A 57671-nucleotide genomic window follows, 5' to 3' on the forward strand; every position below is an offset into this window, starting at 1 on the left:
TGACCGGAAAAGTTTCGACAGATTCCGAAAGGACTTCGCCCATGAAATCACCTATTTTGACACCAAACTTGACCAACAATCAGCTACCCTGGCCCAAGGATATCCCTGTGTTTGTTCATTTGTGAATGATTATTTGGACAAACCAACACTTCAAAAACTCTCCAAAGCCGGCATTAAATTGATAGCCTTAAGGTGTGCCGGGTATAACCAAGTTGATATTAAAGCAGCAAAACAACTGGGAATAAAAGTGGTGCGTGTTCCAGCCTATAGTCCCGAGGCAGTGGCCGAACATGCATTTGCATTGATCCTGACTTTAAGCCGAAAAACCCACAAGGCCTTCAACCGAGTCCGTGAAAACAACTTCTCTCTTGAGGGGCTTACCGGCTTTAACTTGTTTGGCAAAACAATCGGAGTAATCGGAACAGGAGCCATTGGAACCGCATTTTGCAGGATTGCTTTAGGCTTTGGCTGCAAGGTAATAGCCTTTGATTTATTTGAAAACGAAGAACTCAAAAAGAGGGGTGTTCAATATATGGGATTGAATGAGGTATTTATGAATTCGGATATTCTATCCCTACACTGCCCACTTACAACAGAAACCCATCATTTGATCAATGAAAGGTCCATCCAAATCTTAAAGGATGGAATCATGCTGATCAACACTTCCAGAGGAGGATTGATAAATTCCAAATCGGTAATTCGTGCATTGAAAAATGAAAAAATAGCGTATCTGGGAATTGATGTTTATGAGCAGGAAGAGGCTCTTTTTTTTCAAAATCTTTCTGAGCAAATTCTTAAAGACGAACAGATTTCCCGCTTGATGACTTTCCCGAATGTGCTAATTACAGGCCACCAGGCCTTTTTGACACAAGAGGCCCTGGAACAAATTGCCCTTACTACCCTTCAAAATATTTCATCCTTCGAAAATGGTGAAAGGATGGAAAATGAAGTTGTATTCGATTCATAAAAAATCCCCAAAAGCAAAGCCTTTGGGGATCTTCCTATCGAAACCCACAAAGGATTTCTGAAGTTATGCAGTGATTACTTTACAACTTGTACATTAACTGCATTCACACCCTTCTTACCCTGAACTACATCGTAGGAAACTCTATCGTTTTCACGGATTTCGTTAACCAGACCTGAGTGATGTACAAATACATCCGCACTCTGATCATCAGGTGTAATAAAGCCAAAACCTTTGGTTGTGTTAAAGAATTTTACTGTTCCTTCATTCATGATTTCTAAATTTTAGTTTGTTTTTTTATTTGATTTTTGATTTTGAGGATTCTCTTTTTTGGGGGGAGTAGGCTCAGGAGGTGTATCGGAAATATTTCCAAATTCATCCACATAAGCGAGCATATCCTGTAATTCCCCACTTTTAGGTTGCTCTTTTCGAGCTATTTTTTTCTCTAGTTTTTCCTTTTGTTTTCTCTTTTTTAATTCTGCCTTTTGTTTCTTGATAAATGTGTTTTGGTTTTTTGACATTGTATAATTTTAATTGACAAATGTTATCGCTCGTCCGGTTTTTCCGGCTCGTCCAGTCCTGCCTATTCTATGAATATAGCTATCCATAGTCATAGGAAGCTGATAGTTGATCACATGGGACACATCAGCTATGTCTATTCCTCTAGCTGCCACGTCTGTAGCCACCAGCACCCGAGTTTCTCCCTTTTTAAACTCCTCTATCATCCTGTTTCGAAAATTCTGGGACTTATTACCATGGATCAACCCTGATTTAATCCCTGAATGATTCAGTTTCTTACTAAGTCTATCCGCCAAGCGCTTGGTCTCAGTGAAAATGATCACCCTATCCATCTGCTGATCTTCAAACAATTGAGTCAAGAGTGAGAACTTTTCTTCACCTTCACGTACCCTGATTATTTCCTGATCCACATTTTGACTCGCAGTCCCACCGGAACTGACTTTCACTTCCACTGGATCCTGCAAAATACTGTCAATCAAATCCTTCTGCCCTGCCTCCAGTGTCGCTGAGAAAAGCATTGTCTGATTCCGGCGAACCATAGAATTAACAAGCTTTTTTACATCATGGACGAAGCCCATGTCCAGCATCCGGTCAAACTCATCCAAGACCAGGGTCTCGATTTTGTTCAAATGCAATAATTTTCTATTCGACAGATCCAATAATCTACCCGGAGTTCCAACCACTAAATGAAGTTTTTTCTCCAAAGCCTTAAAATCTGTATTGATATTGGTCCCGCCAATAAATGTAGCTGAATGCAAATTCATCCCTTTGCTGAGACTTTTGAATTCTTCTTCAATCTGAAGGGCCAGTTCTCGAGTAGGCGTAACTACCAAGGCTGAAAACACCTTAGGGTTTTTCATCGCCTGCTCAATGATAGGGATTAAAAAAGCAGCTGTTTTACCGGAGCCCGTATTGGAAATTCCCAAAAGATCTCGTCCCTCCAAAAGTGGGGAAATGGTTTGTTCCTGTATACTGGTCATACTTTCGTAGCCTTTATTTTCTAGGTTTTTCAAAAGGGCAGTATGCAGCTTCAAAGTATGAAAAGGAGTCTCTGTCCTAAATCCTGCTTCTCCACTTGACTCAGCTTTCTTTACCAATAAACTGGGGTCCAGTTTGGAAACTTTTTTGGCATTTTGAGAAGGTCTTTCTTTTGGCCTTGAATTCCTATTAGAAGAGACTCTTGGTTTATTTCTATTGTTTGAATACATAGTCTTAGGCTTTTACAGGTTCAAACTCCTGACAATTTCCCTGGAGATGAAACATTTTAAAATGGTCCAATTCAGCCCCAAAAAAGTAAGGTTTCGAGTAGAAAGAACACCCGAAAACTTCTAGAGCAATCGAATAAAGAAATGATTTTTTCAATAAAACAGTCTCACTGACCATTTTACGATTGCCGAATTTGGATTGGTTTGAATCTATAAAAAGACTATAAACTCTTTTACTGAATAGTTGAGAGGAATCGGAAAATTCTAATTCCGAAAATTTTACTGTTTTAATAATGGTTTTGTAAGGTTATAAATACTAATGTTTCCGTGGGGATTACTCTGCAGATTCTAATTCAAAAAATGGAAAAACTCCATTATTGAATTAAAAAAGTAGAAAAGAGAAGAATTAAAACCTTGCAAAGGGGAAACTCTTGATTCACTACTTTAGCATGTTGAGAATCAACGCTAACTTTTATTAAACTATGGAAGAAACCATCTATATATCAGTTTCTTCCGATACAAAGGTGAAAATAAGTCATGGTAAATCCTAATTCAGTCTCCAATTAATAATTCCATTGACATGGATCATTTCGATTTTATTGTACCGCTGAGCGGGAGTTAAAGCCTCATTCCTCAAGGCTTCTTTGTTCATCACCAGAAAGTGAAAGTCCAAATTTTTATACTTCTTCGGTTGGTATTTTACGCCAACATTTACCTGCTTGTACGAAGGGAAGGCGTATTTATTACCAGCCACATCTCCTACAAATGGTAGCCAATGAAATCCCCAATGGTTGTAAACGGTCAAGTTAATTTCTGGAAAAGTATACTCCGCATATGCCACTAAAGCCTCGAAGTTTTCATACCCTTCATTTCGTTCCCTTGGCACAAAGGTATACCAAGCATCTTTTCCCCATTCCCGGGGATTAAGCCAACGGCCTTTCCCTCCAGCTTTTGTGAAATTCAAATGAGCCAACCAACCGGACTTTTTGTACCCAAATCTGGCTGAAAACGACCAGTTCTGGTCATTTGGGTCTTTATATCTTAATTCAGGATTTGAGTTCCCCCCATTTCCAATACCATGCTGGTAGCCTGCTATAAGTCCTGTAATCCAGGCACTTTGGGGATCACTACCAGGCCAGTTTGCATCCCATCTCAACCAATATGTATTGAAAATATTGTGCGCAAGGGTGTGAGAAAAGTGAAGGTTTCCTTTGTTCAATTTCCTGTCTACTTCAAGGACCGTCAGCCTTTCGCTACGGGTATTTCCATAATATCCAGAAGGTCTTCCCTCGGGATCCCTTGCCACAGGAAATATACCAATTGTTTCACCGGGATTGAGCCATTCACTGGTTCCTCTGACATTGAGACGATCAATATACCATCCTGTGATTTTCCAGTTGGAATCAGCTTGGATTTTGGCTTTCAAACCTTCCACTGCTGTGGGCGCCAATCTTCCATCCTGACCATTGATCCAATCGGAATTGATCGGCATCCTCCCGACAGAAAGCTCCAATTTCCCAGATTTATAATCCAAGTGTAAGGTTTCCAATTTGCCAAAAAAGCGATCCTTGGGATTTAGCAAATCATACAGGCCCCGTTCGTATCGGTTATTACGACCTGACAATGGGTCTATTCCCCAAATATCAGAACTCCACACATTTGAAATGTACCGATAACCAAATTCAAAGGACCAATTTTGTTTGTATTGAAAGGAGGCCCCCAAGTTAATGGAGGCCCCTAAGGAATAATCATCCTTAAAATCTTCTGCATAAGAGGTACTCATCCAAAACGTCCTAAAATTGACTTTGGGTGTTACACTCAGAGCTTTTTCAGGTTGTTGGGCTAAAACGTGAATTGACAAGAAGGTCAATAGCCCAACGGCAGCTAGTTTCATTCAGATTTAGCTTTCGCTTCTTGAATTGGTTTGAAAGGACCATATTTATGTTGTTCCTCTGAGAAACCGTCGCTATAAGGTCCAAAAGGATGATCCATAGGCTTTTTGGAAATATCAGGCCAATCTCCTGCTAGGCTTTTCGAAGGTCTCTCCAAGCTGTTCACATAGGCCGCCACATCCCATGCTTCTTCATCGGTAATCAGTGGGTTCTCATAGGTGGCTCCCAAAGGCATATTGGCACGAACATATCCGGCAAAACGGGACAATCTATAAAGCCCTGCACCGCTATTGTAGCTATGATCTCCCCAAAGTGGTGGATAGATATATCCGGAACCATCTTGCTTAGGCATACCTTGACCATCTGCACCATGACAGCTTTGACACTGATTCTCATAGACGGTTTTCCCTTTTATAGGATCAGCAGCTCGATCTAGCAACGGAAGAGCATAAATTCCCGATCCTTTGGGCTTTTCTCCTTTTGGAACATCTTTTCCGAGCCACTCCATGTAAGCAACCATTGCAATCATTTCCTTACTTTCTAGCTCCAAAGCATTACCATTCAAACTTCTTTCAAAACAGTCATTGATCCGCTTGGGAATATCTTCTGATTTTCCAGACCGGGCACGAACCTTAGGGTAAGTGGAAGAAACTGCTGAATAATTATTTCCTAATGGAGCTGTTCCGGCCTGAAGGTGGCAGTTTTGACAATTCAGCCCATTTGATAATTTTTTAACTTTCCCATTAGGACCGAGGTAAGCCGCGGTATTGGCGATCAATTCTTTACCATATTTGATATCCTCCGCATTAGGTTCTTGATCAACGGTAGCCCAATCTGGTGCTACCCACATGCCAACAGGATCCATCAGTGGCTTAACCTTAGGCGATTCTTCAACGGAAGCTAATATGGTCGGCTCATCACCTCCCAATTTTGGAAGTTGAACTCCTGAATATCCCAAATAAACAACAAACCCTACAACGGCAACAAGTGCTGCTGAGAGGGCCAATAATCCCACCATCAAAGAGATTAACTGAAGAAAAGGTTTTCCAATCTGATTCATAGTCCTAAAGATTCTATACAAAAATGCGACATAGTTAAGCCCCTTTGCTGTGACTTACGTCACATCCATTGAATTTAATCAATTATGACGGCTTTTCCGATTGGAACTTTACTCAAGAAAAACGGAAAATATGTAGACTAACTTATTTATCCTGTCAAAAATCACTTGGAAATAATAGCCGTAATCATGGTTTTCCCTCCAACTTCCCCCTTAAAATAAAAATGGTTGGTTGCTTCAAAAAGTGAAAGATTAACTTCATCTCCCAGCATACATTCTCCAAGGTAATTGATGTTGAGGTAATTTATATCTAAACCAAGTTCTCCCAGCATATCCTCAATCCATCGGATATAACTGGTATTATTCACGTGATTGTAAAGGTCAAGATCTGAATACCTTACTTTAATGGAATCCTGAGCGATCAACACTCCCTCCAAATTGATTTTTTCCGGTTGCCATCTTGGTTTGAGAGTCGGGTCAAATAATTCCTCAGGTAAAACCTGCTCGGGTCTTAGAATCCTTTTGGTCTGGGTATGAACCAAAAGCCAAGAGGACATCGCCCTTGCCAACTCATTTCCATCTTCATCCTGAACCAAAAATTCCCGAAAGGCAAAAAGCTTATCCACTCCTCTTCCCCCTGTATATACCTCCACATGTTTTCCCCAAAGAGGCATTTTTTGGATTCTGAATTCAAACCTAGACAAAACCCACATTTGATTATTTTCTAAAAGTTTACGACCAAAATCTCCCGAATCGGCATGTTCCCAAGCGATCTCTTGTAGGATATCCGCCAATGATCGAATCCTTAATTTTCCACTGGGATCAACCTGAAAGGATCCAATTTGAAACTTTTTGTGATACTGAAAATTCTCAGGAAGGCTCATGTTGTTTAGTTGCTCTCAGGCTGAAAATCTTTTGGAAAAAATACCTGCTTTCGAATGGTAGACAGCAGGGCTATCCCTAGCCCATTTACTGCAATCAATGCAAAAGACACCTTCAAATCAAATAAATCCGCAATAAATCCGATTAATGGAGGTCCCAACAAGAAGCCAAAAAAAGAAATTGTGGAGACCAAGGCCAAAGCTACACTCGGAGAATAAAGTTTTGATCTTCCTGCGATGCTATAAGAGAGCGGCACAATGGATGCTATTCCCAAACCCACTAACAAAAATCCCAGGGTTGCGAAATCGAAAGTTGGAAACAACACCGATAAAATCAATCCCAAAAAAATCAGAATACCACTGACCCGTATTATTGCAACTTTCCCAAATCTATGGGCTAGTTTGTCGGTCACAAATCTTCCTCCGGCCATGGCCCCCATAAAGGCTACGTATCCCACCGCAACCAAAGATGGCTCAACCTGAACTACCTTTTTGAAATAAACCCCACTCCAGTCAAACATACAACCTTCGGACATCATTCCTAGAAATGCAATCAAACCTACCCTCAACAGCAACTCATCAGGCTTTCTAATCACCAAACCGCTTCCTTCTGAGGTACTTTGTTCCTTGACGACGTGCTTTTGGGCAAACAGGATAATCAATAAAGCCACACACATAATAATGGCAAAATGAGCCGCAGGAGACAAACCCAGGAAAATCAAGCCTGCACCAACCCCGGCACCGGCAAAACCTGCCATACTCCAAAGCCCATGAAAAGATGCAAGGATATTTTTCCCCATCTGGTCCTCCAAGTCCAAGGCTTGGGTATTGAGGGAAATGTTCATGATATTGCCTAGCATACCGTATAGAATCAGAACAGGGACAAGTGTATAGAGTCCCGAACTCAATCCGATCAAAGGCAAGGTAAGGGAATAGACAATCCCTCCCAATAGGATCACCCTTCTGCTTCCATAATGGTGAACCGACCAACCAGCTAAGGGTAACCCAATCATGGATCCCAGGGGAAGAAACAACAATAAAGTCCCCAACTGTCCCTCGGAAAGATGGAATTTGGCCTGAATATCTGGAATACGGGATGCCCAACTGGCAAAACAAAGTCCTACAAAGAAAAATAAACTCCCTAGAGCAATTCTTCTTTTGGAAAGTGGATTCATGAGATTAAATAGGTTTTTGGCGGTGCAAAGTTACGCAAAGAATACAGAATAAACCCCTAGCTTTGAAAAACCAGGTCCAAACTAAAACCCATTCAACTAGTTATTAATAAAAGTCAACTATGGAGTTTATCATCGTAGGCATCATCCTGATTTCCATCATTTGGATGATCCGGTTCATTATCAAAAAAGTCTTTAACTAAAAAAAGCCGCCAAATATTGAATTTGACGGCTTCCCCTACTATTTCACCTGTTTAGTTGGGTAATTTGTTGGCAAATTTTCCATATACCCAAGTTCCAGCCAAAGCGGAAAGAAGGGTCACCAACACTACAGTGAATCCACTACCAATCTGGGCAAACAAAGGTCCTGGACAAGCTCCAGTCAAGGCCCAACCCAAACCAAAGATAAATCCACCGATAATCTGGCCTTTTCTAAATTCCTTGTCAGGGATATTGATTTTCTCTCCGTGAACAGATTTGATCCCAAATCTTTTGATCACCTGCACGGATATCACACCCACTACGATGGCAGATCCGATCACACCATACATATAAAATGAATGTAATCTGAACATTTCCTGGATTCTGAACCAAGAGATAATCTCACCTTTGGTAAAGATGATCCCAAACATGATACCGATGATCAGGTATTTTACAAGTTGTAAACCTTTTTCTTCGTAAGGTTTCTTTATGGGAGAATCCACATTTGCTTTATTTTCTGCTACTTTCATTTCTTTTGTCTTTTAAAATCCTACCAACTTCATTAAAGGCTCCAACAACACGTGTGTCATAAAGAAACCACCGATCATAAAGAAAGTGGTCGCCAATAGAGATGGCCACTGCAGGGAACTGATCCCCATAATAGCATGACCTGAGGTACAACCTCCTGCATAGCGAGCACCGAATCCAACCAAAAAGCCTCCAACTACGAAGAACAAAAGACCTTTACCAGTAAGGAGATTTTCCCAACTGAAGATATCAGAAGGCAATAAGCTAGTGAAGTCCGTAATTCCCAAAGCTGTCAAATCCGCCTGCGTAGCTTCAGAAACCACAATGGTCTCTGGGTTAGCTAAGAAATTGGTCGCTATAAAGCCTCCGATCAAGACTCCAAGTACAAAGAGTAAGTTCCAAATTTCTTTCTTCCAGTTGTAAGTGAAGAAAGGAATTCCAGCTGGCACACAGGCAGCACACATGTGTCTCAAGGAAGAAGAAATCCCGAAGGTCTTATTCCCGAGTATTAATAAAGCCGGAACTGTCAGTCCGATCAATGGCCCGGCAACATACCATGGCCAGGGTTGAGTAATCCATTCCATAAATTGAATCATTTAATTTAGTTGTTCTTCTTTTTTTCTTAAAACCTGTAATCCAAAATAAGACTAAGGTTCGCCATGTTTACACGATTAATAACATACTCTAAAGGCAGGTGTGCATCCAGGTTTTCATGCTTATAAACTGCAAGAAACTGCAAATCCAAACCTTCAAAATATCCCTTAAACCTATAATCAACCAAGCCGCTGAAATGGAAGTAATTTGGAACTCCATATTTATTCAGCAAAAGATTATTCAAATCCGGTGTTTGACTATGTGATGCTCCGAATGAAAACATCAATTGATCATGTATAAATGTCTGATCATATCTAAGCATGAGGGTGTTCACACCTCCCAGTCCATCAAATCTTTCTCTTTGTAGGGAAACAAAGAACTGCTCTCTGCCCCATTCTCTTGGGAACAAAAAGCGACCATTATGCGAAATCCCCAGGTAATTTATGGAAAGTTCTGAATGTCCCCAGTTCAATCCTGCCTTTAGGCCTCCACCGAACGTGTTTTCCCCCGGCATGATATACGTCAGGGAAGGATCTGGATTTCCTCCATCTCCAACAGCTGTTTCATAGAACCCCTGCGCACCCCAAACCAGATCGAGACCCGGTTTTAACTCATTCCTTCCTGTGCTTTCCAGAAAAGTAATGTCAAACATTCCTTCCGCGAGGTAATTCCAGGCTTTAAACTTCAGGTCTTCTTGTTCATACTCGAGTCCAAGAGAGCCTATACCTTTAGAACGAACATGGTGATGGTAGCTTTCATCTACCCCATAAGGGTTTCTTCCTGTAGAATAAAAGCCCAAAGACTCCTCGACTGGAAGCCATTCCAAAGAACCTCTGGAAATCAGGTGAGTAAACCAGGCTCCGGTTACTTTCCAATCCCCAAACTTATAGTCTCCGGAAACCCCACTGAAGAGGTTGGGACGGAGTCTGTTATCAGCGGCATTTAGAAGCGGGCTCTCGAAGTGGTGTCTACCTGCCCAAACCGAAACCTTGTCGTTGAGATAGGAAATGTAAAATTCTTCCAATCTATCCATATCCTTGTGGTTTTCCGGATGATGGACATCAAACAAGGTGATTTCATATCGGTTTCCACGACCTGTAATAGGATCTTCAATAGTGATGTTGTTTTCAAAATGTCTGAAAACAAAGAACCCACTGAATCCCACTCCAAATCCTTTCCATCTGGGGCTGAAATAGCCAAGCCCTGCACCGGTTCCCCAAGTAGAATAATCGGTAAGTTCCCCTTCGTTCAGCGTACTCATGAAGTACGAACGAAGATGAAACTCGAAAGAACCAGCCTTCAAATCTCTTCCAAAGAGTTTTTCATCAGAATCACTTTGAGCACTTTCATTCCAATGCTGAGCAAAGGATTGCAGGGCAAAAAGTGACAGCGTAAAGACTAGGATCAACGATCTCATTTCAATTTCAAATTTGATAGGACTTGCCTTCATTTTCTTGTGACTAAGGTCACATGGTCCATTTTTAAATTAAAAATGGCAAGCTATAGAGCCTGCCATTTTAAGGGTGTTTGCAACTTTCTCGTTCCTAATTACAAGAGGGTAGTTGGACAAACGTAGTCACTTACCTTGAATTTTTCAGACTCTTTGATAGCCTTGAATCCTCCAGCTATATCGATAAGATTGTCATAACCTCTCGCTCTCAAGATAGAGTTGAAGATCATGGATCTGTATCCACCGGCACAGTGTACGTAATAAGTCTTATCCTTATTTACTTTAAGCATGCTGTCGTTGATGTAATCAAGTGGAGCATTTTCAGCATCAATAACGTGCTCTGACAAGAACTCGGAATTCTTTCTTACATCCAGGATATTGATATCTGGGTTCTCTTCTTTGATTTTTGCAAGCTCATCTACACTGATGGACTTGATTTGATCAATTTCATGACCACTTGCTTTCCAAGCATCAAAACCTCCTTTGAGGTATCCGATGGAATAATCATATCCTACTCGGGCCAATCTTGTGATAACCTCTTCTTCTCTTCCTTCGTCAGCAACTACCAGAATTTCTTGCTTCAAGTCAGGAATCATAGCACCAACCCATACCGCAAAACTTCCGTCAATTCCGATATTTACAGAGTTAGGGATAAATCCTTTTGCAAAATCCTGTGCATCTCTGGTATCCAAGATCAAAGCACCTGTTTCATTTGCAGCAACCTCAAACTCAGTAGGAGTCAATGGTCTCACACCTCTTTCCAACACCTCATCAATGCTGTCATATCCTTGGATATTCATCATTACGTTTTGAGGGAAATATGCAGGAGGAGGAGTCAAACCGGTAATTACTTCCTTGATAAACTCTTCCTTGGTCATATCCTGAAGTGCATAATTGGTTTTCTTCTGGTTACCAAGTGTATCGGTAGTCTCCTTGCTCATGTTTTTACCACAAGCAGAACCTGCGCCGTGTGCTGGATAAACGGTCAAATCATCTGGAAGAGGCATGATCTTGTTTCTCAAGGAATCAAACAGGTGGGCTGCCAATTTTTCCTGAGTCAAATCCTCAACAACTTTCTGAGCTAGGTCCGGACGACCTACATCTCCGATGAAGAGAGTATCACCAGTGAAGATTGCTTCTTCTTTTCCTTCTTCATTTGTCAAAAGATAACATACAGACTCCATGGTATGACCAGGAGTGTGGATCACTTTGATTTTGGCTTTGCCCAAAGTGAATTCCTGTCCGTCTTCTGCAATGATGGCATCAAAGCCCATTTTCATTCCTGTTGGGCCGTAAACAATCTTAGCACCAGTCTTAGCTGCCAAATCTTTGTGACCGGAAACGAAGTCAGCATGGAAGTGTGTTTCAAACACATATTTGATCTTAGCATTTCTTCGCTCGGCCTTTTCGATATAAGGCTGTACTTCTCTAAGCGGATCAATTACCGCTGCTTCTCCTTCAGACTCGATGTAATAGGCTCCTTGAGCTAAACATCCGGTGTAGATTTGTTCTATTTTCATATGGCTGTATTTTATAAGGTTTCTTTTTAAAATCTTTTCAAAATTATCTTGGCTCGGCTTCCCCTAAAATGACTTTTGTCACATTGGGATCAAGCATTTGCCAGAATACTGGATTCGAGGACTTTCACTAGATGATGAGCAGGAACCACTCCAGATTCTCTCCAAAGGATTTTACCCTTTTGGAACAAAATCAAGGTAGGAACCCCCCGCACTTGAAATTTGCTGGCCGCAAGTGGGTTTCTGTCAACGTCTACTTTCACAATCCTCACTTTCTCCCCCATCTGCCGGGCAGTATCTTCCAATATGGGCTGCATCATCTTACATGGGCCGCACCAGGTAGCAAAGAAGTCTACCAAAACTGGAGTTTCACTGTCGATTAGTTCCTGGAATGTTTTAGGCTGTTCGCTCATGGCTGTTTCGGTTAAATTACAATGCAAAAGTAAAACGGCCCCTCCCCCCTAATCAGTAATAAATATCACACGGGCCATTTTAGACCTTTTCGTTTGAATGTTTAAAATGTGCTAAAAAAACCTGACTTGGTAATTAATTTTATATTTTCGTCCCTCTAATTTACGTCATAAATGCTCAATTTTAAGAGAATAAACAATATCACAGGATGGGTGGTCTTTGCGATAGCCACTCTCGTATATGTATTGACAGTCGAGGAGACAGCCAGCTTTTGGGATCCAGGAGAATTTATTGCGGTTTCATACAAGCTTCAAGTACCCCACCCTCCGGGTGCTCCTTTTTTCCTTTTAATCTATAGGATGTTCAGCTTCCTCGCATTTGGAAATGGACTGGAAGTAGCTTATTGGATGAATGTGGGGAGTGCCCTGTTTTCAGGATTCACCATTCTTTTTCTTTTCTGGTCGATTACCCTTTTTGGTAGAAAACTGATGAAAATCCGGGAAGGATCGGAAAGTAAAGGAGACATCATCGGCCTTATGGGTGCCGGTATTGTAGGTTCCCTGATTTACACTTTTTCGGATAGCTTCTGGTTTTCTGCTGTAGAAGCGGAGGTATATGCCATGTCCTCCTTCTTCACTGCAATAGTGATTTGGGCCTTCTTAAAATGGGATGTGATCAAAGATCCTCGTGAGGAAAACAGATGGATGATATTCATTGCCTATTTGGTGGGTCTTTCCATTGGTGTCCACTTGCTCAATCTGGTGACTTTGCCGGCTTTGGCCTTGATCTACTATTTCAAAAAATACGAGAACCCAAACCTAAAAGGAGGGATTATTGCATTTATCCTTGGTGGAGTTGCGCTGGTTGTTATTAACAATATCATAATCCCGGGACTTCCAAGTCTTGCCGGTTCCACAGAAATATTTTTTGTAAACAGCCTAGGCATGCCTTTTGGCTCCGGGATAGTAGTCTTTGGTCTTGCTTTTTTTGCGACCCTGATTTACGTCTATCGCTATTCCAGAAGAAAAGAACTGGCTACTTTAAATACAGTTTTACTTTCATTGATCTTTATCCTGATCGGATATAGCAGCTATACCCTGATCGTGATCCGAGCCAATCAAGATCCAGTGATCAATGAAAACGCACCAAAGGACATTATTAGTTATGTGTCCTATCTGAAACGTGAGCAATATGGATATCGTCCACTGCTTCATGGGCAGTATTTCACCGCCAAATTGGTTGACCAGGAAGAAGGAGCTCCTATTTATCGTAAAGGAAAAGACCGTTACGAAATAGCCGACTACCAACTGATCAATACCTATGAGCCTGAGAAAACCACAATACTTCCTCGTATTTATTCCACTCAGGAGAATCACAAGCGTATCTATAGACAAAAACTAGGACTGAGGGAAGGCCAGGAACCAACCTTTGGGGACAATATTTACTTCATGCTCAGCCACCAGTTGGGGCACATGTACTGGAGATATTTCATGTGGAATTTCTCCGGAAGAGAAAGTGACTTTACCGATGCCCCATGGATGGGAATTACCGATGCCCTAGAAGATAAATACCCGGACTACATCAAAGAAAACAAAGGGCACAACAACTACCTGATGCTTCCCCTTCTCTTAGGGATCATCGGGCTGTTTTTCCAGGCAAAAGCCGATCCCAAGTCTTTTTATGTAAATCTGATGCTCTTCCTGATGATGGGTGTGGTGTTAGTGCTTTATCTCAATTCACCTCCTATAGAGCCCAGAGAACGAGACTATATCTACGTAGGTAGCTTTTATGCATTTGCCATCTGGGCAGGTCTGGGAGTTTTGGCCATCGCAAATGGATTAAACAAATTCACCAAAAATACCGTGAATTCAGGTCTGATCGCCACCTTAATTACCCTTCCGATTGCAGGAATTATGGCATCCGAAAACTGGAATGACCATGACAGAAAGGACAGGTATTTCTCAGTGGATTCGGCAAGAAATTTCCTGGCGTCTTGCGCCCCTAATGCAATTCTATTTACAGGCGGGGACAATGACACTTTCCCGCTATGGTATGTACAAGAAGTAGAAGGCTTCAGAACTGATGTACGCGTAATTGTACTCAGCTACTTTGATACGGATTGGTATGTCGAGCAAATGACCCGTCCGGTGCATGAATCCAATGCATTGCCTTTCTCTCTTGGACCAGAACGTTATCAGAAGGGTACCAATGATGTGCTTTATGTGATGGAAAGGGATGGACTGGATGCAATTTCTGCAAAGGAATACCTAAAACTGCTCAATTCCGGATCTGACCTCCTCAAGATGCAGACAGGAGGAAAAAGTGTGGTCAACATGGTTCCTTCCAGAAACCTGATCCTGGATGTGGACAGTAATTCGGTAGCAAAACAAGAGATCATTCCTGCAGAGTTCGCCCCGCTGTTTACTCCGCAAATGAACCTTCAAATAAAGGGACAATACGTCACCAAAGGTACTTTGATGCTTTTGGATCTGATCGTATCCAATAACTGGGACAGACCGATATATTTCAACAACACCTCCCTTGCAACCATTGGCCTCAACTTGGAGAATCACGTGGTTATGGAAGGTCTGACCTATCGCCTATTACCGGTAAGAAAGCCAAGCATGCTCAGAGAAGAGTTGGTCAACACGGACCTGGCTTATGAAAACTACCTCACCAAATTTGCCTTTAGAGGAATGAATGATCCTAATGCCTATTTGGATGAAGAGTACCGTAGATTTGCTTCCAACCACAGAAGTGCCATCAACAGCATCGCCATTGCTCTATTGGATAAAGATGACATGGAAAAGGCGGCCAACATCCTGAATTATGGACTGGAAGTAATGCCGAATGAGGCCATTCCTTATGACCTTTCCAGTGGGCAGTCTGTCCCATTGTTCTTTGAGGTAGGCGAAGAAGAGAAAGCTTTGGATATCATCGATAAAGTATCCAAGAAATCCCTGGATATGATTGAATTTTATACCCGGGAAAACAGGGACTATGACCGGGAGATGATGATTTCCATAGAAATGGTCAAATACTTTATCCCGCTTCTGGAAGAAAGAGGCTATGAGGAAAAGGCCGGGGATTTGCAAATAAGACTAGAACAATTATTGGGTGCTGAGGCTAACAGTCGTGGGGCCCTTCAGCGAAACGACTAAAAAAATTAACCCCGGGAGAATCTCCCGGGGTTAAAACCTCTATCAAAAAGCAAATTGGTACTGTAAGACCATCATTCCCTTTCGGGATGCAGAGGTATTTTTCACCAATTTCCCAGTAGATCCCTCTACCAGAATTGGCCGACTTTGATAATCTAAAGAAAGCTTGGATCTATGTCCTGCCTGAAGCCAGTTGACACCCAAATCAAAAACCGTGATCGGGTCTTGGATTCGTTCATAATCAGAGACGATCAATTGAGCATAAGGCTGTAGAGTACCGGATTTACCAAGCAAGTCATCTCTCATCAAATAACCGGCCTGAGCATAGTACACCTGACCTGTTCCGATTAAGGGAAATTTATTGCCTGCTCCGTTAAATGTTCCCTGAGAGTTCACCCCATTAGCGGAATTGATTGCTCCTCCATTCCTCAAATAATTAGGCCCAAAATCATAATCTATGAAAGCAGCATAGGCAGTAATAGCTGTTCCTTTATCCTTATTGATAGGAGCATCATAGAAAACGTCCAAACCCAATTGCTTACTCGCCTGCTGAAGTACAGGGCCTTGGGCAGTTTCTCGGTAATCCATCGCATTGTCCTGGTAGGAAAAACCTCCTCCTATATTGAATACATTCTTCTTGCCTAGGTAAGATCCTGTCATGTATGGAAACTGATTGCTTTCCTTATCCCTAAACTGCCACATCAAATAGGACTGGTAGTCCATAGAAGGAGCGGTAGTGCTGTAATAAGCTACTCCGGCAACCCCATCTGGCAAGGTAGGCACTGCACTTAATGCAGTCTGAATCGGGAAAGGATTGGAAGCGGAGAATCTATAGCCCAGTCCACCAAGTTGTCCTTTGGCATAGACACCCAATCTTCTAACAAATTGATCCGTAACATCATTGGTGGACTCCATGATATAAGGAAGGTCCATACCCAAAATACTTCCTACGGAAGAAGAAGAATACCGGGTAGTACCGTTCCATCCATGTAAGCCAGCCCCTATGGTCAATTTATCAGGTATAACAGCGTATTCCGCTGTCACATCATGCAAAAACAGGCCGGGCTTCCTGCCAGAAAGAGAACCAAAACTATTGATTCCAAATTGGGTATACACAAATATCTGATCGGTAATCTGACCAAACATCTGGTATCTCACCCGTCTTAAACCTACATCAAACCCATCATTTTTTGGTGTCCCATAGATTGTGGAGCCCGGGTTAAAGTCTGTATACCTCACCCATATCTGGGCCAGGCCAGTACCTTTTACCCAATGGGTTTTTTCTTCATTCAGAAAGACTTTTAAATCTTTGTCTCCCTGAGCCTCACTTTTGTGTATTAAACCCGCCGTCAGAACCAGGCCGACGAAGAGTTTTTTCAAGATATTATTCACGAATTTTAGTGTTAAATAAAAGAAATAGAATTCCGGGGAGCCCTCAAAAAGGACTCCCGGAATGGTCTAACAGGTTAAAACTAAAGAAGAAATTAGGCGTTTACCAATTTTCTGGCAGCCAAATGATGACTGGATACCGCTTTATGATTTTCCAGACCGATGATTTTCACTGTACCACCGTGCTCCTCATATTCATGCTGGAAATGATGGAGATTCTCCATTACGGAGTGATCCACCAGCTTGGTATTTTTAAGGTCGATAGTCACATTGAAACCGGCTGGGATTTCTTCCAGCTTTCTTTTGATTCCCAAAAAGTTGGAAAAAACTGCGGCTTTATCGATTTCCACCAAATACTCGTTTCCTTCAAATGAAACTACTGTTGGAGCTTTAAAGAATGAGCTGATCGGAGTTCCGTTGATCAAATGGATGATCATTTTCAACACAATACCCGCAGCAATTCCAACCAACAAATCTTCGAAAATGGTGAAGAAAATAGTCACCAAGAAAATTGCCAATTGCTCTTTTCCGATTTTGAATGTATTAACAAACTCTTTAGGGTGAGCCAACTTGATACCTACAGTGATCAACATGGCAGCCAAAGCCGCATTTGGGATCATCTCAATAACAGGGGTAGCCAAAAGCACAAACAACAAAATGAAGAATCCATGGAAGAAGTTTGCCCAACGGGTTTTAGCGCCACTGTTGACATTGGCAGAACTACGGGCTACCTCAGAGATCATTGGAAGTCCTCCCAACAAAGCAGCCAAAGTATTACCAGCCCCTACTGCAATCAAATCCTTATCATTATTGGATTTTCTCTTATAAGGATCCACCAAGTCAATGGCTTTGACTGTAAGCAAGGACTCTAGAGTACCAACCAAGGCAAACATGATCACATATTTGATAAATACCCCAGCCTGAGATATACCAGAGAAATCCGCATTGAATTTCACGTTTTCAACAAAGTTCCCGATATGAAGCAATGCATATGCAGGTTCTGTATGTTCAAAATCCATAATCAACTCAGCAGGAATAGCGATCAACAACACCACCAATGGAGCGGGGATTTTCTTGATAGTCTGGTTTTTGATATAAGGCCAACCCATCATAACCGCCAAACTGACTGCCCCGACTAAAGTGGCTTTGGGGTCTAGATTGGCAATAAACTTCGGAATGGAAGAGATCATACCAAACACGCTTAATCCTTTGTACAACTCTGGATTCACATCCAAAAGTACAGGAACCTGTTTCGCGATGATGATAATACCAATCGCTGCCAACATACCGTGAATTGCAGAAAGGGGGAAAATATCGGCAAGCTTTCCTAGTTTGAAAACCCCAAACAGGATCTGTACCAAACCTGCAACCACCATGGCACCGAGCGCAAGTCTCCAACCTGCTTCACCACCTCCAAATTCGGCAACGGATCCCGCTACCACGACAATCAGACCAGCAGCTGGACCTTTGATGGTCATTCTGGAACCTGCAATAAAGCTTACTACTAAACCGCCAATAATAGCGGTCAACAAACCCATGATAGGCGGGAAATCAGAGGCCTTGGCAATACCCAAACTTAGAGGCATTGCTAATAGGAATACAACAAATCCGGCAGTAGCATCTGCTGACAAATTTTCTTTAAATCCTGCCCATCCGTCTTTTGGGGCCTGGAGTTTTGATGAATTTTTCATTAGGATAAATATTTTTTAAAGGTGAGGGTTCCTCACTTTGGATATGACTTAATTAGTTGACTTGGTTGATTTGAAGGCAAGTCCCCTTCTGTTTCTTGAGCTGCCTAAAGAGAATTTTCCCCTTCCTCTTCTGGAATAATCATCTTCTTCGGTGATGTCTAGTTTAGTCCCCAGGAATAATCTGGCGAATATCCTGACTGTCACCACTCCTTCCATGACAAAGGCAAGAGCAGCGAAGAGCGCCAGGAAGAATTGATCATCTTTGATATGGGAGAAAAGAAGGTCCACACCCAAGAAGGTTGGTGAAAGTGGGAATCCCATTAATCCAAGAGCACTGAGCAAAAACAGGAATGCCGGCACAGGATACCGTTTCACATATCCCTGATACTCATATAGTCCAGACTGACCTGTTTTGGCCTTCAACCAGGAAATAATTCCCAGTCCGCTCAAGCCAAAAACGATAACACCGCTCATGTAGATCGCAATTTCCCCCAAAGCAAACTGCTCATTCTCAGCAATCGCCAAGACCATCCACAAATGGTTCATGATAAGCAGAGTCCAGCTGAGTCGAGCAGACCTCCTTTCGGAAAAAGCCTTCAGCACCATCAACAAGGCAATGAATGAAAAGACAAAGGGTAAATAGAAATGGATGCTTTCCGGAATATTATATCCTATGACTAGCAAAACCACTCCCACCAAATAACTTGGCACGAAGTAAAAAAGAACTGATTTATAGGTCAGAAAATCCAACTTGTGCCCCAGACTTTTAAAAGGCCTAAAGACCAACTTGTTCATCAGCTTATCCAGGTTCCACTCCTTGATGCTCCATATATAGAAAGAAAGGAACAAGCGCTGGCTTAATCCGAATCTCTTTTTCTTTTCCTGAGGCTCAAACTCATAAAATTGCTCTCGGATCAGGTAACTTACAATAGAAGGAGAAACCAGCAATTGATAGGTTCTGAGGAAAGCATTTCCTGCAAAATGGATCAATGCGAGTACCTCAAATCCCGCTGCCACTTCTATAAACATGATCCCGATCTGGGTAAGCGATGCATAACCGACCTGAGTTTTCACGGAGGTTTGTACTCTCGCAATCATAGTGGAAAGCACCGCCGTGATCAATCCTATCGCTCCGATAATGAATCGTACTGCTATTTGATTTTCCCAGAATGGGAAAGTTCTCAACAGTAGAAACACACCCAAATGAACAGAAAGGGAGCCATAGAAAATGGCCGATGAAGGAGTTGGTCCCTCCATCGCTCTAGGCAACCAGGAAGAGAATGGGAATTGGGCTGACTTTGCAGCTGCTGCCAAAAGTAGAGCTACAGAGATAAACAGGCCGATTCCAGAATGTCCCAAAAGATGCTCAGAGACTAATTCTGCATTGTTGAGTTTCAGGAAGGTGACGTTTTCATGCCATAGGTGGTGACTTGCCCACATGGCCAGAATCATCCCTACATCCCCTATTCTATAGACAGAGAAAACCTTGATTGCATTTCGGGTCGGAAGGTAATTTTGTCGGTAAAAAGCCACCAAAAGAAACGAGGAAAGTCCCAAAACCTCCCAGCCTACAAACAAAGTCTCGAAATTACCGGCCAAAACGGTCACGTTGTAGCCTAAGTAAAAGAAGAGCACTGTATTGAAAAACCGCTTGTATCCGCTTTCACGGTGCAGGTAATAACGGCTATAGAATGTGATCAAGAAGGTCAATAAAGCCCCCATCAACACATAAACCGCACTAACCCTGTCAAAGAAAAAGTCCACCAAAAACTCAAAGTCATGGGATTTGTATAGGACAATTTCCTTCAGGTTCAGGGTTTCAAAACCCTGAATTGCCCAGAAGACCAGAAATACCAGAATACTGAGCAAATTGAGTCCTGCGGTATAAAATGCCACACGGGAAAGCAAATACTCCTTCCTTTCAGGTACCAATAGGCTTAATGCAAAACCGACAAGAGGTATCCCTATCATCAGTTGAATCCAAGTTGACAATTCCATTACATTGAGTCGATTAGGTAAACAGGCAAATTATCATGGGAGCTCATGAGCTTGTCCTTCAAATGATCCACATGGGAGATTGGAGTCAATGGCTCATAGATTTCAAAACCTCCATCCTTGAAGCGGTGGAAGGCTCCGGTGGCTGGATCCAACACAACAAAGTATACCCAGTAGTTTTTGATCCATTCATAAGTAGCCGGATTGGCAAGCAGTACATTCATGACTAACTCAGGGTCCTGCTCCACGATTAGCATCAGTCGAATTGGGTCATGGATTTCTACCATTTGATAAGGCAAGCCCGTTCTCAGGTCTCCATCAGCCCCGTTGGCCACACCAATCAGCCCCATCACGTTGTGAGGAAGTTTGGTGCCAGCCCCAAGCTTCTCATTATCCATTCTGGAGAAATAATACTCCAGGTTGATCCCTCCACAAACAGGAGCTGCTGCACCAAGGATTTTCGCCAATGACTTTCCGTCCGGATCCTTTCTGTAATCATAGGAATTCAGAAATGCTCTACGATCCAAGAAAAGTCCTTTGATGGTTGACTTTCTGGAGACAATACAAAGGCTATTGGTAGCATGGTTGTATTCAGGACGTGGTTCAAACAGGGAGAATGCACGTTTTTTCACTGCTTCATGTAGCTTATTCATTGGTTTCCCCTTAACCACTGTCTCAAATCTTCTAGCCCGCTCCATAGCATTTACATCGAGTGATTTGACAAAAAGCTCCTCATTCCAACCGTGAAGTTGAAGATTGCTTTCTGACAGGATTTCTACATCGTAGAATTCCATCTCGTCCTTCGTTGTATCATGCAAGCCTCCCAAAAACTGGGTGGTAACAGGTATCTCAATTCCTCTTTCGGCAAGAATTGCCCGAACCTTGGGATGGTTTCCCATGAAAGCCGCAACCCGCGCGTTTACCGAACCTGGCCTGCCGGAACAGGCTCCACAGTCATATCCAGCATAATGGGTATTGTTGATGCTGGAAGCTCCATGGCCAATCAGATACACGATTGGAGAAAATCTTTCTGTCAAGCCAATGCTTTTCAGCATACCTTCAACCCGGTCTGCCATTTCCTCCACTTTGAATCCTACCTGCAGACCGTCTTCGGTCTCGCCTGCATATTCGATGGAAAGAGTTCCCTTAGGGTCCATATGTTTGAAGGAAGAAACCTCCAAGGCAGAGCTGGAAGGCCGGAAAACATTGCGCACCAACCGCAAAGCAGACCAGAAGCCCAAGGTTTGGGCACTTAGCCAACCTCTGACAAGAGAGTGCGAATTCTGATGGAAGTGGGCATCGGTAGCCAGCTTTTTATGATTCGCGGTTTCTTTGATCAGGTATTTTGGAGTGACTGGAGCCGGGCAGACTTTGGTATGGAATTTTCCATATTCAGGTTGGAAATAAAATTCCACATTAAAGAACCCTGGTGTACCATAGGTGGCACAGGACGGATCCAAAATCTCCAAATGCCTGCGGATCGAACACTCCCGGTCATCTATACAGAACAATGCCTGGAAACTCGGTGCTTCCGGAGCGACAGGAGTCGGTTCGACGGAGGAAATCCCTGCCAAAACCTCATCATAATAGCTCCATTCGTAAGCTTCCTGCCAGCACTGTTGAACCAAATCGATCTCTTCAAACGGACTTGTTTCGAATAAATCCTTGGTTCTGTAATGGAAACGTACCCCAATTGGAATCCAGTTTTCTCCAAACTTCTGATCCAAAGCATCTACTTCCAAAAGACATTCAAACAGGATCAAGTCTTCCAAGGTGATTTTTTTGGAATCCAAAAGAGAGCCGGGATTACTTTCGAGGAAAGAAACCATTCCTGACCAACCCGGATGGGCAAACTGCTGGTCAAACAAATACCAACCATATGCTTCTGGATTTCCAACAAGAATTTCCAAAACCATTTCCAAACTGAGTTCCGGGTCGTTTAGCAAGGCAATCGCCCTCTTGCTTTTCAAAATGGAAGAAAAGCTCTCCTTTTGGATTTGTCTTACCGCATCCAAAAAGCCATTGGCTTCTAAAGGAAATGACCAAATGGAAATCCCCTGATCCAGATAACCTGAAAGCAATCTGAACAAAAAGGGATGGGTAATCTTATCTAAATTGAAATGATAATCTGCCTTCCAATGAGCTCTTAAACGCCCTACTTTGGAAGTTCTTGAATCAGTGATTTGCTGATCCAGTAGTTTTACTATCCAGTGATTTGCTTCATTTTTCCCGAAGTGTTCGATCAACACACGATTTAGAATATCGCCTTTGATTTTTCCTTCGCGATAGAGTTTTCGGTATTCTTCCAAAGACAGATAGCCTTTGTAACCGAATTGAGCGCCTGCCTGCTTCAATGCCTGATGAAAGGGCATGTGCTGAAAAGCATGCAGCGTGTTATGGTGGACAAAGTCCTTTAGCGGTGCTTGGGATGGTAGGAAATGCTTCAGTTCATGAAGTATTTCCTCCAAACCAAATGCACCCGCATGCAATGTATGGTCCATTAATTTATTAATCTGAGTGAGTTACGAATCAAGTTTCCGATAATTATGCATCGGAAAGTGACCGGATATGACCCGGCGAATCATCGTCCCTAAGGACAAAAAATCAACTCAGATGGATTTTCCAGGAATGGAAAAGGTCGTAAAGATGAAGGGGTTTTTTACTGGGTTTCTTATCAATAAAGGAGTATTCCTCTTTGTTAGAAACCAAGATTTTGGACAATAATGGAGAAGCTCCCAGCCCTTCGGGCATGAATACCAATCCTGCGTCCTCTTTTTCTTCTTCCTCAATTTCAATCCAAAATTGCTCCCGGGCATCCTCAATAGGGTCTGCAGGAAAATCAAAGATTGCTTGATTATGCTCTTTTGGAGAAAGGGAACTGGAAAATACAGCCTCGACAAATCCTACACTCTGTTCCCCTGAAAAGGACAGCAGTTGGAAAAAAAATAGAATCAGGCTGAGGATACTATTCATAGGGTTACTAAATCATTACAAATGTAAGAGAATTGTAAATCCATTAAAATATTTAATAATTATTTTTAGAATTTTTAATAGATCTCCCCAATCATTAAAAATCAGACATTTACAAACTGATATTAGTTCATTTTTTTTGTCAAAATGTAAAATAAATCCAGTCCTTGGTCTGCATCATCAACCAACAAATAATCCTCATGGGAAATTTCAACCACTGAATTTCCTTGTTGCTGATGGAGTTTTTTCCTATTCAGACGATTAAGAATTTCATAGGGCATTCTAAGCATCCATGCAGGAAGTCTATGTTGGAGGTCTAAAATATCAAAACGCATGATTTTCTGAACTGACTTACGGTTTGCTTCATGATAGGCCCAAACCTCCGCATTCCCTCCAATACCTTTGGCTTCCACCTGATCAAAAATGGAGGTACAAAGGTTTTTCAATTCCTGAGGTTTGTATTCCCTAATATGCCAGGGATTTCGTGAAAGAGTATAATTGATATTTGGAGTTGAAATGATGGCCTTTCCCCCGGGTTTCAAAACCCGATAAATCTCTTCCAGAAAAAGTCGGTCATTTTGAATGTGCTCAATGACTTGAAAACTCACAACGGTATCAAAGGAATTATCCTCCAAACCTGAGAAAGGTGGAATCACCGCCTGTCTGAAATCCACTTCTGGAAATCTTGATTTCAGGGATTCGATCACTTCCTCAATTTTGTCTATACCCAAATAAGATTCAGCAAGTGGCAATAAAGTCTCCACTCCTCTCCCCTCTCCACAGCCCACTTCCAGTAATTTTCCACTGATCCAAGGCTTGGCAGCAATGTATGCTTTCAGCAATCTTTGGTGGATTGGATTGTCACTGATCAACTTATCAGAGGCGATTTCCGTTGTATAGGTAGCCATTTAAAATTTTACTATTTTGGCAAAAGTAAGCTTAATTTTTAAAAACAGAGACCAACACCCAATGAAGCGAAATTCCATTCAATTACTGATTTTTTTATTTCTCTTCTCCGGATTGAATTTTACCGGATTTGCCCAAAAAAATATCAGTGATCTCAATCAGGCTCTGCGGTATTCCAGATATTCCAGGTTGGCCCTGAAAATCATTCCCATTAGAATATCAGATACTCAGTTCAAAGTCCAGTTTATTGCCGAGAAAATCGAAGAGAATCCTGAATTCAGTTCTTACAGTTTTTCCTATTCCATGCTTGCTGGATATCAAGATGAGTTGACTCCTGAAAAAAACATCCTTCTGACAGACCTGGACCTCAAAGCAGATACTGACCGACATTGGTTTTTTGAAAAAGAGCTGGATATACCTAGCGATAATACAGAATCAATCCTTTTGTTTTCAGCCTTGGACACCAGACAGGGAGATGAGTATTACTATCATATAGACCTGAAAAGCTCCTTTATTTTTGGCCACCCGACCTTTGGTGCCTATTATGCCAATTCGGTTCCTTTTGATCAGAGCTATCTGACAGCTGGGGAAGCCTTGCTTTTCAAAACCACAGCAGGACCTGGAATCCATGGATTTTATTATCCTATTGATTTTGACGTACCCTATCCTCCCATGGAAACCAAACCAGCCCCTGTTCCCAGAGAATTGGAAGTGGTAGACCAAGGCGAATTTCTGGCCAATATCCCCAAGGAACTGGATAAGATCGGATATTACTTTTTCCAGCAAGACACCAGTGACAATTCAGGGCTATTGATCAAGACAACCCACGAAGCTTTCCCCAAAGTCAACTCCTGGGATGAAATGATTCAGATGGTTACTTATATCTCAACAAGAAGTGAGCATGAGGCGCTGCTGCTTGCACAGGACAAAAAGAAAGCACTGGATGAGTATTGGATCAACATGGCTAGAAACCCGGAAACTGCAAAGGAACTGATCAGGGAATATTTTAGACAAGTAGAATTCGCCAATCTTCTATTCACTGACTTCAAGGAAGGTTGGAAAACAGACAAAGGAATGGTATATATTGTCATGGGACCTCCCCAAGAAGTCAACTTTTACCTCGACCGGGAAGTTTGGTCTTATCAAGGTATGGATGAGAGTTCAAAAATTCGCTTTACTTTTGCACGGGTAAAAAATATTCTGAACCCACATTATTACACCCTGAACCGATCTAGAGCCTACCAGCCAATTTGGTTCAAAAACATATCCCAATGGAGAAGCGGAAAGATGGCTTTTTGATAGAAAAAGGCGCACATGACAAAGATTTTATTTTTGGAACCAGAGCAGTCATGGAAGCCATACATGCAGGCAAGGAAATTGACAAAGTCCTCGTTCAGAAAGAGCTGAACAACGATCTAATCAAGGAACTTCTGCAGCTATGCAAATCAGAGAACCTTCCAGTGGTGCGGGTACCCGATGCCAAACTAAACCGGATTACCCGCAAAAACCACCAAGGGGTCATAGCTCAGATGTCAGCCATTGCCTATGCATCTTTGGATCACGTGATTGATAATTGTTATGCAGTTGGAAAATCTCCATTGATTCTTGTTTTAGATCATATCACTGATGTCCGGAACTTTGGTGCCATGGCAAGAACTGCAGAGTGCGCAGGAGTCGATGCGATTGTCATTCCTGAAAGAGGCAGTGCCCAAATCAACTCCGATGCAATCAAAACCTCCGCTGGAGCTTTGAATTTCATACCGGTGGCCCGGGTAAAAAACCTATTCTACACCTGCAGGGACCTTCAGAAAATGGGACTTCGCCTCGTAGCAGTTACTGAAAAAACTGATCGGGAAATGTATGAGGCAGACTTTTCCGCTCCCGTAGCTTTGGTTCTTGGCTCCGAAGAAGATGGGATTTCTCAGGAAATCATGGGGATTGTGGATGAAAAAGTCAAAATTCCTATGGCTGGAAATATTGAAAGCTTGAATGTTTCTGTTTCAGCTGGTGTCGCCATTTACGAAGCGATCCGACAAAGAAAGGCATAAAAACAAAAGAGGATTTCAAATGAAATCCTCTCCTTTTTTACGGGCATCCGATACGAACTCCCGGAATTTTTTCTCACTGTCCAAGGGGCAAATCAACAGTACATTTTCGGTTTCATTGACCAAATAGTTGTCCAGTCCCTGGACAACAACCAGTTTCCCACTTTCCGATTTGATATAACTGTTTCTGGTATCATAAAGGATGGCATTAGCCTCCAATACATTTTGGTTTTCGTCTTTTTCCCGCATATCATGAAGACTGTTCCAAGAACCCAAATCAGACCATCCAAAGTCTCCCAGGATAACATATACTTGATCAGACTTTTCCATCACTCCATAATCTATGGAAATGTTTTTCACCTGCATATAGGCTTTGGTGATGTGCTCTGCCTCGTTTACCTTTCCGAAAAAGCCCTCAACTTCCTCAAAAACCTCTGCCAAATCAGGCATATATTTTTCGAAAGCCTGAATCAAGCTATCACATCTCCAGACAAACATCCCTGAGTTCCATACAAAGTCCCCGCTTTCCAGAAAAGCTTTTGCAAGTTTGATATTTGGCTTTTCTGTAAAAGTCTTGACCTTTAGAGCATCTTCCCCATTTCCCTCCAGATACTGAATATACCCATATCCAGTTTCAGGTCGGTTTGGTTTGATCCCCAATGTGATCAATCTCCCCGGTTGCTGAGCCGCTTCAAGGGCTTTGCCAATGGTAGATACAAATTTTTTCTCCTGCAGAATCAGGTGATCTGCCGGAGTTACAATTAAGGTAGCATTTGGATCAAAGGAATTAACCTTGTAGGCAGCATAGGCTATACAGGTTGCGGTATTTTTCCGACTTGGTTCCCTTAGAATCTGTGAGTCCTTCAACTCAGGCAACTGCTCTTTTACCAGAGCAACGTATTTCCGGTAAGTCACCACGATAAACTGCTCGGGATCCGCTATTTCCCGGAATCTGTCGTAGGTCATTTGCAAAAGCGTACGGCCAGTCCCCAGTATATCCAAAAATTGTTTAGGGCGCTTCCTTCTGCTGTATGGCCAAAATCGGGTTCCAATGCCACCGGCCATGATAACTATATAAGGCTTTTCCTGCATGCTTTTCGTTAAACTATTCCTTCTTTCATTAATTCATGAATATGAACAAATCCGGCGATTTTTTCCCCATCCATAGCCACAAGTTGAGTGATATTGTAATTCCTCATCAGATTCAAGGCACGGATGGCATATTCGTCCTTTGAAATAGTTTTAGGATTGGGGGTCATGATGTCAGATGCTTTCAAAGATTGAATATTCAATGATTTTTGTAACATACGTCTAAGATCTCCATCGGTTATGATTCCCAACAAACAATCCTTTTCGTCAACCACGGCTGTGGCTCCGAGACGTTTTCCGGAGATTTCCAAGATGACCTCAGCAAGTCCCGAATCAGCTTTTACCTTGGGAAGCTGATCAACTGAAAGCAAATCACTGACTCTGAGATACAACTGTTTCCCGAGTGAACCACCCGGGTGGTATTTCGCAAAATCTTCTGGTGTAAAACCACGAGCTTCCAAGAGACAAACAGCCAATGCATCACCCATTGCAAGATGTGCGGTAGTACTGGTGGTAGGCGCCAGATTGTTAGGACAGGCTTCTTCCCCGATGGTGGCATTGAGTACAAAATCTGCCTGTTCGGCAAGGTAACTTTTAGTATTACTGACCAGAGCTACCAAAACAGATCCTAATTTTTTAAGCAGAGGAACCAAAACTTTGATCTCCGGCGTGTTGCCACTTTTGGAAATACAAATCACCACATCCTCTTTCTGGATCATACCCAAATCCCCGTGGATTGCATCAGCAGCATGCATAAAAAGAGCAGGGGTTCCGGTACTGTTCAGAGTCGCTACAATTTTATTGGCAATGATGGCGCTTTTGCCAATTCCAGTAATCACCACTCTTCCTTTGCTCTCCAAAATCTGCCCTACGCATGCCTCAAAATCAGCATCCAGATAGGTAACTAAATTTAAAATAGCTTCCGCTTCATTTTGCAGAACTCTGGTGGCTGTATTTCTAATATTTTTAGCTAAATTCAATTTTACCTGTGTTAATCACTAATTTTGTACAAAGGTATAAAAGTAATCGATCATTCCTGTTCACAGGCTTCATCTACCCTTTAAGCCCTTATTCAAGTGGAAGAAAAAGTAAAAGCAGAACTTAAAAGAATATTCGGCTTCAGTCAGTTCCGGGGAAATCAAGAGCCCATTGTTGATAATTTGCTCAAGCAGCGAAATACCTTCGTCATTATGCCAACGGGGGCTGGTAAATCCTTGTGTTATCAACTACCCGCTGTGGTCAAAGAAGGCACTGCAATCGTGATTTCTCCTTTGATCGCGCTGATGAAAAACCAGGTGGATCAACTTAACGCAATCGGAATCAATGCCCACTTTCTTAATTCAACCCTCAACAAGTCTGAAGTAAATAAGGTCAAAAGTGAGGTGTTGAGTAAAAAGACCAAATTGCTTTACGTAGCACCAGAATCCCTGACTAAGGAAGAAAACATCGCGTTTCTAAAAGAGGCAGACTTGAGTTTTGTGGCTATTGATGAGGCCCACTGCATTTCTGAATGGGGACATGACTTTCGGCCAGAATACCGAAAAATCAAATCAATTGTGGCCCAGATTGCACCAAACCTGCCCATAATTGCTCTTACAGCTACCGCAACTCCAAAAGTTCAGCAGGATATCCAACGGAACCTTCACATGGAAGAGGCGGACTTGTTCAAATCTTCCTTTAACCGGACCAACCTTTTTTACGAGGTGAGACCCAAAGTGAAGAACGAGTCCAAAAAGCAACTAATCAAATTCATCAAATCCCACAAAGGGAAATCTGGAATCATCTATTGCCTGAGCAGGAAAAAGGTAGAGGAAATCGCCGAACTCCTCCGAGTCAATCAGATCAATGCAGCCCCCTATCATGCTGGGTTGGAATCCGCTGTTCGGATCAAAAACCAGGATGATTTTCTCAATGAAGAGTTGGACGTGATCGTTGCGACCATTGCTTTCGGAATGGGAATCGACAAACCGGATGTCCGCTATGTAATTCACTACGATGTTCCTAAATCCCTTGAAGGCTATTACCAGGAAACAGGGCGAGCAGGTCGTGATGGACTGGAAGGTCATTGCCTGATGTTTTACAGATACGAAGACATCATCAAACTGGACAAGTTCAACAAGGACAAAGCCGTCACTGAACGGGAAAACGCTAAAATTCTTCTTCAGGAAATGGCCGCCTATGCAGAGACTGGAGTTTGCAGAAGAAAATTTATACTCAATTATTTCGGAGAAACTCTAGAGGAGGATTGTGGCTTCTGTGACAATTGTAAACGGGAACGCGAAACTTACGAAGGGATAGACTTTATCACTACAGCCTTGGAGGCTGTCAAGCAAACTACGGAGCGTTTTGGTCTAGAACATTTGGTCAAGGTCATCTTGGGAGAGAAAACCGATTACACAACCAGCTACAAGCATGATCAGCTTGCTGTATTTGGAAAAGGGAAAGATGAGTCCGAAAAGCTGTGGACCTCAGTTCTTCGACAGGCTATGATTCTGAACCTGTTGGAAAAGGACATCGAAAATTATGGAATTCTCAAATTGACTCCCAAGGGCAAGTCGTTTTTGGAGGCGCCTTATTCTGTGGAATTGTACAAAGACCATGACTTCGAAAAGGAAGTGGAAAATGAGCAACCTGAAGTTGAAGTTCGTAGCGGAGGGGTAGCCTATGATGAAAAGCTCTTTGAGCTCCTCAAAGCCGAACGTAAAAAAGTTGCCCGTGCCAAAGGGTTACCTCCTTATGTAATTTTCCAAGACCCTTCCTTAGAGGAAATGGCGACAATTTATCCAACCACCCGTGAGGAATTGGCACAAATCAATGGGGTCGGGATGGGAAAAGTGGCTAAATTTGGAGCACCTTTTCTAAAACTGATTGCGAATTATGTAGAGGAAAACGAGATTGAAACCGCTTCCGATGTGGTGGTCAAGTCTTCAGGTACACGTTCGAAAGTAAAAATTTCCATAATCCAGCAAATCGACCGCAAGATTGACCTGGATGAGATTGCTGAAAATCTCAACATTAGTATGGGTGAATTGCTTCAAGAAATTGAGCAGATTATCTATAGCGGAACCAAACTTAATATCGATTACTACATTCAGCACATCATGGATGAGGACAGAGAAGAAATCCTCCATGATTATTTTATGAATGCAGAAACCGACCATATTAAAGCAGCACTGGAAGAACTTGAGGATGAAGACTTCGCTGAGGACGAACTGCGGGTCTACAGAATCAAATTTATTTCGGAGCACGCAAATTAAACTGAACCTAGTAAATGAATATACTATTATTGGGAAGCGGAGGCCGAGAGCATGCCTTTGCTTGGAAAATTGCACAAAGTCCCAAGTGTAGCCAACTGTTTGTAGCACCTGGAAATGCAGGCACCTCTGAGGTCGCCAAAAATCTTCCCATCGCTGTCACCGATTTTGAAGGGATTAAAGCTGCAATACTCACCAACCAGATTGATTTAGTTGTAGTAGGGCCTGAAGAGCCTTTGGTCAAAGGCTTGGTAGACTTTCTACTTGCACAGGAAGAAACTCATGCCATCCCTGTAGTAGGGCCATCTCAATTAGGAGCGACCTTGGAGGGCAGCAAGGATTTTTCCAAGCTCTTTATGCAACGCAACAAGGTTCCAACTGCCGCCTATGAAACTTTCACTGCCGACCAACTGGAAGAAGGTCTGGCTTATTTGGATAAACAAAGCCTACCTATCGTTTTGAAAGCGGATGGCCTAGCCGCTGGAAAAGGCGTTTTGATCTGTGAAACCCTTGAAGACGCGAAGTCCTCTCTCAAGGAAATGTTGTTGGATCAAAAATTTGGAGAAGCATCCTCCAAGGTAGTTATCGAAGAATTTTTGACCGGGATTGAGCTATCTGTTTTTGTTGCTACGGACGGAAAGAGCTACCGGATTCTACCCGAAGCCAAGGACTACAAACGAATCGGTGAAGGCGACACTGGCTTGAACACCGGAGGAATGGGAGCTGTGAGTCCGGTGATCTTCGCAGATGCAGAATTCATGAAAAAGGTAGAAGACCGTGTGGTCAAACCTACCATCGCAGGACTCGCATCAGAGGATATTTCCTACAAGGGATTCCTTTTTATTGGACTAATGAATAATAATGGGGATCCATTCGTGATTGAATACAATGTCCGCATGGGAGATCCTGAAACAGAAGCCGTTCTCCCAAGAATCGAGAGTGATTTTGTTGATTTACTTTGGGCAATGGGAACCGGAGCCTTGAAAGATTACCAGCTTGAAATCTCCCCGGATTATGCCACCACGGTGGTCATGGTTAGCGGAGGCTATCCAGGATCCTATGAAAAAGGTTTTCCAATTTCACTTCCAGAAAAAGTCAGTGGAAGTGTTATTTTCCATGCTGGAACCGGGCTCAACCAAGAAGGCAAACTGGTGAACCAAGGAGGCAGGGTAATTGCGGTGACAGGAAGAGGAAAAGAGCTGAAAGAAGCTCTTGAAAATGCTTTTTCGACCGTAAACCAAATCCATTGGGAAGGCTCTTATTTCCGAAAGGATATTGGACAGGACATTTTGAAATTGATGAATTAAACCCAAAACTAATCGGGGCCAAGCCCTGCGCTCATATATGTCAGGATGTAGTAGTTGCGCTACCTCTTCAGGAGGAACCGGAGGTTGTCAAAATAACGGCAGCTGCGGGACAAGCGATTGTAATAAAATGAATTCCTTTGATTGGCTTTCCCACATGGGAATTCCACAGGTAGATAATTTTGATATTGTTGAAATAAAATTCAAAGGAGGCCGAAAGGAATATTACCGCAATGTGGATTACCTCAGTCTTACAACAGGGGATCCAGTAGTGGTGGATGTGCCCAGTGGCCACCATATAGGCTATGTTTCCCTTCAGGGAGAATTGGTCCGACTGCAGATGCAAAAACGAAAAATCCGGGATGATGACAATATTCTAAGGATTTACAGAATAGCCAACCAAAAAGATCTGGAAAAATGGGAAGAAGCGAAAAACCGCGAAATCCCAACACTATATCGATGCAAGCAGATCGTAGATGAACTCGGTCTGAAAATGAAAATGTCTGATATTGAATTCCAGGCAGATAATTCCAAAGCGACTTTTTATTACTCTGCTGAAGAGCGGGTTGATTTTCGTGAGTTGATCAAAATTTTGGCATCCGAATTCAAAATTCGTGTGGAAATGAGACAGATTAGTCTCAGACAAGAAGCTGGAAGAATCGGGGGAATCGGCGTATGCGGAAGAGAACTTTGTTGCTCCACTTGGTTGGTTGATTTCAAAAATGTCAGCACCTCAGCAGCACGCTATCAGAACCTTTCACTAAACCCAAGTAAACTCAGTGGGCAATGTGGCAGATTGAAATGCTGCCTCAATTATGAACTAGACACTTACATGGATGCCATAAAGGATATCCCTAATGTAGAGCGTCCACTTCAAACTGAGGGAGGCCCGGCGAAGCTTCAAAAAACCGACATCTTTAGAAAATTGATGTGGTTCAGTTACAACAATGACAATGACTGGCATAGCATCACTTGTGACAGGGTTAGGGAAATTCAGGAACTGAATGCCAAAGGGATCAAGGTCTTCAACCTTCAATTCAATGAATCCAGTGAATTGGAAGACTTGGCGGCTCAATCCACTCGGGAGCTTGAACTTTTGGACAAGAAGTTTGCCACTAAAAAGAAGAAAAAGAAACCTAGAAACAAAGGCAAACAAGCTCCTGTTCAAAACCAGACCCCACAGCCTCAACCTCAGCCTCAAAAGCCAAGGCAAAGAGCTGAAGCTCCGGCCGTTCCCGGACAGGCCCCGAATCCGGAAAACCGTAAAAAAAGAAATAAAAACAGGAGAAAACCCCGCCCTCAAGCTGAGAATCCGACTGTTCAGGCTCAACCTGCGGCAAAAAAAGAAAATCAAAAGCCTGAAGGCAAACGAAGATTCCCTCCGAGAAGAAATCAAGGACCGAACTCCAATAAGCCGGGAAATGAATAAATTAACAGGAATCCTTTTTTTAGGTTTGCTTACATTGAGCATCTCCTGCTCCAATGACCGACTGTTTGAGGAATTTCAATTCTTACCAAACCAAAATTGGAGCAACACCGATAGTCTAAATTTTAACCTGGGAACTTTAGAGCCTAGTGGAAAAACTTCTTTGATTGGGCTGAGATTTAATGAATCTTACCCCTTTTCCAATTTCTACCTACGGGTAATTTCGAAAGATTCATCCGGAACGGTGCTTGAAAACCAACTTCTGAATATCCCTCTTTTCAACTCCAAATCCGGAGAACCACTCGGAAAGGGTTTCGGAAGCACCTATACCAAATATGACACGCTTCCCTTCCAATTCAGTCCCAGCACCCGAGAAATCGTACTCCTCCAATATATGAGGCAAGAAAACCTCAAAGGGATAGAGGCTGCCGGCATAAAAATCCTAAAAAACTAAAAGCCACTCCCCAAATAGGAAAGTGGCTTTTTCTGTAAACTTTATTTCAGATCATCTCATTCTTTTATAGGCATTGATCAAGCCATTGGTGGATCCATCATGGGAAGTAACCTCTTCATCACCTTTCAATTCAGGCAAAATTCCGTTTGCTAAGACTTTCCCGAGTTCAACACCCCACTGGTCAAAGCTGAAAATATCCCAGATGGCCCCCTGAACAAAAATCTTATGCTCATACATGGCCACCATCATTCCCAATGTATAAGGAGTAATGATCTTTACAAGAATGGAATTCGTTGGTCTGTTTCCTTCAAATACACGATGGGGTCCAACCTTCTCGATCTCTTCGGGGGATTTACCTGCTTTGCTCATTTCCGCTTTCACCTCTTCCAGAGTTTTTCCCTTCATCAAAGCTTCTGTTTGTGCAAAGAAGTTGGAAAGCAGCTTTTGGTGATGATCTCCAATAGGATTGTGTGAAATGGCTGGAGCAATAAAATCACAGGGGATCAAATGGGTTCCTTGATGGATTAATTGATAAAAGGCGTGTTGTCCATTTGTACCTGGCTCGCCCCAAATAATCGGTCCAGTTGTATAGTCCACCTTTTCTCCGGATCTACTCACATATTTGCCGTTACTTTCCATGTTTCCCTGCTGAAAATATGCTGCAAAACGATGCAGGTACTGATCATATGGAAGAATTGCCTCGGAGGCAGCTCCTAGGAAATTGGTATTCCAAATCCCTATCAAAGCAAGGAGTACAGGAATATTTCTATCAAACATCGAGTGTCTGAAATGCAAATCCATAGAATGAGCCCCTTTGAGCAGCTGCTCAAAATTTTCGAACCCTATGGCACAGGCAATGGGTAGTCCAATAGCGGACCAAAGGGAATACCTTCCTCCTACCCAATCCCAAAACTCAAACATATTCTCCGGATCAATTCCAAAAGCTTGAACTCCTTTCAGGTTGGTAGAAAGAGCGACAAAATGTTTGGCAACCGCTGCTTCATCCCCAGCATGTTCCAGAAACCAGTCCCTTGCGGTATGGGCATTGGTCATAGTCTCTTGGGTAGTAAAGGTCTTGGATGCTATAAAAAACATCGTAGTCTCAGGATCCACTTTTTTAAGAGTTTCAGCGATATGGGTTCCATCCACATTGGAAACAAAGAAGATCTCAAGATTAGGATTCTGATAAGGCTTCAAGGCCTCCGTCACCATCACGGGGCCTAAATCAGAACCCCCGATACCTATATTTACTAGGTATTTGATGGGTTTGCCAGTATAACCCATCCAATTCCCCGAGCCGACTTTATCAGCAAAAATTTTCATTTTGGCCAAAACAGCACGGACATCAGGCATTACATCCTTTCCGTTGACATAAACAGCTTCATCCTTCTGATTTCTTAAAGCGGTATGGAGAACAGCCCTATTTTCTGTTTGGTTGATAGCCTCACCTGTAAACATGGACTCAATCGCCACATGAAGCTCAGTTTCTCTTGCCAGATCCAAAAGAGCATCCCTGATTTCATCATTGATTCTGTTTTTGGAAAAATCAACCAACATATCCTCCAAGCTGACACTGTATCTATCAAAACGTTCTTTTTCTTCAAAAAGAGAAGTGATCTGTAAGTCTTTATATTTTTCTGCCAGCCCCTTAAGTCTGTTCCAAGCAGGAGTCTGGGTAGGGTTAATCGATTTCATAATTTGTAAATAGGTCACAATAGGAATGAGGCACAAAAATAAGATTAATCTTTTTGTAAGGTATATCCCATGAAGCTAATTCGGGATTTAAAAAAAATGAATGGGAGACAAAAAAGCCCGTAATTCAGATTTTACGGGCTTAGATAAAATTAATTTCCTTTTTGTTCCTGCTCGGCTTTCGCTTTTCGCTTGAAACCTTTTCGGAAAGGCCAGGTATATTCCAATGCTTCCATACCTCTATTCAGATTGTAAGTTGCCGAATCTGTATTGATCAGGGTGCTTTTCAGAGTATTTGCAAATTCTTCGTCATTCAACAGCAAACCAAGGGAATTCTCACTTGAATTCAGCTTTTCAGAAATATCATTGAGTTTGGCCGTAAGATTTTGAGTATTGTTTACAGTTGCCTTCAATCCATCCAAAGTGGCTTTCATTTGACTTACCATGGTCGTATCTCCAATTAAGTCATTGAAGAGATTTCCCTCCTGATTTAGTTTGGAAGTAAACTCATTAAGGTCTGAAAGCATTTGATTGGAATTGTAGCTTGCACGGTTCAGGTTTGCCAAAATGGACCTGAAGTTTTCCGCCAGAAGGGAATCAGTCATTACAGCTCCTACAATTCCTTCTCCAGCGGCGAGCTTTCCTGTCAGCTGTTTTAAGTCATTGGTGATCTCCACCAAGTTTTGGTTGTTCAGTTGCAGGGTTTCCATCATCCGATCCGTATCCAGAGGCATCACTGCCTCCAATCGGTCTCCGTCTACCACAGGTGGTGCCATTGTAGTACCTCCATAAATGACGATGATCTTATTTCCGATCAATCCATCAGAACTGATGGTGGCTTTGGAATCCTTCCGGATAAACTCAGCTACTTCCTCCTCCACATTCATTTCTACCTCAACCTGAGAGTCACCATAGAAGTTAATCTTCCTTACTGTCCCAATCTTCACACCTGAAAACCAGATATTGTTGCCCGTCTGCAGACCTCCGACATCGTCGAATACAGCCTTGAGCTGAATCGCTCTTACAAATTTCTTTTGCTGGCCACCTAAGGTTAGGACCCCGGTCACCAGAATTGCAATTCCGATAAAGACAAATATGCCTACAACTACGGAACGTTTATTTTCACCTCTCATGATTCGATAAAATTATAATCGTAGAATGATTTCACACGCTGGTCTTCCGCATGCGAAAAGACCTCCTCAAAAGTTCCCATTGCCTTGAATTGTCCATCCAGCAATACCGCCATCCTGTCACCGGTGACCTTGGCACAGGCCAAGTCATGGGTAATTACAATGGATGAAGTCTTGTAGCGCTCCCTCACCTCGAGAATCAGGTTGTTGATATCCATACAGGTGATCGGATCCAATCCCGCTGTTGGCTCATCATAGAGCATGATTTCAGGTTTTAGAATCAGGGTCCTAGCTACACCTATCCTTTTCTTCTGCCCTCCCGAAAGTTCGGAAGGCATCTGATTGATGGACTGTGGCAGGCCTACACTGTCCAAAAGTTCTTCAATTCTTTTATTGATTTCTCCCCTGGTCAGATTTTTGACATTCCGTACCAAAGGAAATTCCAGATTTTCTCTCACCGTCATACTATCGTACAAAGCTGAGTTTTGGAATGAAAACCCGATTTTAAGTCTAAGTTTGTTTAATTCTTTGGGTGAAAGTGTGGAAACTTCCTGCCCAAGAACATTCATAGTACCCGCATCCTGTTTGAGCAGGCCGACCATAATTTTGATCAATACGGACTTTCCGGATCCTGACTTCCCGAGAACCACCAGATTCTCTCCTCTGTATAAATCGAGATCTACACCCTTCAAAACATCTAAGTCGCCGAAGGATTTTTCCAAGCCTCTTATTTCTACTACTTTCTCTCTCATACCTACATTGCTCTAATTGCGTTGACGATTTGAAGGGACAGTAATTCTTCAATAAATATCAAGAACATGGAAATGACCACCGCAGAGTTTGCCGCCCGGCCCACACCTTCGGTACCCTTGGAAGAATGGTACCCTTTGTAGCAACCCACGACCCCGATCGTAAAACCAAAAACCAATGATTTCAAGATAGAGGAGGTGATGTCCAAGAACGTAATGGATTCAAAAACCTGAACAAAAAAAGTAGAAAGACTCACCAACTCATTAGCATTGACATTAATAAATGAACCTATCAACGCGACAAAGTCTGTGTACAAAACCAGAATCGGAATCATAAATGTGGTCGCGAGAACTCGGGTCACCACCAGGAATTTGAAGGGGTTGGTCGCAGATACTTCCATTGCATCTATCTGTTCAGTCACCTTCATGGAACCAATCTCAGCACCTATGCTGGACCCCACTTTACCCGCAGCAATCAATGCCGTCACCAAAGGTCCCATTGCTCTAACCACCGCAATGGAAATCAGAGAAGGCAGCCAAGAGGTAGCCCCAAATTCAGAAAGGGAAGGACGGGATTGATTGGTAAATACAATACCCACAATGAACCCTGTCAAAGAAATTAGAGGCAGGGATTCCACACCAATCCTGTAGCACTGATGGATTACTTCCTTAAATTCATAGGGAGGTAAAAAGACTTCCTGAAAAAATCGTCTGACGAAATTCCAGGCATCGGCCAGGCCGGTGAAAAACTTATCTATTTTCTTCGAAAGCAGGGGCTTTCTGTCATGCGATTCTTCAGCCATATACTCTTTTCGAATGGACGAAATTAATTAAAATATTCAAAAGAAGGGGGGCAAATCTCCATAAAGGGACAAGAGGTTTTTCAAGCTCCACGAATCGAGGGAGTTTTGGAGCATTCCCTTCAAAAAATCCACCCAAAAAAATGATTAACTAAATCAGGTTTTTCCTCAAATACGAGAATGAATTCCAATTAACCGAACGTTGATCAAGGATGTCTTTTTCAGGGATCCTTGAGAATCCTGATTTTGGAAAACAGCCAAGACCTGAATCTTTTTTTGTTTTTTTTTAGCCAAATCTAATTTTTTTAGCCTAAGCAAATTATGATCTCTCTAAATTACCGTCAATTGATTATTAATCAGTTTTTTAACAAACCTTAATTAAACCGATAATTTATGATTTAAAAAGAGGTTCTGACTATTTTTAGACTAAACGAAAAACCTCTCACCTACCCAGATGTTTTTAATACAATCAAGTATTAAAGATCTGTAAACACCCAAAGTTTCTCCCTTATTTGAGTATTTTGGCAAGTAAAATCAATGTCCCGGTCATGGAAACAAAGCGCTCTTCAAACAGAAGTAATAATCAAATTCTCCGTTTTTTTATCTACCTGAAAAACCGCTTCGACCTTGAGGAAGGAAAGGAAGACGAACTGGAAACAATTGAGTACATCCGGAAAAATGTGGAGTTCAAAGGAGCCAATTTATGGATCTTGATTTTTGCGATTTTCGTTGCATCCATTGGACTTAATGTCAACTCAACAGCAGTCATCATCGGAGCCATGTTGATCTCCCCATTGATGGGACCTATCATGGGAATCGGAATGGCTGCCGGCATCAATGACTTCGAGTTACTAAAGCGCTCCTTGAGAAACTTAGGCGTCGCAATTTTCATCGCAATCCTGACCTCCACCATTTACTTTTATTTCACCCCGCTTGATGATGCACAGTCCGAGCTTTTGGCCCGGACAGAACCTACGATTTGGGACGTATTGATCGCACTATTTGGAGGACTCGCGGGAATAGTTGCCGGCTCACGAAAAGAAAAAAGCAATGCTATCCCTGGTGTAGCCATTGCCACCGCCCTCATGCCTCCTTTGTGTACAGCCGGGTACGGGCTGGCCACTATGAATCTGTTTTATTTCTTCGGAGCATTTTACCTCTTTTTTATCAACTCCGTATTCATCAGCCTTTCTACCTACCTGATCGTTCGTTTCATGAAGTATCCGAAAAAGGAATTCTTGGATCATAAAAAGGAAAAGAGAGTACAGACTTACATTACGATTTTCACCATTCTTACCATAGTTCCAAGTATCTATTTGGCATATGGAATCGTACTCAGATCCATTTGGGAAGAGCAGGCCAAATCCTTTATTCAGGTAGAAATGAAATTCCCAAAAACACAGGTCTTGAACAGTGAATTGGATTACTCCAGTGACCTAAAAAAGATCGAAGTAAATTTGATTGGAGAGGAGCTTGATCCAGAAATCATAGCCATCATCAAAGAAAAGGGTGTTGATTATGGTCTGGAAAATACGGAAATCACCATCAATCAAAGCGGAAATGGCCTCACTGATATGAATGTGCTCCGGTCTGATATCTTAAAAGACCTCTATGAACGAAACGAGCAACTGATCCAGGACAAGGACAAGAGAATCGCCATCCTTGAGGATGAGGTGGCAAATTATGCACAGATTCGAGCTTTGGGGGGAGAAATCGCTTTGGAAGCCAAGATCAACCATCCCAAGCTTCAAAAATTCACTCTAAACCGCTCTTTGGTCACAGATCTTGAAAGTAATTCTTCGGACACGCTCTTGTTAGCTTTTGCTGAATTCAGTGCCAAGCCTTCCCGTTCGGAAACCAATAAACTAATCCAATGGCTCAAGATTCGCACCAAGTCCGACACTGTGGCCTTGATCCTCAATTAATCTATTCACTATGAAAAAGCTGACCCTTTCCCTCTTCCTACTCTTTATCGGGCTATCTTTTGCACAAGCCCAAAACAGCTCTTTTGACGAGGAACTGGCAAAAAAATTAGGAGCAGATGAATATGGAATGAAAAAATATGTCATCGCTTTTCTCTACAGAGGAGATCGTGTAGACGAATATAGTCCAGAGGAGAGAGCCGAACTTCAACGTGCACACCTAAGCAATATCAATCGCTTGGCTGAGGAAGGTAAAATGGTCTTAGCAGGTCCGTTTTTCGGAAATGATGAGTTAAGGGGTTTATTCTTTTTCAATGTTGAAAGCTTGGAAGAAGCCATTACTCTAACCGAATCAGATCCATCAATCCAGGCCGGTATTTTGAAAATGGAAATGAAAGAATGGTATGGCTCGGCCGCATTACCTCTTTTGCTGGAATTTCATTCCAAAATTTCAAAAACAGGAATCTGATATTTCTAAAATCTCTGAAGTATCCAAATTCAAAAAAATCAAACCTCTTTCCTATCCTATAAACTTCACAGACACATAACCTTTCTCCCATTTATTCTTCGTACCTTTGCGCCTTGAAAAACGCATAGCATGCAGAATATCAGAAATATCGCGATTATCGCACACGTTGACCACGGCAAAACCACGCTAGTGGACAAGATCATCCACGCTTCCAAAATTTTCAGGGAAAACCAACAGTTTGACGACCTTATCCTGGACAACAATGATTTGGAGCGGGAAAGAGGAATTACAATCCTCTCCAAAAACGTATCCGTACGGTACAAAGACCACAAGATCAACATCATTGATACTCCGGGTCACGCCGACTTTGGCGGAGAGGTAGAACGCGTACTTAAAATGGCTGACGGAGTTATCCTATTGGTGGATGCTTTCGAAGGCCCAATGCCACAGACGCGATTTGTATTGGGCAAAGCCCTTTCCCTTGGTTTGACTCCAATTGTGGTTGTCAACAAAGTGGACAAAGAAAACTGTAGACCGGATGAAGTCCATGAATCTGTGTTCGAGTTGATGTTCAATCTGGATGCAACCGAAGAACAATTGGAATTCCACACACTGTATGGTTCAGCCAAGCAAAACTGGATGGGACCTGACTGGAAGAATCCAACTGACTCTATTCTTCCTTTGTTGGATGCAATCCTTGAATACATTCCTGCTCCACAGATTGAAGAAGGATCTCTTCAAATGCAGATCACATCCTTGGACTATTCCAATTTCGTAGGCCGTATCGCCATCGGAAGAGTAAAAAGAGGAAGCATTTCTGAAGGTCAGCAAATTGCGTTGTGCAAAGCAGACGGAAGCATCAAAAAAATGCGCGTAAAAGAACTCCATACCTTCGAAGGTCTGGGCAAAAATAAAGTTCAAACAGTTCAGGCAGGTGACATTTGTGCCATCACTGGTTTGGAAGACTTCGAAATTGGTGACACTGTTGCTGATGCAGAAAATCCAGAACCACTTCCGAGAATTGCCATCGATGAGCCGACAATGAACATGCTCTTCACCATCAACAACTCTCCTTTCTTTGGAAAAGAAGGAAAATTCGTGACTTCCCGACACCTGAGAGATCGTTTGATGAAGGAAATGGAGAAAAACCTTGCCCTTCGTGTAGAACCTACCGATTCTGAAGACAGATTCTTGGTTTATGGACGCGGTATCCTTCACTTGTCCGTATTGATCGAGACCATGAGAAGAGAAGGTTACGAATTGCAAGTAGGACAACCACAGGTGATTTTCAAGGAAATAGACGGAGTAAAACACGAGCCTATCGAAACCTTGGTGGTTGACGTACCTCAGGAGACTGCAGGTAAAGTCATTGAACTGGCTACCCAGAGAAAAGGTGAATTACTGATCATGGAGCCTAAAGGCGATCTTCAGCACTTGGAATTCAAGATTCCTTCCCGAGGATTGATTGGCCTTAGAAACAACGTATTGACAGCCACCCAAGGGGAAGCCATCATGAACCACCGTTTCACTGCCTACGAACCTTTCAAAGGACCTATCCCTGGAAGAATTAACGGGTCCTTGATTTCTATGGAAGGAGGTCAATGTACTGCCTACGCAATTGACAAACTTCAGGACAGAGGTATCTTCTTTATCGAGCCAGGTGACGAACTATACACCGGACAGGTGATCGGTGAGCATTCCAGAGACAATGACTTGGTAGTGAACGTGCAAAAAGGCAAGAAACTGACCAACATGCGCGCTTCAGGTTCTGATGATAACGTTAGAATCGCTCCTCCAAAAAGATTTTCTCTTGAGGAATCAATGGAATACATCCAAAAAGATGAATACTTGGAAATCACTCCAAAAAGCATCAGAATGAGAAAAATCTACTTGGATGAAAATGAGAGAAACAGAATGGCTAAGAAAGAAGCTTAATTCTTTAAAATTTCAATTTCCTAATCCCCTGAAAATCAAATTCAGGGGATTTTTTTTATGGTAAAAATTCAGAATTCAATGGACCTAAATAAAACCAAACAACTTTTCACAAGTGGAAGCAATGAAATTTCAGGAAAAGCATGCTGCAGATAAATAATAGAAAAAGGCCGGAAAATCCGGCCTTACCTTTTACCATTGATGGTGGATTTCTTCCTTGATATACTTTTCATAGACCCTAGTGACTTCCTCCATTAGCATAGGACTAAGAGGAGGTAGTTGAGCTGCTAGAATATTTTTGCTTACTTGTTCTACTTTTGATGCTCCCGGTATCACCGTGCTTACCTCGTTAAACATGAGAATCCATCGAATGGCCTGGGCAGCCAAATCATAGTCCTTAGCTAAAATTCCTTTTAACTCTTCAACAGCCGGAAACGCTTTCTCCAATGGAACTCCTGAGAAAGTTTCTCCTTTGTCAAAAGCTTTTCCCTCTCTATTGAAATACCGGTGATCATCCTTAGAAAAAGTGGTATCGGGAGTGATTTTACCAGTCAAGAGACCACTGGCCAAAGGCACCCGTACAATAATCCCAATATTTTTATCCATTGCTTCCTTGAAAAACAGCTCAGCAGGCTTCAGCCGGAACATATTAAAAATGATCTGTACCGTGGAGACAATATCATAGTTCATGGCAGTCAAGGCTTCATCCACTTTTTCAACACTGACTCCCATCTCTGCGATTTTCCCTTCCTTTTTCAAATCCTCAAACAGCCCGAAAATCTCATCTCTTTGGTAAACAGGAGTTGGGGGACAATGTAGCTGGATCAGATCCAACCTATCCAGTCCCGTATTTTTCAAACTATCCTCCACAAACCTTCGAAGTCGCCCGACTGTGTATCCCTCATTGGTATGGGGCTGAATCCTTCTCCCACATTTAGTGGCCACATAGATTTTTTCGGATCTTTCCCTTACTGCCTTACCAACAGCCGCCTCGCTTAAGCCATCATCATAAACATCGGCTGTATCCACAAAATTGACTCCCTGATCAAAAGCGGTATGCAAAATCTCCTCTGCCCTTTTCGGGTCAAATGCCTGCCCCCAGCCTCCCCCGACCTGCCAGGTGCCTAAACTGATTTCTGAAATTTCCCATGCTGTTTTTCCTAATCTTCTGTAATTCATTCTAATAAATTTCCTTCTGTTGCTTCCTTTGTTGTAATGTTGGATGTAGGAAAGCAATTTAAATTTTTATCTTTAGAAACTCAGTTTACACCCCTCCCCTCAACTCAAAAACCTATGAAATCAAGAAGAGAATTCATCAAAACAATTGGCGTGGCGAGTGCCTCCGCCGTATTACCTTTAAACACAATCGCTAGTACAATGGCAAATCAAAAAATGATCCACCAGGTATATTTCTGGCTCCATGACGCTTCTAACACCCATGAATTTCTAACCGAGGCCGTTCCAATGTTGGGAAGATGTCCTACCGTTGCAAAATTCATTGCAGGAACTCCTGCTCCAACCGCAGAAAGGGATGTGGTGGACCATAGTTTTCATGTTGCCTGCACTATTTTCTTTGACAGCTTGGAAGACCAAGATGCCTACCAGAAAGAACCGCTTCACTTGGAATTCATCGAAAAGTACTCCTCTATGTGGAAGACTGTCAAGGTTTATGATATAGCTATCTAAACTTTCTTCCCCTGATTTCACGTTATTACCCTAAATCAGAATAAATGGTTATGAAAAATGTGAAGTGGCTTATCGGTTTGGTATTGATTGGGTTCTGGGCCTGCGAGCCTAAAGAACCCTCCACTCCAAACCCTCAATCGGATCAAGTGAAGGAGGCGATTTATTCTACTATGAGAGAATGGTATTACTGGAGTCAGGAATTACCAGGATCAATCAACGTAAATAACTACAGTAGCAATGAGGCTTTTCTGAATGATATCATCTACAAACCCCTGGACCGGTTTTCTTACCTGACTACACCGGATGCATTTACCAATGCCTTTGTAGGAAAGAATGCCGGTCATGGTTTTGGATTTGCATTCAATTCGGAGGAGCGTCTTTTTTTGACCTTTGTCTTCGACGAAGCTCCTGCGGGTCTTGACGGCTGGCAGAGAGGTTGGGAAATAATCGAAATCAACGGAAAACCGATTTCCAATTACAAAACCTCCTCAGGCGCTTATGACTTTCAGTTAGGCCCGGGAGAGGCTGGGATCACAAACTCCTTTACTTTCAAGCTTCCCGATGGTACTGAAACCACCCGTAGCAATACCAAGGCAGAATACCAATCCAATTCAGTTCTTTTCAAAAACACCTATGATGTTGGTGGAAAAAAAGTCGGGTATTGGGTCTATCAAAGTTTCAAAGCAACTGCGGGACTTTCCCCTACCAGAAGCGCAGAAGTACAGGAATCCATGGAGTACTTTCAATCTCAGGGAATCGAGGAACTAATCATAGATCTTCGATACAACGGTGGCGGATCAGTAGCTGTAGCGGAGCAAATCAACAATTATTTGATTCAACAAGCCAATTCCGGCAAACTCATGTACACCAATAAGTTGAATTATGTGAAAGAAAGCTTGAACAGTTCTGAAAACTTCGAAAAACTCGGAACTTTGAATCTTTCTCGCATCATATTCATAACATCTCGAGGTACGGCATCTGCATCCGAATTGGTGATCAATAGTCTAAATCCCTATTTGGACATCATCTTGATTGGAGACAATACCTATGGAAAACCCGTAGGTTCTTTCCCCTTGTCCCGCTACAACCGAATCTTAGCTGAAAATGATGTTGAACTTGTGCCTATCACTTTTGCCACGGCAAATTCTCAAGGCAAAGCAGATTATTTTGATGGCTTTCCGGCAGATTTCCCAGTTGGGGACACCCCTGAATTCCCTTGGGGAGATCAAAGGGATGCCCGATTGACAGCTGCGTTGAATTACATTCAAAATGGAACCGTCAACAGCAGAATACTCAACACCTTCTACAGACCAAAGTGGGAATTGATTGATGCATTCAAAGGGCTTCAACAGGAATTCCCTGCTTATTAAAACAAAAGCCCGGAAAAACCGGGCTTTTTTTATTTTTTATGCCTTTGGATCAAGACCTGCATCACCTCATCCAATTCATATCCTTTGGCCTCCAATAACACCAAATAATGAAAGAGTAGGTCGGCAGCCTCCCCTAAGAACAACTCTTTGTTATCATCTTTTGCTTCTATAACGATCTCTATCGCTTCCTCGCCTACTTTTTGAGCCACCTTATTGATCCCTTTTGCAAATAGGGATGCGGTATAGGATTGATCTGAAGGATTGTTTTTTCTATCCTTAATAATTGCTCTAAGTTGATCGATAAATCCCGTTTTGGTTTGATTCACTTCAAAAAAGCAAGTATCAGCTCCAGTATGACAGACCGGACCCCGTGGATTAGCCTTCACCAAAATTGAATCTCCGTCACAGTCCACAGCCAAACTCACCAGTTCCATGAAATTTCCGGAAGTTTCCCCCTTTGTCCAGAGTCGGTTTTTGCTACGGCTGAAAAAAGTCACCATACCGGTTTCTTGAGTTTTGGTCAGGGCTTCCTCATTCATATAGCCTTGCATCAGCACTTTTCCGCTTATGGCATCCTGAACAATTGCCGGCACCAAACCGTCCATTTTTTCAAAATCAATATTCATGTCTTTTATTTTTGAAGCTCCTTAAGATGTCCGGGAAATCCTGACTAAATCTTGGGAGTTTTCTTTTTAACCTCAGTTTCTAATACTTATACCTTCTTTTTTCAGATAGGATTTGAGTTCGGGAATTGGAATTTCCTTGAAATGGAAAATACTCGCTGCCAAAGCCGCATCTGCTTTCCCGAAGGTAAACACATCCTTGAAATGCGCCATAGCACCGGCTCCACCTGAAGCAATCACCGGGATGCTCAGCATAGAGGAAATCTCCGCAGTAATCTCATTGGCAAAACCGGCCTTGGTTCCGTCATGATCCATTGAAGTCAGTAGAATCTCCCCTGCTCCCCGGTCACATACTTCCTTGGCCCACTCCTGTGTTTTCAATAGGGTTGGCTTTCTGCCCCCATGAGTATGGACAAAGTCAATTCCGTCCACATTTCGGGTATCTATTGCAACTACAATACATTGAGAGCCAAATTCAGCTGCCATTTCATCCACCAGTTTAGGATTGTGGACAGGAGCAGAGTTGATGGAAATCTTATCGGCGCCAGCATTCAGTAGAATTTTAACATCCTCCACGGTGGAAATTCCTCCACCAACTGTAAATGGAATATTGATGGCCTTGGCAACTTTGGTAACCAAATCCGCCAAGGTTTTTCTTTTATCTACTGTCGCAGTAATATCCAAAAAGACCAGCTCATCCGCCCCTTCGTCAGAATAGATTTTTGCCAGTTCGACCGGATCACCTGCATCCCGAAGCTGAACAAAGTTGACACCTTTGACAGTACGGCCATCCTTAATATCCAGACAAGGTATAATTCGTTTGGTAAGCATATCGATTCTCTAGATTATTGAAAGGAAGCCAATTCCTCCAGCGTCACTCTTCCCTCATAATAGGCTTTGCCTACAATTGCCCCGTAAACTCCGATTTTTTCGAGTTCCTCCAAGTCCCCAACGGATGAAACTCCTCCACTGGCAATGAGTTTCACACCGGGAATTTCTTGCAAAATCTCTTTATACAGATCCACTGAAGGCCCTTGTAGCAAGCCATCCTTAGCCACATCGGTGCAGATCACATAGCTAATTCCTTTCGCTACAAACTCCTTTATAAAAGGGATCAGGTCAACACTCGTCGTTTCCTCCCAGCCTCCAACTGCAATTTTTCGGTTTTTTGCATCGGCTCCTAAGATTATTTTTTCACTGCCGTATTTACCAATCCAGCTTTCAAACAATTCCCTGTTCTTAACAGCGATACTTCCCCCAGTCACTTGGTTGGCTCCCAGGTCAAACGCCTTTTCAATTTCGGAATCGGCCTGAATCCCCCCTCCAAAATCAACTTTTAGATCGGTATTATTACAAATCCTTTCCAAGACAGAACCATTAACAATCTTCTTTGCCTTGGCTCCATCCAAATCCACCAAATGAAGATGTCGGATCCCCACGCCTTCGAAGCGTTTTGCCATTTCGAGCGGATCATCGTGGTATTCTTTCTTACTGCTGTAATCGCCCTGACTTAGACGAACACACTTACCTCCAATGAGGTCTATAGCGGGAATGATTTCCATGAATTAGAATAAATATATCTGCCTCATCTTGTAGGCAAACCAGGTTATAGGTTTAGAAAATTGGACAAGAGCTTTTCCCCAGTAAGGCTGCTCTTCTCCGGGTGGGCCTGAATAGCCCAATAATTATCCCTGTGCAAAATAGCCGAGAAATCATGGATATAATGCGTAGTTGCTAGAGTATATTCACTCAACTCAGCATAATAGCTGTGAACATAATACACAAAAGGGTTTTCCGGGAGATCCCTCACAAGAGGATCATCCGCCAGGTTTTCAAGCTCATTCCAGCCCACATGTGGTACTTTAAACTCTTGGGTGTTTTCGGGAACAAACCTTTTCACCTTTACGGGAAAAATTCCCAAACAGTCCGTGTTGTTTTCCTCTGAATGTTCGCAAAGCAACTGCAGTCCTAGACATACACCTAAAAATGGCTGTTTCAGCTCTTTAATAAGCTGATCTAACTTACGCTCCTTCAGGTATTCCATTGCAGTTTTTGCCTCACCCTGCCCTGGAAAGACCACACGATCAGCGGCTCTTATTTTTTGGGGATCATCCGTAAGTTCGGCCTCAGCCCCCAGGCGTTCCAATGCATATAGCACCGATTTAACATTGCCTGAATTGTATTTGATTACTGCAACTTTCATTTTTTAGATAATTGCCGGATGACCGGAGACCGTTTTCCATACAGTCATCCAGCAATCGGCGGTTAATTTTCCAATTTTTCCTGAAGCATCTCTTCCAATACCTCTTCGATTTCGGGAAGGGAATTGTAAAGCTGCTCAAAACTTTCAATCACAAAATATTTATCCTGGAAGCGATCTTTCCAGTATTCCTGGCTCATTATTCTCCTAACATCGTAAGGGTAATGAGCAGGTTGATCCGAAAGGCTAAACTTGGTCTCTCCAGCCGAACTCAAGATTCCTGCTCCGTATATTTTCAGTTCACCGCTCTCTCGAATGAGACCAAACTCAATGGTAAACCAGTAAATCCTACTCAGCAATTGAATCGCCCAAGCATCCTCAATATGCTTCAAGGCAATACCGGAAAGCTTTTCCAGAAAATCCACATAATGCTGATTAGTCAGCATGGGCATGTGGGCAAATGCATCGTGAAACATATCAGGTTCTTCCAGATAATCTAGTTGCTCCATTTTCCTCAACCAAGTGGAGGAAGGAAAACGCTTGTTATTCAGCAAACCGAAAAACAAATCATCATCAATCAAACCTGGGACTACCTGTACCGCCCATCCTGTCGTTTTAGCGAGTATCTCGTTTAGTTCCTCAAAATTAGCAATGCGATCTGCAGAAAACTTCACTTTCTCCACTCCTTCCAAATAAGCCTTGGATGCAGCCTTGGGAAGGTTAGGCATCTGCCGCTCGAAGAGGATTTGCCATACTTTGAAATCTTCCGAAGTGTAGGCATCATAATCCTGCCTCAGATCTTTTAATCTCGGGTCACTAAAGACCCAGTTTTTTGGTTTATCAATCATCTATATTTGGGTTTATGGTATTTTTCTTAATCTTTTGTCCACTTAGACAACTTTAATCTGCTTTCGGAAAAGCAGGATAACTGAAGTCCTACGAAACAAAAAAGGCCTACACCACAAATGGAATAGGCCTTTTATATTTCTTCAGCAAAAACCAAAGTCATTCCTATTCCTTCAGACAAGGAGGTGGTAAGAATGATGTACGTAGGTTCTTGGCGTCGGATTCATAGTCCAAATTTAATTACCTGAATTTCAATCAACAATTATATTTTATAAAAGGTCGAAAGTTTTTCTCATGGCGAAACTTTGACGGATCCAGGAAATCAATTTGGCACTCTGTGCAAAGTCCAAGGTTTGCTGCCCGTCGGAATAGGCTTTTTCAGGAACCTCATGGGATTCATAAATGATGCCGTCCGCTCCTGCCATCACTCCTGCCAGTGCCATCTGAGGCACAAATTCCCTGATTCCGATTCCATGGGAAGGATCCACAATTACTGGCAGGTGGGATTTCGCTTTTAGGATAGGGACCGCATTCAAATCCAGCGTATTTCGGGATGCACGTTCATAGGTCCTGATTCCCCTCTCACAAAGAATCAGTTTTTCATTTCCCCCGGAGAAAACATACTCCGCAGACTGCAGCAATTCCTCTATGGTACCGGAAATACCTCTCTTGATCATCACGGCTTTATCAACCTTTCCAAGTTCGTCAAGCAGGTTGAAATTCTGAGAGTTTCTTGCTCCCACTTGATACACGTCTACGTAAGGGTACATTTCCTCAATTTGAGAAGTTTGCATCACTTCCGTCACGATCTTGACTCCCGCCTCACTGGCAATGTCATGCCATAACTTCAACCCCTCAATTCCCATTCCACGGAAAGCATAGGGGCTGGTCCTAGGCTTAAACACCCCACCACGCATCATTCGAACCCCATTTTCAACACAGTGGTTGACCACTTTACGGATCTGTTCTTCTGACTCAATAGAACAAGGCCCTGTGATGATGGCCATTTCACCGTCTTTGATACAAACCCCGTCTCCCAAATCAACGGATGTTGGTTTTACTTTCCATTTTTTGGAAACCAGCTTATATTCATCAGAGACAATATGGATATCCAGAATCCCGTCCATCTGACCGATCTTTCGGATATCAAATTCATTTTTGCCTATCCCGATGATATAATCACCCAACTGGGTTTTTACTTCCGTGGTTTTATAGCAAATGCCCTGAACCTGGGCAATCAGTTTTTCCTTTTGGGCTTGGGAAATATCCGGCTGAAGTTGAATAATCATATTTTACTGAATTACTGATTTGATGTATTCCTGAATGTCAGCATTCAGGTTTGCTGAATCTTTGATTTTCTTGATAAATGCTGATCCAATGATAGCGCCATTGCTGTATTGAGAAGCTGTGCTAAAGGTTTCCGCATCTGAAATCCCAAAACCTATGAGCCTGGGATTTTTAAGTCCCATGGCCTTCACCCGCTCAAAATAGGTGACTTGCTCTTCACTGATTCCACTTTTAGCCCCTGTTATACTGTGGGAAGAAACCATGTAAATGAAACCATTGGAATTGGCATCGATTTCTCTGATTCTCTTTTCTGAAGTCTGAGGTGAAATCAAGAATGTATTGAAGAGGTCATATTTTTCAAACATTTCCTTGTAATCATCCAGATACTGCTGCATAGGCAGATCGGGAAGGATCAATCCATCGATACCCACCTCCTTGCATTTTTGGCAAAACTCCTCCATTCCATACTGAATGATTGGGTTTAAATACCCCATCAATACCACCGGAAGATTTATTTTTGCCCGAAAGCCTTTTAGTTGCTCAAAGAGTTTTTTGAGGCTCATTCCATTTTCCAAAGCAATTTGGTTACTATCCTGAATAGTAGGACCGTCTGCAATGGGATCAGAATAAGGCACTCCTATTTCTATAATATCGGCACCACCCGCCTGAATGGCTTCCATTATGGGAAGGGTATCTTCCAAATGGGGAAAACCTGCCGTAAAATAGATTGAGAGCACTCTCTCTTTTTTTGTATTAAATAAATATTGTATTCGATTCATGAGACTTTTGGGAAAATTGAAAGGTTTGGAAATTCGAAAATTGTGAATCGGCAGAATTAGAAGTTGATCATTCTCAATTCATCAATTCATTCTTAATATCCTCCCCATTTGATATAGGTTTCCAGATCCTTGTCTCCTCTTCCAGACAGGTTGACCACGATGATGTCATCTTTTTTGAATTCTATCATATTGAGGGCATGCAAAGCATGGGCAGACTCAATGGCAGGAATGATTCCCTCCAACCTGCTCAGTTCAATACCAGCTTTCATTGCATCCTCATCTTCAACAGCCAAAAACTCTCCTCTGCCAATATCAAAAAGATGCGCATGAACAGGTCCAATCCCCGGGTAATCCAAACCCGCAGAAATTGAATGAGGCTCAATTACCTGACCGTCTTCTGTCTGCATCAAAATGGTTTTTGATCCATGGAGAATTCCAGGAGTGCCCAAGGCTGTGGTCGCTGCTGATTTTCCAGAATGAACACCTAAACCTCCAGCCTCTGCTGCAATCAATCTTACTTCTGGAACATCATAGTAATGGTAAAAAGCCCCTGCGGCATTGGAGCCCCCACCTACACAGGCAATCACTGCATCTGGGTTTTCCCTTCCTTCTTTTTCTTGGAGTTGCCATTTAATTTCCTCGGAAATAACCGATTGGAAAAGTGCCACCATCTCTGGATAGGGATGAGGCCCTACCACAGACCCGATAATGTAGTGGGTATCCACTGGATTGTTGATCCAGGCTCTCATAGCTTCATTCGTGGCATCTTTTAAGGTTTTGGAACCGGAGGTTGCCGGTACTACTTTGGCTCCAAGAATTTTCATTCTTTCCACATTGGGGCGTTGCCTATGAATATCCAGCTCTCCCATGTAAACGGTACACTCCATTCCCATCAAGGCACAAACTGTCGCAGTGGCAACCCCATGTTGACCTGCACCTGTCTCTGCGATGATTCGCTTTTTGCCCAGCCTTTTGGCCAAAAGTATCTGGCCAATGGTATTGTTCACCTTGTGGGCTCCTGTATGGCAAAGATCCTCCCTTTTTAGGTAGATTTTAGCCCCATGCCTTTCGGAAAGTCTGGATGCATAATACAGGGGAGTTGGTCTTCCCACATAATCTTTTAGTAGCATCTGAAATTCCTGCTGAAAATCCGGAGATGCCATGATGGATTCATAATTTTCACGGAGTTCCTCAATATTCGGATGGAGCATTTCGGGAATATAGGCTCCACCAAACTTGCCGTAAAACCCCTTTTCATCTACTCTGATCATAGTCTTCCATTTTTACTGTTCTCAATTCTGAAACAGTTCTTTTTTAAATTTCTTCAATTTCTCAATGTCCTTCAGTCCGGGAGACAACTCAAACTTTGAGTTTAAGTCCACCCCTTCCAGTTGAGGGACTTTGACTTTCAATTCTTTTATGGATTTGGGGCTACTTTCATCCAGCCCTCCGCTCAATAAAAACCCTTTCTCAAAAGGGTAGGTCTCCAAAATTCCCCAATCAAACTGCTGCCCAGAACCACCATGGCCTGATGTAGCAGTATCGAAGAGAAACTTAGTGACATAGGGCAAATACCCTCTCAGATCTTCCCAATGAACCTCCCCTTTTACTGAAACTACTTTCCATAATTCACAGGATGTTTTTTCGAAAAGATTCCTAACGAATTCCGGGCTCTCGTTCCCATGAAGTTGTATCGCTTTTAGGTCAAACTTTTTGATTTTATCAAGAATGACTTCTTCATTCTCATTGACAAATACACCAACCTTCCGAACGGGAAAATCACGAATTTCTGCAGCTGCATCATCCGCAACAAACCGGGATGAAGGGGGATAAAATATCAATCCCATCCAATCCGGTTTCACTTCTGTCAGGAGCTTCCGGATATTCCCCGGTTCACGCATGCCGCAGACTTTGATTTCCATTAGGAATTTTTAGGTTCAGCTGCTGCTTCCAGCAATCTTTTATACTCTTTGATAAAGTTGTAAGCTGCCTGTTGAGGCCTGCTCGACTTCATAAAATTTTCTCCGATCAGGAATCCGTCAAAACCGGCTTTTTTCAATTGAACAAGAGTTTTTGGATCAGAAATCCCGCTTTCAGACACCTTCACAAAACCTGAGGGGATCTGGTTTAGAAGACCAAGAGAGGTATCAATCGAAACTTCAAAGGTCTTCAGGTTTCTATTATTTACCCCGACCAAATCAATCCCATCACAAAGGCTTCTATCCAACTCTTCTCCATCATGCACCTCCAACAATACCTCCAGACCAAGGCTTTTTGCAAAATAGGCCATGGATTTCAACTTTTCCGGCTCCAATGCAGCTGCAATCAACAGGATGCAATCAGCTCCTATGGACTTGGCTTCAATGATCTGGTATTCGTCAACCATGAAGTCCTTTCTGAGTATGGGACAGAAATTATATTTCCGTGCAATTTTCAGGTCCTCGTTGCTTCCACCAAAGTATTCCTTGTCCGTCAGTACCGACATTGCCGAGGCACCTGCCTGCATGTACCCAATGCTGACTTTCTCTACAGAAGCGGAGGCATTAATCAAACCTTTGGATGGGGACTTGCGTTTGAATTCTGCAATAATTCCTGATTTTTCAGGATTGGAAACATACTTTTTCATGGACGCTACTTTCCCATCGAAATAGATGCTTTGCTCCAGCAGCTTTACCGGCACAAGGCTTTTTCGCTCCTCTACCTCCTTGTATTTGTCCGCAATGATCTTTTCTAAAATATTCATAAATAATCTTTAAGCTAATGAAACGGTTGTTTTTGGATTGACCAATCCATTGAAAACCTCGAGTGCTTTACCACTCATCAGTACCTCCCGGGCAATCTCCACTGCTTCCGGGAATTCCAAATTCTCCCGGGCAGTTACAAGGGCCGCTGCCGCATTGGCAATAACAACTGAATTCTGACTTGCTGTTCCTTCACCCTTCAAAACTCTTTCAAAAGTTTTGGCTGATTCCTCAACAGTTTTCCCTCCTTCAATGGATTCTGCTTCTAATTTTTGAAGGCCGATATTTTCCGGATTAAGTAATTTTTCTCCTTTATTGGAAATCATTTTAAAAGGTCCGGTCAGGGAAATCTCATCGTAACCATCAATGGAATGTACAATGGAAAACCTTCCCTCCATTTCCTGATACAAATATCCATACAGGCGGGCAAGCTCTAAACTGAACACCCCTACAATCTGCTTTTTGGGAAAACTTGGGTTCACCATAGGTCCCAACATATTGAAAAAGGTCTTTACTCCAAGTTCTTTTCGAATAGGAGCTACATTCTTCATTGCAGGGTGAAATAATGGGGCATGAAGAAAACAAATCCCTACCTCATCCAGCCCTTTTCGAATCTTATCAATGTCATTGGTAAATTCATATCCGAAATAAGACATCAGATTGGATGAACCGCAGATGGAAGAAACCCCTGTATTCCCGTGTTTGGCTACATTCTGACCTGCTCCTGCTACAATAAAAGAAGACAATGTGGAAATATTGAAGGTGTCTTTTCCATCACCACCAGTCCCACATAGGTCCATGGCATCATATTCAGAAATTTCAACGGGAATACACTGTTCCAGCATAGCCTCCCTGAAACCTCTTAATTCTTCCACGGTGATACTTCTCATCAGATACACAGTCATGAATGCCGCAATCTGACTGGTGTTATAAGCACCGGTGGTCAAATTGATCAGCACCTCTCGGGCCTGATCCTGGGAGAGTGTTTTATGTTCAATTAATTGATTGAGTATTTCTTTCATTGATTTTTATAGGTTGGTATGGGTTTGGGAAATGACTGAATTATTCACTCAGGATTCAAGCCAGTTTTTAATGATTTTGACTCCGTTTTCGGTCAGAATGCTTTCCGGGTGGAATTGCACTCCACGGACATTATACTGTTTATGGCGAATTGCCATAATTTGATTATCCGGGGTGCGGGCGATGACCTCCAATTCAGCAGGTAGGGTGGATTCATCAATCACCCAAGAATGGTATCTACCAATTTTAAACGTATCCGGCATCCCTTCGAAAAGCAAATCTTCTTCAACCGTTACCTGGGAAGCTACTCCATGCAGAACTTCAGAGAGGTTGATCAAGCTAGCTCCAAACGCCTCCCCAATAGCCTGATGCCCTAGGCAAACCCCAAGAATTGTCTTGGTTGATGAATATTTCTTCAACAGGGCAGGCATTATTCCAGCTTCAGAAGGAACTCCAGGACCCGGAGACAGTAATATTTTATCATACTTAGCCACATCCCCCAAGCTGATTTTATCATTTCTAAAGACATCCATCTGGTCTCCATAGCCCAACTGTCTGATAATATATACCAGATTGTAGGTGAATGAGTCGTAATTATCTAAAACGAGGATTCTCATAAATTCAATAGGTTCAAATATTCTCAGCGGCCCGAAGAGCTACTCTCAATGCTTCCAATTTGTTGGCAACTTCCTGCAATTCCGATGGAATGGAAGACTTTGCAACCACACCGGCCCCAGCTTGGAAGCGGAGCTGATTGTTTTCTGATACAAAAGAGCGGATCAAAATGGCATGGTTGAAATCTCCATTGAAGCCTAGATATCCAATGGCTCCTCCATAGAACCGCCGACTAACATTCTCCAGCTCATCAATCAATTCCATAGCCCTATACTTCGGCGCTCCTGTAAGGGTACCGGCCGGAAAGGTATCCGCTACCAGCTGCAAAGGATTAGCCCCTTCAGGCAGTTCTCCAGTTACCTTAGACACGAGATGGATGACATGGGAATAATACTGGATTTCTTTAAACACATCCACGTTTACGCTTACGGAAGAGCGGGACAAGTCATTTCGAGCTAGATCAACCAACATGACGTGTTCTGAATTTTCTTTCGGATCGTCGTATAATTTCCTAGCCAAAGCCGCGTCTTCTTGATCATTTCCTGTTCTTCTGAAAGTCCCTGCAATTGGATAGATCGTAGCTTTTCGGTTATTCACCACAATTTGAGCTTCTGGCGAACTTCCAAACACCTTGAATGATCCGTAATCAAAATAAAAGAGGTAAGGAGAAGGATTGACGGAGCGTAGAGCTCTATACACATTAAACTCATCTCCCTTAAATTCCGTGGTAAAGCGGCGGGACAATACGATTTGGAATACATCTCCTCTGAAGCAATGCTCCCTTCCTGAGTTTAGGATTTTCAAAAACTCTTCATCTGTGTAGTTGGATACTTCCTCTCCTACCTTTTTGAAGGTATAAGCAGGAATGTTTTTGCTATTGAGCAGGGTTTCGATCTCCTCTAGGTATTCCGGATTCTCAGCACCAGCCACCCGATGTTCGAATAAATGCAATTCATTTTTGTAATGATCCACCACGATGATATTCTGATACATGGAATACTGCATCATTGGGATCTCATTAGGCTGGGTCTTTTGAAGCTTAATATCTTCAAACCAGCCCACTGTATCGTATTGGATATAGCCAAAAAGTCCATTGCTGCTAAATTTGAACTTATCCGGAGTAGGATCGAATCTATTCCCAAAAGCACGAAGACTATCCATCAGGGGCTTTTTTGCCTCTACCTCATATTTTATCATTTCACCCGATGGGAGTTTTTCCTCGACCTTTCCCGCATTGAAGCTAAAAGTGGCAAGTGGGTTAAAACATATATAGGAATAGGAGTTTTCCTGACCGTGATAATCGGAACTTTCCAGCAAAATGGGATTGGCAAATCTATCCCTGATCTGCAGGTAAATCCCAACAGGGGTGATCGTATCAGCCAGTCTTTTTCGATAGGTCGTCAGAATAGGAAATTTCAGGTGCTTCATGCTAAGTTTATTTTTGCATAAAAAAAGGCTTACCGGGGAAATCCAGTAAGCCTTTAAGTATTGTTTGCTGCTCTAAAATTTAGGCAACGGCTTTCTGAGCTTTCCCTTGGAAAGATGTAGAATGCCACCACCAATATTTGTTTGCAGTTGTTTTCATATAACTATGGCAAATTTAGAAAGCCTCTCTAATTCACAAAACATATTTTTAAAATTTTACACTTATTTTTGAAAAAAAATCAAACAACAAAGGATGGCAAAAGCAATTTCTCAGTATTTCAAGCGTGTTTTTGAGGATTATCAGGTTTTGGTC

The 57671-nt window shown here is 42.5% G+C and carries 52 protein-coding genes (2 of these 52 running past the window's edge); 14 read left to right on the top strand and 38 right to left on the bottom strand.

Annotated features, from left to right (window positions below):
- On the top strand, positions 1–967 hold the 3' portion of the coding sequence (locus tag P2G54_RS05715; protein WP_275869092.1) for a 2-hydroxyacid dehydrogenase. The gene continues 32 nt to the left of window position 1, outside the view; 967 of the gene's 999 nt are visible here — the last part of the coding sequence; the start codon falls outside the window, past its left edge; the stop codon is at positions 965–967.
- Between the two features lie 74 nt (positions 968–1041).
- Here P2G54_RS05715 and P2G54_RS05720 read toward each other — a convergent pair whose 3' ends face one another.
- The 12 genes from P2G54_RS05720 to trxA form a co-directional block, all read right to left on the bottom strand.
- Positions 1042–1236: a cold-shock protein gene (locus P2G54_RS05720; RefSeq protein ID WP_275869094.1), complete on the bottom strand. Its 195-nt coding sequence runs from the start codon at positions 1234–1236 to the stop codon at positions 1042–1044.
- A gap of 12 nt (positions 1237–1248) precedes the next feature.
- Positions 1249–1485 (bottom strand): cold-shock protein, encoded by a 237-nt coding sequence (locus P2G54_RS05725; RefSeq protein ID WP_275869095.1) that lies wholly within the window; start codon positions 1483–1485, stop codon positions 1249–1251.
- 9 nt (positions 1486–1494) lie between these two features.
- Positions 1495–2691: a DEAD/DEAH box helicase gene (locus P2G54_RS05730; RefSeq protein ID WP_275869097.1), complete on the bottom strand. Its 1197-nt coding sequence runs from the start codon at positions 2689–2691 to the stop codon at positions 1495–1497.
- Positions 2692–3235: 544 nt separating this feature from the next.
- On the bottom strand, positions 3236–4582 hold the full coding sequence (locus tag P2G54_RS05735; RefSeq protein WP_275869098.1) for a hypothetical protein: 1347 nt from the start codon (positions 4580–4582) through the stop codon (positions 3236–3238).
- A complete protein-coding gene (locus P2G54_RS05740) occupies positions 4579–5640 on the bottom strand; it encodes a c-type cytochrome (protein ID WP_275869100.1) in 1062 nt (353 codons plus the stop codon). The genes P2G54_RS05735 and P2G54_RS05740 overlap by 4 nt, the downstream gene beginning before the upstream one ends.
- A gap of 161 nt (positions 5641–5801) precedes the next feature.
- Entirely contained in the window at positions 5802–6521 is a 720-nt protein-coding gene (locus tag P2G54_RS05745) for an acyl-ACP thioesterase domain-containing protein (RefSeq protein WP_275869101.1), read from the bottom strand.
- A 5-nt stretch (positions 6522–6526) separates the two neighbouring features.
- The gene (locus P2G54_RS05750; protein WP_275869103.1) at positions 6527–7693 is read right to left on the bottom strand and encodes an MFS transporter; all 1167 of its coding nucleotides are present in this window, start codon (positions 7691–7693) and stop codon (positions 6527–6529) included.
- A 251-nt stretch (positions 7694–7944) separates the two neighbouring features.
- Entirely contained in the window at positions 7945–8421 is a 477-nt protein-coding gene (locus tag P2G54_RS05755; protein ID WP_275869104.1) for a DUF6691 family protein, read from the bottom strand.
- A gap of 12 nt (positions 8422–8433) precedes the next feature.
- Positions 8434–9015 carry a YeeE/YedE thiosulfate transporter family protein gene (locus P2G54_RS05760; RefSeq protein WP_275869106.1) on the bottom strand — a complete coding sequence of 194 codons (582 nt, stop codon included), beginning with the start codon at positions 9013–9015 and terminating at the stop codon, positions 8434–8436.
- 26 nt (positions 9016–9041) lie between these two features.
- Positions 9042–10430: a hypothetical protein gene (locus tag P2G54_RS05765; protein WP_275869107.1), complete on the bottom strand. Its 1389-nt coding sequence runs from the start codon at positions 10428–10430 to the stop codon at positions 9042–9044.
- A 131-nt stretch (positions 10431–10561) separates the two neighbouring features.
- A complete protein-coding gene (locus P2G54_RS05770) occupies positions 10562–11983 on the bottom strand; it encodes an MBL fold metallo-hydrolase (protein WP_275869109.1) in 1422 nt (473 codons plus the stop codon).
- Positions 11984–12072: 89 nt separating this feature from the next.
- Complete coding sequence (gene trxA / locus P2G54_RS05775) at positions 12073–12393, bottom strand: thioredoxin (protein ID WP_275869110.1); 321 nt, start codon at positions 12391–12393, stop codon at positions 12073–12075.
- Positions 12394–12564: 171 nt separating this feature from the next.
- Here trxA and P2G54_RS05780 point away from each other — a divergent pair, with 171 nt between their 5' ends.
- Entirely contained in the window at positions 12565–15552 is a 2988-nt protein-coding gene (locus P2G54_RS05780; protein WP_275869112.1) for a DUF2723 domain-containing protein, read from the top strand.
- Positions 15553–15594: 42 nt separating this feature from the next.
- Here the strand turns inward: P2G54_RS05780 and P2G54_RS05785 are convergent, their stop codons facing one another.
- The 6 genes from P2G54_RS05785 to P2G54_RS05810 form a co-directional block, all read right to left on the bottom strand.
- A complete protein-coding gene (locus P2G54_RS05785) occupies positions 15595–16929 on the bottom strand; it encodes a hypothetical protein (protein ID WP_275869114.1) in 1335 nt (444 codons plus the stop codon).
- Positions 16930–17033: 104 nt separating this feature from the next.
- Positions 17034–18629: a SulP family inorganic anion transporter gene (locus tag P2G54_RS05790; protein ID WP_275869115.1), complete on the bottom strand. Its 1596-nt coding sequence runs from the start codon at positions 18627–18629 to the stop codon at positions 17034–17036.
- Between the two features lie 48 nt (positions 18630–18677).
- The gene (locus P2G54_RS05795) at positions 18678–20627 is read right to left on the bottom strand and encodes a proton-conducting transporter membrane subunit (protein WP_275869117.1); all 1950 of its coding nucleotides are present in this window, start codon (positions 20625–20627) and stop codon (positions 18678–18680) included.
- Entirely contained in the window at positions 20627–23125 is a 2499-nt protein-coding gene (locus P2G54_RS05800; RefSeq protein WP_275869118.1) for a DUF2309 domain-containing protein, read from the bottom strand. The genes P2G54_RS05795 and P2G54_RS05800 overlap by 1 nt, the downstream gene beginning before the upstream one ends.
- A 103-nt stretch (positions 23126–23228) precedes the next feature.
- Complete coding sequence (locus P2G54_RS05805; protein WP_275869120.1) at positions 23229–23597, bottom strand: hypothetical protein; 369 nt, start codon at positions 23595–23597, stop codon at positions 23229–23231.
- A gap of 122 nt (positions 23598–23719) precedes the next feature.
- Positions 23720–24502 (bottom strand): class I SAM-dependent methyltransferase, encoded by a 783-nt coding sequence (locus P2G54_RS05810; RefSeq protein ID WP_275869121.1) that lies wholly within the window; start codon positions 24500–24502, stop codon positions 23720–23722.
- 61 nt (positions 24503–24563) lie between these two features.
- Between P2G54_RS05810 and P2G54_RS05815 the strand changes: the two genes are divergently transcribed.
- Together P2G54_RS05815 and rlmB are read left to right on the top strand one after the other, a co-directional pair.
- A complete protein-coding gene (locus P2G54_RS05815) occupies positions 24564–25799 on the top strand; it encodes a GWxTD domain-containing protein (RefSeq protein ID WP_275869123.1) in 1236 nt (411 codons plus the stop codon).
- On the top strand, positions 25772–26548 hold the full coding sequence (gene rlmB / locus P2G54_RS05820) for a 23S rRNA (guanosine(2251)-2'-O)-methyltransferase RlmB (protein ID WP_275869124.1): 777 nt from the start codon (positions 25772–25774) through the stop codon (positions 26546–26548). Before P2G54_RS05815 ends, rlmB begins: the two co-directional genes overlap by 28 nt.
- Before the next feature lie 15 nt (positions 26549–26563).
- On the opposite strand, the gene P2G54_RS05825 is transcribed toward rlmB, so the two are convergent.
- Both P2G54_RS05825 and P2G54_RS05830 read right to left on the bottom strand, forming a co-directional pair.
- Positions 26564–27637: a mannose-1-phosphate guanylyltransferase gene (locus P2G54_RS05825; RefSeq protein WP_275869126.1), complete on the bottom strand. Its 1074-nt coding sequence runs from the start codon at positions 27635–27637 to the stop codon at positions 26564–26566.
- Between the two features lie 8 nt (positions 27638–27645).
- On the bottom strand, positions 27646–28614 hold the full coding sequence (locus P2G54_RS05830; RefSeq protein WP_275869127.1) for a KpsF/GutQ family sugar-phosphate isomerase: 969 nt from the start codon (positions 28612–28614) through the stop codon (positions 27646–27648).
- 96 nt (positions 28615–28710) lie between these two features.
- Between P2G54_RS05830 and recQ the strand changes: the two genes are divergently transcribed.
- From recQ to P2G54_RS05850, 4 genes are all read left to right on the top strand, one after another.
- A complete protein-coding gene (gene recQ / locus P2G54_RS05835) occupies positions 28711–30891 on the top strand; it encodes a DNA helicase RecQ (RefSeq protein ID WP_275869129.1) in 2181 nt (726 codons plus the stop codon).
- A 14-nt stretch (positions 30892–30905) separates the two neighbouring features.
- Entirely contained in the window at positions 30906–32195 is a 1290-nt protein-coding gene (gene purD / locus P2G54_RS05840) for a phosphoribosylamine--glycine ligase (protein WP_275869131.1), read from the top strand.
- Positions 32196–32322: 127 nt separating this feature from the next.
- On the top strand, positions 32323–33621 hold the full coding sequence (ricT, locus tag P2G54_RS05845) for a regulatory iron-sulfur-containing complex subunit RicT (RefSeq protein ID WP_275869132.1): 1299 nt from the start codon (positions 32323–32325) through the stop codon (positions 33619–33621).
- Entirely contained in the window at positions 33614–34072 is a 459-nt protein-coding gene (locus tag P2G54_RS05850; RefSeq protein WP_275869134.1) for a gliding motility lipoprotein GldH, read from the top strand. The genes ricT and P2G54_RS05850 overlap by 8 nt, the downstream gene beginning before the upstream one ends.
- A 51-nt stretch (positions 34073–34123) precedes the next feature.
- Here P2G54_RS05850 and pgi read toward each other — a convergent pair whose 3' ends face one another.
- From pgi to P2G54_RS05870, 4 genes are all read right to left on the bottom strand, one after another.
- Positions 34124–35767: a glucose-6-phosphate isomerase gene (pgi, locus tag P2G54_RS05855; protein ID WP_275869135.1), complete on the bottom strand. Its 1644-nt coding sequence runs from the start codon at positions 35765–35767 to the stop codon at positions 34124–34126.
- A gap of 149 nt (positions 35768–35916) precedes the next feature.
- Positions 35917–36897 carry an MlaD family protein gene (locus P2G54_RS05860; RefSeq protein WP_275869137.1) on the bottom strand — a complete coding sequence of 327 codons (981 nt, stop codon included), beginning with the start codon at positions 36895–36897 and terminating at the stop codon, positions 35917–35919.
- Positions 36894–37646: an ATP-binding cassette domain-containing protein gene (locus tag P2G54_RS05865; protein ID WP_275869139.1), complete on the bottom strand. Its 753-nt coding sequence runs from the start codon at positions 37644–37646 to the stop codon at positions 36894–36896. The genes P2G54_RS05860 and P2G54_RS05865 overlap by 4 nt, the downstream gene beginning before the upstream one ends.
- A 2-nt stretch (positions 37647–37648) precedes the next feature.
- Complete coding sequence (locus tag P2G54_RS05870; RefSeq protein WP_275869140.1) at positions 37649–38446, bottom strand: ABC transporter permease; 798 nt, start codon at positions 38444–38446, stop codon at positions 37649–37651.
- Between the two features lie 545 nt (positions 38447–38991).
- On the opposite strand from P2G54_RS05870, the gene P2G54_RS05875 reads away from it, so the two are divergent.
- The 3 genes from P2G54_RS05875 (at position 38992) to typA (ending at position 42769) form a co-directional block, all read left to right on the top strand.
- Positions 38992–40368 carry a TIGR00341 family protein gene (locus P2G54_RS05875; protein WP_275869142.1) on the top strand — a complete coding sequence of 459 codons (1377 nt, stop codon included), beginning with the start codon at positions 38992–38994 and terminating at the stop codon, positions 40366–40368.
- Between the two features lie 10 nt (positions 40369–40378).
- Positions 40379–40834 carry a YciI family protein gene (locus tag P2G54_RS05880; RefSeq protein WP_275869143.1) on the top strand — a complete coding sequence of 152 codons (456 nt, stop codon included), beginning with the start codon at positions 40379–40381 and terminating at the stop codon, positions 40832–40834.
- A 129-nt stretch (positions 40835–40963) separates the two neighbouring features.
- On the top strand, positions 40964–42769 hold the full coding sequence (typA, locus tag P2G54_RS05885) for a translational GTPase TypA (protein WP_275869145.1): 1806 nt from the start codon (positions 40964–40966) through the stop codon (positions 42767–42769).
- A 189-nt stretch (positions 42770–42958) separates the two neighbouring features.
- On the opposite strand, the gene P2G54_RS05890 is transcribed toward typA, so the two are convergent.
- Positions 42959–43945, bottom strand: a complete 987-nt coding sequence (locus P2G54_RS05890) for an aldo/keto reductase (protein WP_275869147.1) — start codon at positions 43943–43945, stop codon at positions 42959–42961.
- 114 nt (positions 43946–44059) lie between these two features.
- Between P2G54_RS05890 and P2G54_RS05895 the strand changes: the two genes are divergently transcribed.
- Positions 44060–44452, top strand: coding sequence for a Dabb family protein (locus P2G54_RS05895; protein WP_275869148.1), 393 nt, complete (start codon positions 44060–44062; stop codon positions 44450–44452).
- Between the two features lie 50 nt (positions 44453–44502).
- Positions 44503–45822 (top strand): S41 family peptidase, encoded by a 1320-nt coding sequence (locus P2G54_RS05900; protein WP_275869150.1) that lies wholly within the window; start codon positions 44503–44505, stop codon positions 45820–45822.
- Between the two features lie 29 nt (positions 45823–45851).
- On the opposite strand, the gene hisIE is transcribed toward P2G54_RS05900, so the two are convergent.
- From hisIE to P2G54_RS05965, 13 genes are all read right to left on the bottom strand, one after another.
- Complete coding sequence (hisIE, locus tag P2G54_RS05905) at positions 45852–46457, bottom strand: bifunctional phosphoribosyl-AMP cyclohydrolase/phosphoribosyl-ATP diphosphatase HisIE (RefSeq protein WP_275869661.1); 606 nt, start codon at positions 46455–46457, stop codon at positions 45852–45854.
- A gap of 63 nt (positions 46458–46520) precedes the next feature.
- Positions 46521–47276, bottom strand: a complete 756-nt coding sequence (gene hisF, locus P2G54_RS05910) for an imidazole glycerol phosphate synthase subunit HisF (RefSeq protein WP_275869152.1) — start codon at positions 47274–47276, stop codon at positions 46521–46523.
- Between the two features lie 14 nt (positions 47277–47290).
- A complete protein-coding gene (hisA, locus tag P2G54_RS05915) occupies positions 47291–48007 on the bottom strand; it encodes a 1-(5-phosphoribosyl)-5-[(5-phosphoribosylamino)methylideneamino]imidazole-4-carboxamide isomerase (RefSeq protein ID WP_275869153.1) in 717 nt (238 codons plus the stop codon).
- Positions 48008–48051: 44 nt separating this feature from the next.
- On the bottom strand, positions 48052–48648 hold the full coding sequence (hisH, locus tag P2G54_RS05920) for an imidazole glycerol phosphate synthase subunit HisH (protein ID WP_275869155.1): 597 nt from the start codon (positions 48646–48648) through the stop codon (positions 48052–48054).
- Positions 48649–48710: 62 nt separating this feature from the next.
- Positions 48711–49493 (bottom strand): phenylalanine 4-monooxygenase, encoded by a 783-nt coding sequence (locus P2G54_RS05925; RefSeq protein WP_275869157.1) that lies wholly within the window; start codon positions 49491–49493, stop codon positions 48711–48713.
- 267 nt (positions 49494–49760) lie between these two features.
- Positions 49761–50780: a bifunctional 3-deoxy-7-phosphoheptulonate synthase/chorismate mutase gene (locus P2G54_RS05930; RefSeq protein WP_275869159.1), complete on the bottom strand. Its 1020-nt coding sequence runs from the start codon at positions 50778–50780 to the stop codon at positions 49761–49763.
- A gap of 3 nt (positions 50781–50783) precedes the next feature.
- Positions 50784–51557 (bottom strand): tryptophan synthase subunit alpha, encoded by a 774-nt coding sequence (trpA, locus tag P2G54_RS05935; RefSeq protein WP_275869160.1) that lies wholly within the window; start codon positions 51555–51557, stop codon positions 50784–50786.
- Between the two features lie 92 nt (positions 51558–51649).
- Positions 51650–52828: a tryptophan synthase subunit beta gene (gene trpB / locus P2G54_RS05940; RefSeq protein ID WP_275869162.1), complete on the bottom strand. Its 1179-nt coding sequence runs from the start codon at positions 52826–52828 to the stop codon at positions 51650–51652.
- Between the two features lie 21 nt (positions 52829–52849).
- The gene (locus P2G54_RS05945; RefSeq protein ID WP_275869164.1) at positions 52850–53479 is read right to left on the bottom strand and encodes a phosphoribosylanthranilate isomerase; all 630 of its coding nucleotides are present in this window, start codon (positions 53477–53479) and stop codon (positions 52850–52852) included.
- Entirely contained in the window at positions 53479–54300 is an 822-nt protein-coding gene (trpC, locus tag P2G54_RS05950; protein WP_275869166.1) for an indole-3-glycerol phosphate synthase TrpC, read from the bottom strand. Before trpC ends, P2G54_RS05945 begins: the two co-directional genes overlap by 1 nt.
- Before the next feature lie 9 nt (positions 54301–54309).
- A complete protein-coding gene (gene trpD, locus P2G54_RS05955) occupies positions 54310–55320 on the bottom strand; it encodes an anthranilate phosphoribosyltransferase (protein ID WP_275869167.1) in 1011 nt (336 codons plus the stop codon).
- 48 nt (positions 55321–55368) lie between these two features.
- On the bottom strand, positions 55369–55935 hold the full coding sequence (locus P2G54_RS05960; protein ID WP_275869169.1) for an aminodeoxychorismate/anthranilate synthase component II: 567 nt from the start codon (positions 55933–55935) through the stop codon (positions 55369–55371).
- 13 nt (positions 55936–55948) lie between these two features.
- The gene (locus P2G54_RS05965; RefSeq protein WP_275869170.1) at positions 55949–57361 is read right to left on the bottom strand and encodes an anthranilate synthase component I family protein; all 1413 of its coding nucleotides are present in this window, start codon (positions 57359–57361) and stop codon (positions 55949–55951) included.
- Positions 57362–57611: 250 nt separating this feature from the next.
- Between P2G54_RS05965 and P2G54_RS05970 the strand changes: the two genes are divergently transcribed.
- Positions 57612–57671, top strand: the beginning of a protein-coding gene (locus P2G54_RS05970; protein ID WP_275869172.1) for a hypothetical protein. The gene runs 168 nt beyond the window's last position; only the first 60 of its 228 coding nucleotides appear in the window; the start codon lies at positions 57612–57614; the stop codon falls past the right edge of the window.

Origin of the sequence: Algoriphagus sp. CAU 1675, assembly GCF_029222925.1 — a bacterium.
Classification (GTDB): domain Bacteria; phylum Bacteroidota; class Bacteroidia; order Cytophagales; family Cyclobacteriaceae; genus Algoriphagus.

Excerpts from the sequence above, each read along its gene's own strand:
- P2G54_RS05720 (WP_275869094.1), bottom strand. The coding sequence starts at position 1,236 with ATGAATGAAGGAACAGTAAAATTCTTTAACACAACCAAAGGTTTTGGC.
- P2G54_RS05725 (WP_275869095.1), bottom strand. The coding sequence starts at position 1,485 with ATGTCAAAAAACCAAAACACATTTATCAAGAAACAAAAGGCAGAATTA.
- P2G54_RS05730 (WP_275869097.1), bottom strand. The coding sequence starts at position 2,691 with ATGTATTCAAACAATAGAAATAAACCAAGAGTCTCTTCTAATAGGAAT.
- P2G54_RS05735 (WP_275869098.1), bottom strand. The coding sequence starts at position 4,582 with ATGAAACTAGCTGCCGTTGGGCTATTGACCTTCTTGTCAATTCACGTT.
- P2G54_RS05740 (WP_275869100.1), bottom strand. The coding sequence starts at position 5,640 with ATGAATCAGATTGGAAAACCTTTTCTTCAGTTAATCTCTTTGATGGTG.
- P2G54_RS05745 (WP_275869101.1), bottom strand. The coding sequence starts at position 6,521 with ATGAGCCTTCCTGAGAATTTTCAGTATCACAAAAAGTTTCAAATTGGA.
- P2G54_RS05750 (WP_275869103.1), bottom strand. The coding sequence starts at position 7,693 with ATGAATCCACTTTCCAAAAGAAGAATTGCTCTAGGGAGTTTATTTTTC.
- P2G54_RS05755 (WP_275869104.1), bottom strand. The coding sequence starts at position 8,421 with ATGAAAGTAGCAGAAAATAAAGCAAATGTGGATTCTCCCATAAAGAAA.
- P2G54_RS05760 (WP_275869106.1), bottom strand. The coding sequence starts at position 9,015 with ATGATTCAATTTATGGAATGGATTACTCAACCCTGGCCATGGTATGTT.
- P2G54_RS05765 (WP_275869107.1), bottom strand. The coding sequence starts at position 10,430 with ATGAGATCGTTGATCCTAGTCTTTACGCTGTCACTTTTTGCCCTGCAA.
- P2G54_RS05770 (WP_275869109.1), bottom strand. The coding sequence starts at position 11,983 with ATGAAAATAGAACAAATCTACACCGGATGTTTAGCTCAAGGAGCCTAT.
- trxA (WP_275869110.1), bottom strand. The coding sequence starts at position 12,393 with ATGAGCGAACAGCCTAAAACATTCCAGGAACTAATCGACAGTGAAACT.
- P2G54_RS05780 (WP_275869112.1), top strand. The coding sequence starts at position 12,565 with ATGCTCAATTTTAAGAGAATAAACAATATCACAGGATGGGTGGTCTTT.
- P2G54_RS05790 (WP_275869115.1), bottom strand. The coding sequence starts at position 18,629 with ATGAAAAATTCATCAAAACTCCAGGCCCCAAAAGACGGATGGGCAGGA.
- P2G54_RS05795 (WP_275869117.1), bottom strand. The coding sequence starts at position 20,627 with ATGGAATTGTCAACTTGGATTCAACTGATGATAGGGATACCTCTTGTC.
- P2G54_RS05800 (WP_275869118.1), bottom strand. The coding sequence starts at position 23,125 with ATGGACCATACATTGCATGCGGGTGCATTTGGTTTGGAGGAAATACTT.
- P2G54_RS05805 (WP_275869120.1), bottom strand. The coding sequence starts at position 23,597 with ATGAATAGTATCCTCAGCCTGATTCTATTTTTTTTCCAACTGCTGTCC.
- P2G54_RS05810 (WP_275869121.1), bottom strand. The coding sequence starts at position 24,502 with ATGGCTACCTATACAACGGAAATCGCCTCTGATAAGTTGATCAGTGAC.
- P2G54_RS05815 (WP_275869123.1), top strand. The coding sequence starts at position 24,564 with ATGAAGCGAAATTCCATTCAATTACTGATTTTTTTATTTCTCTTCTCC.
- rlmB (WP_275869124.1), top strand. The coding sequence starts at position 25,772 with ATGGAGAAGCGGAAAGATGGCTTTTTGATAGAAAAAGGCGCACATGAC.
- P2G54_RS05825 (WP_275869126.1), bottom strand. The coding sequence starts at position 27,637 with ATGCAGGAAAAGCCTTATATAGTTATCATGGCCGGTGGCATTGGAACC.
- purD (WP_275869131.1), top strand. The coding sequence starts at position 30,906 with ATGAATATACTATTATTGGGAAGCGGAGGCCGAGAGCATGCCTTTGCT.
- ricT (WP_275869132.1), top strand. The coding sequence starts at position 32,323 with ATGAATTCCTTTGATTGGCTTTCCCACATGGGAATTCCACAGGTAGAT.
- P2G54_RS05850 (WP_275869134.1), top strand. The coding sequence starts at position 33,614 with ATGAATAAATTAACAGGAATCCTTTTTTTAGGTTTGCTTACATTGAGC.
- pgi (WP_275869135.1), bottom strand. The coding sequence starts at position 35,767 with ATGAAATCGATTAACCCTACCCAGACTCCTGCTTGGAACAGACTTAAG.
- P2G54_RS05860 (WP_275869137.1), bottom strand. The coding sequence starts at position 36,897 with ATGAGAGGTGAAAATAAACGTTCCGTAGTTGTAGGCATATTTGTCTTT.
- P2G54_RS05865 (WP_275869139.1), bottom strand. The coding sequence starts at position 37,646 with ATGAGAGAGAAAGTAGTAGAAATAAGAGGCTTGGAAAAATCCTTCGGC.
- P2G54_RS05870 (WP_275869140.1), bottom strand. The coding sequence starts at position 38,446 with ATGGCTGAAGAATCGCATGACAGAAAGCCCCTGCTTTCGAAGAAAATA.
- P2G54_RS05875 (WP_275869142.1), top strand. The coding sequence starts at position 38,992 with ATGGAAACAAAGCGCTCTTCAAACAGAAGTAATAATCAAATTCTCCGT.
- P2G54_RS05880 (WP_275869143.1), top strand. The coding sequence starts at position 40,379 with ATGAAAAAGCTGACCCTTTCCCTCTTCCTACTCTTTATCGGGCTATCT.
- typA (WP_275869145.1), top strand. The coding sequence starts at position 40,964 with ATGCAGAATATCAGAAATATCGCGATTATCGCACACGTTGACCACGGC.
- P2G54_RS05890 (WP_275869147.1), bottom strand. The coding sequence starts at position 43,945 with ATGAATTACAGAAGATTAGGAAAAACAGCATGGGAAATTTCAGAAATC.
- P2G54_RS05895 (WP_275869148.1), top strand. The coding sequence starts at position 44,060 with ATGAAATCAAGAAGAGAATTCATCAAAACAATTGGCGTGGCGAGTGCC.
- P2G54_RS05900 (WP_275869150.1), top strand. The coding sequence starts at position 44,503 with ATGAAAAATGTGAAGTGGCTTATCGGTTTGGTATTGATTGGGTTCTGG.
- hisF (WP_275869152.1), bottom strand. The coding sequence starts at position 47,276 with ATGCTTACCAAACGAATTATACCTTGTCTGGATATTAAGGATGGCCGT.
- hisA (WP_275869153.1), bottom strand. The coding sequence starts at position 48,007 with ATGGAAATCATTCCCGCTATAGACCTCATTGGAGGTAAGTGTGTTCGT.
- hisH (WP_275869155.1), bottom strand. The coding sequence starts at position 48,648 with ATGAAAGTTGCAGTAATCAAATACAATTCAGGCAATGTTAAATCGGTG.
- P2G54_RS05925 (WP_275869157.1), bottom strand. The coding sequence starts at position 49,493 with ATGATTGATAAACCAAAAAACTGGGTCTTTAGTGACCCGAGATTAAAA.
- P2G54_RS05930 (WP_275869159.1), bottom strand. The coding sequence starts at position 50,780 with ATGATTATTCAACTTCAGCCGGATATTTCCCAAGCCCAAAAGGAAAAA.
- trpA (WP_275869160.1), bottom strand. The coding sequence starts at position 51,557 with ATGAATCGAATACAATATTTATTTAATACAAAAAAAGAGAGAGTGCTC.
- trpB (WP_275869162.1), bottom strand. The coding sequence starts at position 52,828 with ATGATCAGAGTAGATGAAAAGGGGTTTTACGGCAAGTTTGGTGGAGCC.
- P2G54_RS05945 (WP_275869164.1), bottom strand. The coding sequence starts at position 53,479 with ATGGAAATCAAAGTCTGCGGCATGCGTGAACCGGGGAATATCCGGAAG.
- trpC (WP_275869166.1), bottom strand. The coding sequence starts at position 54,300 with ATGAATATTTTAGAAAAGATCATTGCGGACAAATACAAGGAGGTAGAG.
- trpD (WP_275869167.1), bottom strand. The coding sequence starts at position 55,320 with ATGAAAGAAATACTCAATCAATTAATTGAACATAAAACACTCTCCCAG.
- P2G54_RS05960 (WP_275869169.1), bottom strand. The coding sequence starts at position 55,935 with ATGAGAATCCTCGTTTTAGATAATTACGACTCATTCACCTACAATCTG.
- P2G54_RS05965 (WP_275869170.1), bottom strand. The coding sequence starts at position 57,361 with ATGAAGCACCTGAAATTTCCTATTCTGACGACCTATCGAAAAAGACTG.